We start from the raw sequence: 42,788 nt of genomic DNA on the forward strand, positions 1-42,788 counted from the left end.
AGCCGCACGTTGGGTGTGGAGCAGGGGAAAAGATGGAGATTACATCAAAGTCTTACCTATTGCTATTCACTTCAACTAAAATTGCCTTTTTAGTTGAAGTAGCATTGTTATAAGTACATATAAATGAGGGGTTGGAAGTTTGAGAAAATATTACGTTTTATTTATCTTATTTTTATTTCTGATCGGTTGTTCTAGTGGTGAGAATCAACAGGTTAATGAAAATCAAAAACTATCTTTTGAAGAAAATATTATAGAACTTACTAAAGAAAATGATCCCAAAATGGACACGATTATTGATTATGATTTGAAGGGTGATTATATTATCGTTGTCTATGAGCGTATCGGTAAGATTCTAAATGTTGCCATTATACATCAATCCAATAACGGGTTGGAATGGATAATGGAACACGAAGCTAGTTTACCAACAACTACTATTGCAGATGAAGGTACTCCGTTTGTCACCATAGTTCGCCCAAGAGATGAAGAATACAAAGAAGTTAACGTATTCGGTAAACCTGCAAAATTAGTTACTTATTATGACAATCCTGCTGAGAATGTTACATTAGAATTTAACTATTGGATAGCGTATACGGATAAGAATCCTCTTAATAACAATGATATAGAATATATAAAAGAATAATTCCTATTTGAAATGGGGACAGTCGTTAAGGTAAAAACGAACCTTCAGAGCAAACAAAGGTGGGAGGCATTATGAAGCAAAATGAATATACTAAAGAGACCATAACACTTTCTCATGCTAGTATATATTGTGAATACATACTTAACGGTAAGCCGCCGGTTTTATTAATTCATGGTTTCGTGTCATCCACCTATACATACAACCGTTTAATTCCTCTATTAGAAAAAAGTTTTTCCGTTATTGCTATTGACCTTCCCGGTTTTGGCAGAAGTGAAAAGTCAAGAACGTTTATCTATTCGTATCATAATTATGCTTCACTTGTGGCGGAATGTATGGACTACTTTAAGCTAAAGGATGTTACACTAATAGGCCATTCCATGGGAGGACAAATTGCATTATATACTGCCGAGAAAATTCCAGATAAAATAAACAAGCTCATTCTTTTAAGCAGCTCCGGGTATTTAAAGAGAGCAAATAAATGGTTAATCTATAGCTCCTACCTTCCATTTTTCGACTTGATAGCCAAGCGGCATGTTTTAAAACAGAGTGTGGAAGAAACACTGAAAAATGTACTTTATGATCCATCATTAATTACAAACGAACTGAAAGCAGAATATGGCAGACCACTAAAAGATAAGAATTTTTATAAAGCACTAGTACGATTTTTGCGTCATCGAGAAGGTGATCTAAGTAGTGAACAATTACAGAAAATCCAAACATCCAGCTTGTTAATTTGGGGAGAAAACGATCGGGTTGTACCGCTTAGCATCGGAAAGCGATTAGAAAAGGAATTGCCAAATGCTACACTCATTTCATATGAAAAAACAGGCCATTTAATTACAGAAGAAAGGCCGTTTGAACTGTATAAACAAATATATAATTTTGCAAATGGAGAATGACCCCGCTACTCTAATGACGGTAAAGTGGATTTTTTAATATTTAGATGCAGTCAGAAAAATAGATGGAACAATCCATACAGAAAAACTAGCAAAAATTATTGCGAGGACAATTAAGGTGTTGGGGTTATAGTTAAATAGAAAAGACAAGGCCGTTTTCCTAGTGAACAGCCTTGTCTTTTTCTACTATATTAGTAATCCATATATTCATCTAGTAGCTTAAATGCATTATTAATAGATTCTTTGGGCACTTCTCTATACTGATCACCCAAACTGACTTCGAAATAACAAGTGTTTTCATCTATTTCTTTTAATTTACCAGTTATACCTATTCCCGTTTGTTGTTGAACTTTTGTTAGAGCTGTTTCCACTTGCTCTTTAGCCTGATGGAAGTGAACATGAAACATATTTGAAACAGGAACGTGCGGCACTGTCGAACCCCCGTGACAAGCATTAAAAAACTTCGCAAGCTCTTGTGCATCTTCATAATATTTTTGCATATTTTGTGAACGCATTTCAAAATAATAATCGGCCGTGATAATATATGGATATAGGCTGATCAAGTCACCACCATGTCGCCTTTTCCAAATCTTTGATTGCTCAATAAAATCTTGACCTCCTGCCAAAATCGCCCCTGCTATTCCGCCAATCCCTTTATATAAAGAGAGATAAACACTATCAAAAAGAGCACATACTTCAGCAGCAGACTTCTTGTAATATGGTAGTACCTCTAGTAAACGAGCTCCATCAAGGTGGAATTTAATCCCTTTATCACGGCAATACTTCGAAATTTTCTCAAGTGTTTCAAAGCTCGGTAGTTGTCCACCTATCTCGCGCTGGGGCAGTTCCAGCAACAGACTTGCAACGTCTTCCTTCATTTCCATCACATCATCTAACTCTATCACTCTATTTTCATCAGCAAGCAATACCGACTCAATATGATGTAATTCTTTCAAACCATCTTCTTCGTGAATCTCTAAATGACTTAATGGGTGATAGGCCACTTTTGGTAAGCCCTTATCATCACACCAGATGCGCAAAGCTATCTGCTGGGCCATCGTTCCGCTCGGGAAAAAAACCGCACATTCCTTTCCTAGGAATTGAGCCATTTTCTCTTGAAAGTCTTCAATGACCTTCCCTTCTCCATAAAAATCACTTTCCAAATTTCCCTCGATATCCTGAAAAGCTTTTTTCATTATATGTATGTTTCGTTTACCATGACCGGCTAACTGGTGTTTTGTTTGCTTAAATGATGCCTGTAACGGACTTGTTTCATTCATTATGTGTGCTCCTATCTAAGAAAATTAATAAGATTTTCATCGGTTTCTGTTGATAATTACCAAGCCAAATTAAATGTCCCCATGTATCCAGTAGACACAATTCTGAAGAAGGTATATTTTCATGGGCAAAATATGGATATTCTAAGGCTCAGATCCATCATATTTACTATGCATGATAAGCGTTGGACAAGTTAGAGCTTGTAAATCCTTGTGAAGGAATCATTTGTCTGAAAATAATCCGCGAGAATATATCATTCAAAAAAGTAACCTACTTTAGTAAATAGTAACATAAAAACCAAACTGTTTATTACAATTTTCTGAAATGGTGAACATTAGTAAACTTGGCTTATCGCCAAGCATTAACGGCGAAATCCTATGTTGCACTTATGTAGATAAGAAAGTTTTATACTTTTTTATCTACAAATAAAAAGACGCCAATGATATTCGACGCCTCTTTCCATGATAAATCCTTACGTTCTTGGTTTCACCCTCAATCAATCGTACCATTCTTATTATTGAATAAAGTGCTAATTGCCTCTTATACAAACAGTGTCCCTTCTCTATTTAACAGGAATCCAGATTTCCGAATAATAATCTGGGCTGCTAGAGTTATCATCCGTATAGACTTCTAATTCCGGTGTAACAGCAAGTTCATAACCGCTTGATGGAAACCATTCCGAGAAAATTTTCTTCCACATTTTCTGAATCGCATCTGGCATTGGACCGTGAACCTCAAATATAGCCCATTTCGATGCCGGTATTTCTAGTCCCGTTAACCCGTCTGGTGTGGTACCATCATGGGCTGTTGCAATCCAGTATTCAATATGTTTGGATTTTGTACCACTTTGATCGACACATACCCCTAACAGCCCCTTAAGCTGACCGTTATCCAGCTTGGTTAATACGTTTGCTGTTCCATCTTGATGTACATCCTCCCACATTTTCGGAATACCCTTGAGATTCTCCTCATTGAGCAATGAAAATTCTCGCTTGACTCCAACAACCTGAAAACCTTCTCGTTCCACAACTTTGTACTGCATTGGTTCTACTCCCTTCAAATTCACCTGTAGACCCAGGCGGTTATACGATTTCAGCTTACCCATGTACTTTCGTGCTTCACTTGGGGATACACCATGTTGCCTGCGAAAAGCTTTTGAGAAAGCCTCAGGAGTGTCATAGCCATATTTATAGGCGAGATCAATAATTTTGGCATTTGTTCTAGTTAGTTCGTGGGCAGCTAGTGTTAGGCGTCGGCGTCTGAGGTATTCACCAACAGACATTTCGGTTAACACCGAAAATGTACGCTGGAAATGAAATACCGAAAAATTCGCCTGTTTAGCAATACGCTCCATCGACATATCATCTAATAAATGCTCTTCCATATAATCGATAGCTTTCTGTAATGATTCAACCCAAGTCATATGACTCCACTCCCTTAATTAGATCCTAACAAGGCACCACGAGTAAATCCTGTCAATCTGTGCTTTGATTTGACAGGATGGTCTTAACTGCTTGATTTTCTGCTCGTACACATACCTTTTAATAGAGTAATGTCTTTTGAAGTTATAGCGGTTCTATTAGATCCGTATCAGGGGGATTATAGCCCAATAGTCGTCCCATCTTAACGATTTGACCTTTGTGATGAAATTCATGTGTAATGGTGTGGGTAAACAACCACAAAATTGTAAAATCGATAGGTTTCTCCTGCCAGGATACAGTACTGGAAATCGCAAGGTACCACTGGCCTGCATATTCCTGAAGAAACTCCTGAACAAGGTTATCTGTTTCTTTAAAAACGTCACGCATGTCAGTCACACGTTTAATTGCTCCGAATTTATATGATTAATCCCCTTTTCCATGGCAATATTTCCAAGCCAGTGTTGATAGCATCCAGCAACATGACCATGAATATCACGAATCGATTCGCCTCCGAAATTCTCAACGTCCTTCGTATAATCCTAAAGTCATAGACTCGCAGTATTGAAAAAGTAACTCCCTTGTTTACCGAACCCAATCATATTGTCGAGCTATTCCGTCCATTCTGTTCACGCTCCCACTTCCATAAATTTATTTACGAACTAACTGCTCTATATAGTCATATTCAATAGAATGATCTATTGAATTGTAGAAAAATCCTTTATACCTTATTGTATCATCTGAGTTTATCGTTATTTCTTTCATAGATTTTCCGTTATGATCAAAAATGGTCGTTCTAAAGCTAAAACCCATATATCCAAATGAAAGTTTACCCTTTTGAAAGGTTACTTCATTCAAATTACGAATTATATGATTAATATCAGTTACATCTGTAATTTCTAAATCATATCCTGTGTTCCCATCGAAAACCGTTATCTTAGAAACCTCAGATGGGTCTATGCTCACGACTTTATGAGGAATATAGGTGGCCCCAAACGCTAAAAGCAGTAAAAAAGGAATCCATAAAAAAGCAAACTTATATTTCCGTTCTTTTCTTCGCCAAAACCAAAAAGCGAATGAAGAAAATGATAGAAGCAATAATAGGACGACAACAAAAGATATAACACTCATAATTCTCCCTCCAACTTCTATCAGCATTCGTATTCCATCTTAAGAAACTCATACTGCCATTTGTATCTTGCATAAACGTACCGGTATCTTTAAAACCATACTACTACTTTTCTTTCGAATGATTCTTTTCTATTTCGTTTAAGAGATTCAGTTGAGTCCTATCCAACTTATTGACGATCAAGCCTAATTTTCTGCTAATATCAACTAGTATAAAAATTATAATCAAAACTAAAAACAACCACAATAGATATAAACTGCGACGTAACTTGATGTGACGGTTAACCTACCGCTACGGAAATACACTTCGCTTTCCGTGGGCGGCTGATGAGCCTCCTCGAGCTAACGCTCTGCGGGGTCTCAACTAGGCCTCTGCTCCCACAGGATAAGGAAAGCTACATAGCTAGACATCGCACGCAGAAAATCGGTTTGTATTTTCAAGGAGTCTACGTGTTTTTCCTCCGCTGTTATTTCTGTTACTGTCGTGGGACTGTATCTGTATTAATAAAACACCTTACCAGTTCGGGTGAGCGGAGGGCGGTGACTCCTGCGGGAACAGCACGTGTCCGAAGACCCCGCAGAGTGGTTTTCTCGAGGAGGCTGAGGCCGTGCCCGCGGAAAGCATCCGTCCGTAGCGACCCCGGACGGCGGCAATAGAAATAAGCCTAAAGTTACCTCGCATTTTGCATCAACTGTGAGGATTAAAAAAGCAACAAAACTTACGAAATGAGCCTTATTTAAACATGAAAATGAGATAATAATGGTAGATTAGTAATAAACGGTATTAACACTACCAAAAATGCCCACACTTTATCATCCGAATCCAGTTTTACTGTTTTAAATAAGCATACCAACATAACGATAAAAACACAGGATAAGCTAATATACCCATATAGAAAATGGAATAACCAACATACCATGCATTACTTGATAAAAAATCTGTTAAAGAAATTGCTACGGCAACAAAAAGCCAGGATATAATAATATAAATGACAATAGACCTCCAAAACCACTTTGGAAATTTACGCATTAATAAACCCTCCTATCCCATATAAAAAGCATGAAAATAGTAAAAAAAGCTTTTATCGTTTCTTTGCCCATAAATTCAGATATAAATTTGTCACTGTCACATCAACTCTTGATTCCTCTTCCAAATCTATCTCGTCTGGAAACGTAAAATAAAATCCAAACTCATCTCCATTATGGTAGTTTAAGCCTGAAGAGCCAGAAGGACTTAATTTATATGTATCGCCTTTATACGTTGCTTTTGATTCTGCTTGAAAACTTTTTGTAAAACCATTTTTACTGCTTTCGTGTTTAACACCCGAAACTAAAGTCGCACCACCTAAGCTATAATTTCCCTTTGACCTAAAGGATACTTCCAAGTCTTCTTCATTGTGAATGATTACTTTGGACACATAAATCTGAGTTTCTTTATCTCCATCGTAAAGAACTTTTCCTTCGTTATTCTCCAATTGATTTAAATCAATCTCAATCGTATATACCCCTTCGATAGGATGTGCATTATTGTGATAATTTTCAACGTCATTGGCTACATAACTAATCCCTTGTACCCTAAGATTGACAATTTCAATTACTCGAGGTACGAACAAAAAACCAACAGCAATAATAGCTGCAATAATATACACGGTATTTAAATTTAAATATTTTTTCATAAAACCTCATCCCCTAGTTACATCTTTTCCACTATAAATCTAATTTACTATTCCAATAACCTCGATTTTAGTAAATACTAACATAAAGCCTTTGTAGTTCGTTGCCAAAATCCCAATTTTCAGACAGAATAAGCAAAATAAATAAGATGATCTTCTTGTTTAACTCCAATATCCTACTAAATTGTTACCCTTGGTTATCCGATTCCTCGTCGTAATTCTTTGAATCATACACATTTACACGCACCCAACTCTCTACATATTTTAACATATATATCCAGAACTTTTTGTAAGTTTAAGGCACAAATCAGAATACAATTTCAATCAATATGTAATGAACAAAAGTGCAAGCGTCCGTTTAACGACGTATAGGCTGAACTTATCGTAAGAAAGATCAGGAAGCACACTAGGCGTTGGGAGCTGGAGCTGGACGCGGCTTCCACAGTCAATAAATTATTTACTGGCTCCAAAATTATTTCCTAAATTACGCCAATGCCCATCACGTTTACATGCAAACGTGATGGGCATTGGCCAAAATCATTGCCTTATTTCGACTATTTCGTCATGGTAATACTGCCATTATTAGTCGTTAATTTAATCTTATTTTCGCCATTACCTATGACAGAATCCCAATTGGAATCCCCACATATATCAATTCTCCCATTATCCACTCTGACATCTAATATGGCATTTGTTGGCTCTTGTTCCGATTGGATCTCAATTTTCCCATTGTCCGTATCAAATTCGATAGGACGATCTAAATTGTTAGTGATCAGTGAAATTGCTCCATTGTTTGTTTTCCCATAAATTTCACCGTCAACGTTACTAAGCGATATTTTTCCGTTATTGGTATTCATTTGTACATTCTCCGCTGTAATGTTATTCAGATTAATCTTGCCATTTTGGGTTGCAGCATCAATTTCAGTAACATCTAAGTTTTCTGCTGTTATACTGCCATTATCATTGTCTATCTGTATGGAATCATATAATTTCTCTGGCAAATAGATATTCAATTTCATCGAAAACGTCCAAAAATTAAAGTTGAATAATTTATTTTTCTGTTCCTCCGTACGTATGGACAGTGTATTACCGTTTTCTTCAACGGATAATCTCTCTTCACCAGTCTTAGTTTTTCCTGTAAGTTCAATGCTTGCTTTGGAGTCGTTTGTAGAGTGTATTTCTATCTGTTCATTATTCGCTTGAATGTCAATTGCTGTGATGTTCGTATTCTCAACTTCTTTATCTTCTGCAACTGCAATTGGTTCATTAATATTAAACGTTATAATACTTCCGACTCCCCCTATTATTACAAGTAGAAGGGCAACCATGGCTATTTTTTTGACATTATTCATGTTTCATACCACCTTTTACAAGACGTACATTAAAGTTTAAATAACTGACAAATCCCTTCGTAACAAAACGTGTTACATAAATCATTCCGATTGCGATCAATAATCCCAAACCAGTAAGTGTTATCGAAAAAAATAAGTCAAAGTATGCAAAAGTTCCTGGATAGATGACCAAATTAACCAACACCAATAAAGGAGAAACGATAAATGCTGCTCCTGAAACCCATCCTGAAAAAATCACGGCAACTAATGCTACGAACGGTCCAAGTACAATGACGACATTGAAAAATCCTAATCCAATCACTGCCCATACCGCTCGCAAGATATCACCTGCTGTAGACGTGTCCTCTACTTTCTCCAGGTAATGGGTGGCTAGTAATTCTTTCGCAATTTGGTTGGGGGAACCTAGTGATTGAGAAATCTCTTCTTCGGTTTTTCCCTCCACTTTTCCAATCTCAAAATGCTCTTGGAAATCTAGCAAAATATCTTCCCGCTCATCAGAGGAAAGTCTATTTAATGCTGTGTCTAACTTCTTTAAAAATTGTTCTTTATTCATCTGTTACACCTTCCTTTATTAAATGATTCACACCACTTGAAAATTGTTGCCATTCCCTCATAAGCACGTGAAGATAATCGCTTCCCTTATCCGTAGTCTTATAATATTTACGAGAAGGGCCTTCATTTGATTCCTGTAAATAGGTTGAAACATATGCTTCTTTTTTTAACCTTCTTAATAGCGGGTACACGGAACCTTCTGATATTGCAATCTTTTCAGAAATTTTTTGAACAAGTTCATATCCGTAACGATCTTTTTTATCTAACAATGCAAGCACACACAGTTCTAATGCACCCTTTTTAAATTGTATATTCATGTTCTAATCACCTACATTCTTCATTTTCACTACTAAACATTGAACAGTACCGTCAAAAAATTAGTACCTCATGTAAATAACTATATCACCTACTACTGTTTAATGCAAGGTACTGTATTTTTATTTTTTATGAAATCGTATTACACACAAAAAAAGGTTCAGATAACGGGTTATCTGAACCTTTTGCTTGCCTATTTTCATACTGTAGTAATCAACCACCCATTTTTCGGCGGTTATTACTAGTCTTTTTCGCTTGCTGACTTTTCATGGAATGTATCGAATTAAAATTGAAGTTATTTTTGTTATTCGCTTGTGCTTGTTTCTTTTTCTCCAGGAATTGCTGGACTTTATCTTGCGTACTTGGTTTCTTTTCGTTAGACATTAAGTTGTCTCCTCTACTATTTCTATTACCATCTTATTATAATACTAAATCTAATTTATAGCTATTTTTTATTCAATCACCTCGAAAAAATACTATCTCCGTCCTAATTTCTTCACCAATATCCAGAATTCCGTACGAGTAATAGCGAAGTTTCCGCTTATCGGTTGGGGATCCCGGATTAAATAGCAGTTCACCTTTAACATATCGGATTACCGGAATGTGAGAATGCCCAAATATAATTACATCTACCTCTTCTTCCTCAAACGCTTCCATTACGCGCTTTTCCGTTGTCTTTTTGTCACCATGTCCATGGACAACGCCAATGTTGAATCCATTTACCTCGACAATTTGCTGTGATGGAAATTGTTCTGTTATCTCATCAGGATCAACATTCCCATATACGCCCTTCACTTCCCCGTAACTAGAAAGCGTTTTGTAAACATCCATCGATTTCCAATCCCCAGCATGAATAATCAGGTCCGCTGTTTTACATGCTGTAACTAGACGGTTTGGCAGTTGTTTCCCTTGGTTAGATAGATGCGTATCTGCTGTTACAACGATTTTCACTTCACACAGCTCCTTTTCTTCTTAATAGAATTACCTAAAATAACCTTCAACCTTTGTTATCTCCACTTATAAGGTTTAAAATGTCCTTGAAAGGAGTTTATCCATGCATACGAACTACAATCTACCCGAAAACATAACAGATATTTTATATAATACCAAAAGAAAAGACGATGACACATTACAAGAATTGATCAAACAAGGAGGGTACGTCCCCCCTCAAATAGATTTGTTAATCGATGCCATTTCAGCACTTAGTATGGGGAAAAATGTGTTACTAAAAGGTCCAACAGGCGCAGGTAAAACCAAGTTCGCTGAAACGCTATCCAACCTGTTCCACCAACCAATGTTCAGTGTCAATTGTTCGGTCGATTTGGATGCTGAGAGCTTAATGGGCTTTAAAACATTATCCTATGAAGACGGTAAACAACAAATTGAATTTGTTCCAGGCCCAGTGACAAGTGCGATGAATAACGGGACATTTCTCTATATTGATGAAGTAAATATGGCAAAACCGGAGACATTGCCGCTTATTAACGGTGTACTTGACTACCGCAGAACCATCACCAATCCATTTACTAATGAAATTATTACGGCAAAAGAAGGCTTTAATGTGATTGCTGCGATCAACGAAGGCTATGTTGGTACAGTTCCACTAAATGAAGCATTAAAAAACCGTTTTATCGTCATTGACGTTCCCTATTTGGAAGGAGAACAACTAAAAGAATTAATTCAGACAAATACCCGGCTAACCGACCAAACGACCATTGATTTATTTGTTACCTTGTCCACTGATTTAATTCGTGCGGTTTATCAAGGGAAACTGTCAGAGGATGCCGCATCAATCCGAGCTTTACTTGATGCCTGTGATCTGAGTGATATGATCCCACCAAAGCGTGCGGTTCTTCGAGCAATCGTGGATAAACTGGATGAAGAACGCGAACGGGAATTTGTTATTAATTTAGCAGACACCTTGTTTTAATTATTGAAAAGCAGAGGCGACTGGGATGGGGTGAAACGCATAAGCAAGGAACCGTAGAATAGGTGTTTTTCTACGTGGAGTGTCCATTGCCTATGTCGCGAACCCTAAGGAGTCGCAACTAGATCTTCGAAAGGAGGATGCCGGATGAAATATAACCGCTGGGATGATTCCAAAATAGATACCAATTTGTTTCTACAATTACAAGACCTGTCCACTATATTATCCGATAATCCCGATTTAACATTCGAATATAAGTATGGGGCGTTTATCGATCTTATCGATGAAAAAATAACCGGCAGTCATTTCTGGGATCTCGACAATATAGTAATGAAGGAATCCGGGTACAAGACGGATGTGTTCCTGCGTACGATTGGAACATTACATCATTCACATATCCCTTCCCTGAAGGCCTATTTCGAAACAATCAATGATTTAGGTTTATCTAGGTTTGCTGCTCAACTCATTACATTACTGGAAGATTTGCGGTTAGAAGAAATCATTAAAAAGAAACGCCCTGGTACGAAAAAAGACTTTGCTCTCCGAAAAAAGCACCTGAAGCACTATTTTGAGACCCAATTAGCGACAAATGTAACAAGAAGTAATCCACTTGACGAATTGTTTTGTCTCATCTATCTGTTGCTTCAAACAAATCAGCCAGACCCAACATTCACAAGAGCAAATGTGGCGCAGCTTGACCAGTTGGAAAAATTAAAACCACTCGTGTATTCCTTTTTTGAAGCAAAAAGCACAAAAGGTATTACCAGGATTGCTGAGCAAATTGTGTTGTCATTAGCAGCTTATAAAGATATGGTCCATGTCTATTTCACATTTCCAATCTCGTACATAGAAAAGTATGAGACGAATACCATGTTTGATGAATTAACACGGACAGATGAGCTTGTGGACGATTTCAAAGAAAACATCGATGAAGAAAATAATGAATATATGGATGAACAATTTTCTTCCTGGCACACCGAAAATCAAAACAGTGACCGGAAGCAGAACTTTCTGCAGTTTGAATTGGAAGCTGGTACGAAAACCAACATGATGGGTGGTGGAACAAGAGAAACCGAGGATGCCGACCAAGCGATGGGTACCATTCAAGGGGCATCAGGAGAAAGTGATCAAAATGACTACTCAGAAGTCAAGTCCCTACAAAAACAAAGCACAAACCAAGGCAAGCAAACAAACGAAGCCGCTTATGGCGAGGAAAATAAAGACGCTGTCGCAATTGTGAAGAAAGCAGAATCTCCAACCCAAGAAGATGAACTTGCTTACAACCACGCAGTCAGCACAATCGAAACGTACAAACGAAAGCTTGCAACGACCATCGAAAAAGTATTGGAACACAAGCGAAATGCACCAAGGAAAGATTTAGTCATCGGTCGACTATCCAAAAAATTACTGCCCGTTATTACGGATGAAAATCCACGGGTCTTTTATAAGAAAAACCAGGAATCAAAAGACATGGATGCTGCTTTCACCCTGCTTGTCGACTGTTCCGCTTCCATGCACAACAAAATGGATGAAACAAAACGAGGAATCGTACTATTCCATGAAGTATTAAAGCAATTGAAGATCCCCCACTCCATCGTCGGATTCTGGGAGGATGCAAATGACGTAAAGGAAAGCTATCAACCAAATTATTTTCATGAAATGCATTCCTTCTCAGGTTCCCTCTATCAAAACACAGGAGCCAACATCATGCAGCTCGAGCCACAAGAAGATAATCGTGATGGCTTTAGTATCCGTGTTATGACTAAGGAGTTAGCTGCCAGACGAGAGAAGAACAAATTCCTGCTCGTATTCTCAGACGGCGAACCAGCCGCTGCCAATTATGATCAGAATGGAATTATTGACACGAACGTCGCCGTATCAGAAGCACGCAAAAAAGGCATCGATATCATCGGAATGTTTCTCGCTGATGGAGAGATCGATGAACGTGAAGATGAAACGATGAAAAATATTTACGGAAAAGAACGTCTAATGATTCCAAGTGTTGAGGAGTTACCTGAACACTTTGCACCGCTTTTGAAGAGATTGTTGTTGCGGATGGTTTAGGAGTTTAAATACCTCACCATGTTGGATTGTTAAAATGTACTGATAATACAAACATATTAATAGCATTTTTGTTCTATATGAAATTCGGATGTATAAAAAAAGAAGACTTAAGGAAGCAGAAATCCTCACAAAATAACAACCGAAAGTTATGATTAATTTTAGCAGATGAAGAATTTTATAAATAACGTGAGCTCTCGTTAATCAAATGAGGGCATCACTCTTCTTTACAAACTAAGAGAAGTGGGTCTTTAGTAATAATTTAATCAAACCCATCCTCTCTGAAACCTTCAAACAGGTTAAAGGTATATTATGTTTTCATTAACATACCGTCTACTTTTAATCCTACAACATCCTCTAACCATTTCGAGGTGTCAATTAACTTGCCTTTATTTATTCCAATTTCTTCCCCCATTTGCTCGAACATATTGACGACATCCTCTGTACAGACATTACCAGCAGCTTTAGGAGCAAAAGGGCAACCTCCTAACCCACCAATTGAGGTGTCGAATTGTCTTACTCCTTCTTGGTAACCTGCTAACACATTCGCTATTCCTAATCCTCGTGTGTTATGAAAATGTAAGCCGAGTTCTACTTCTTTTCCAAACTGTTTGTAAAATGCTTTAGAAATACTTTGAACTTGCCCTGGATCTGCTAACCCAGTTGTATCAGCTAAAGTAATTTTTTTTGCACCAGCATTTAAAAACTCCTCTGCTGTTTTTAAAATCTTTCTTTCTGGGATGTTTCCATCAAACGGACAACCAAAAGCCGTGCCAAGAACTCCATTTACGACTTTTCCAGATTCAGTGCCACCTTTTATAACTGGTGTTAATTCTGTGATTGATTCTTTTACAGAACGTTTTACATTCTTTTGATTAAATGTATCACTAGTTGCTAGAACAACATGTAAAAAATCAACATTAGCTTCTAACGCACGATTTAGTCCTGATTGACTTAACACGAGTCCTGCATATTTTACGGTTTCTGTTCTAGGTACTAGTTTCATTAATTCTTCTGTATCAGCCATTTGTGGGATTACTTTGGGGTTAACAAATGAAACAGCTTCAATTAATTCAATACCTGAATCAATCAATCTGTTAATCAATTCAAGTTTTTCTTCTAACAACAAAAGCTTTTTTACATTTTGTATTCCGTCTCTGGGACCAACTTCACAAATTGTTATCATTAAGACTCTCCCTGTTTATAAAATTTTGATGATTCGACACTAGACAAAACAAAATCTCTACCTGTAAAAATGTGATCTTGCATAGATACAAGCGCTCGATCTGAATCACGGTTGCGAATTGCTTCAATTAACCTTACATGTGTCTCAAAAGATCTTTCAATATCTTTTCGGTCATACCAATAAAATGAACTGAATACTAATGGCAAAAAAACTACTTTGGAAATATGAAAATTAAGATAATCATTTTTAGAAGCTTTAATAATGGCATTATGAAAATCACTGTTGTTATTCATTATCTGCTTTGTAATTGATTTCTCTTTCAAATCATTTTCAAGTAAACTAGAGAATTCATCCACTAAACTATCCATCTTTTCCAAGTCTTCTTTATCTCGATTATTTGCCGCTAGCTTAGCTGCATAGCTTTCTAATAAAGAACGCAAATCATAAATTTGCTTAATATCTTCATAAGAGAATTGACGAACCATCATTCCTCGACTTAACGATATGATTAAACCATCAGATTCAAGACTTTTTAATGCTTCACGTATAGGGGTTCGGCTTACACTTAATTCTTTGGCTAAAGATTCTTCCGTTAATCTAGAACCTGGTTCGTATTTTCCAAGAATAATTGCATTTTTTATAGATTCATATGGATTCATAATTACACCTCACACTTCCTTTGTATACAATAGCTAAATAAAAAGTAGCCCCTCCCCACTAGATTAGATTGAATACCTCCATTTTAGCACATTTTAGGAACAAAATACACATTAATTACTATTTTTCTAAATATTTAGTTTACACTTTGTATACAATGGTGTTAAACTATTGATAGTGGCTATTTTATTTATCACCCCTATTATAGATGGAATGCCACTAATCCATTATTCACTTCATTTTGATTATTGCATTATTATGAAAAAAATATGAAATGATATCTTAAATCCATATTCACCTTACACCCAAACCTATGATATAAGGAGGAATATTGATGACGAATGAAAGACTACCACTTGAAGGTGTCCGTATTATTGAAATGGGATCGTTATTAGCTGGTCCTTTTACCGGGCGTCTGTTAGGTGACTTCGGAGCTGAAGTCATCAAAATAGAAGCACCAGATAAGCAAGACCCTATGAGAGATTGGGGAAAACAAAAAGATGGTCATGGACTCTGGTGGCCAATTCAATCACGAAATAAGAAATCTATCACATTAAATTTACGAGTAAAGGAAGGTCAGGAGTTATTCAAAAAAATTATCAAAGATTCCGATGCAATTATTGAAAACTTCCGTCCTGGAACATTGGAAAAATGGGGCTTATCTTATGAAACTTTAAAAGAAATTAACCCAGGAATAATCATGGTTCGAACATCAGGGTTTGGCCAAACAGGTCCATATAACAAACGAGCTGGTTTTGGAAGCATTGGAGAAGCTATGGGAGGACTAAGGTATGTCACAGGATTCCCGGATCGTCCTCCTTCACGAATAGGCATCTCACTTGGGGATACGTTAGCAGCGTTATTCGCAACAATCGGTTGTTTAACAGCACTTCATGAGCGCCATGAATCTGGGGAAGGTCAAGTTGTTGATACAGCAATCTATGAAGCTGTATTTTCTGTAATGGAAAGTGTTATTCCTGATTACTTATTAACTGATTATATAAGGGAACGCATGGGTAATATATTACCCGGAGTAGCTCCGTCAAATATATACAAAACAAAAGATGACACTTATGTCGTAATAGGTGCTAACGCAGATGGTGTCTTTAAACGCCTCTGTGCATCGATGGACCAGCCAGAATTAGCAGAAAACCCTAAGTATGCCACTCATCATGCGAGAAGTGACAATATGAAAGAACTTGATTTACTCATTGAAAAGTGGACAAAAACTTTAACGGCGGATATAGTCTTGAAAAAACTTGAAGAAAGTGGTGTACCTTCTGGATTAATCTATTCAGCAGAGGACATTGTGAAGGATCCCCAGTACAAAGCCCGAGACATGATTATATCGGCGAAACATGAAGAACTAGGAGATTTTCCAATGCCTGGCATTGTACCGAAATTAAGCCGAACTCCAGGAAAAGTTAAACATGTTGGTGCCGAATATGTTGGAAAACACAATGAAGACATCTATAAAAAATTATTAGAAATTGATGATCAAGAATTTGAAAGATTGAAAGAGTCTAAAACTATTTAGTAATAAAGGATGTGTGCTACATGGGTAAAACTCTTTATGAAAAGATTTGGGATCGTCACGTTGTCCATCAAGAGCAGGATCAGCCCGCTATTCTTTATATTGATTTACACCTTATTCATGAAGTTACTTCACCACAAGCCTTTGATGGAATTAAATCAACAAAAAGATCCGTAAGACGTCCGGATCGAACTTTAGGTACAGTTGATCACGGAATTCCAACAACTAATCGATCCAAACCATTTGAAGATCCAATCGCAAAGAAACAAGTCGATGTAATTGAAGAAAACTGTAAAGAATTTAATATCAAACTTTATAATATGCATAGCCCAAACCAAGGAATCGTTCATGTTATTGCACCTGAACTTGGTCTCACTCAACCTGGCCAAACAATTGTGTGTGGGGATAGTCACACCCCTACACACGGAGCATTTGGTGCACTTGCATTTGGAATAGGCACAAGTGAAGTTGAACACGTTCTTGCCACCCAAACCCTGAAGATAAGTCGATCAAAAAGCTTGCTGGTTAAGCTTGGTGGAAAGTTACCTACAGGATCGACAGCTAAAGACGTTGCACTCGCTCTTATCGGAGAATTTGGTCACGACTTTGGAACCGGTCACATCATTGAGTTTCAAGGTGAAGTAATACAAGAACTATCAATGGAAGAAAGAATGACAATTTGTAATATGGCCATCGAAATGGGAGCAAGGGCCGGAATTATAGCACCAGATGAAGTTACGTTTGATTATGTGAAAGGGAAACCAGGAGCACCGATAGGTCATGATTGGGAGGAAGCATTGTCACTATGGAAAACTTTATATAGTGATCCAGATGCTCTTTTTGACAAAGTTTTGACATTCAGAATTGATGAAGTCCCTCCACAAGTTACTTGGGGAAGCAACCCAAGTCTTGTGGTTCCAGTAACTGACTCAATCCCATATCCAAAGGATCTTCCAGAAGAAAAACAGGAAATGGCTCAAAAAGCATTAGAATACATGGACTTACAACCTAATACTGCAATAACAGACGTTTATGTTAATACCGTTTTTATTGGCTCATGTACCAATAGTCGCGTTCAAGATTTACGCGAGGCAGCAAAAGTAGTTCAAGGGTATAGAGTTGCAGATGGAATTCGCGCACTTGTTGTACCAGGCTCTCAACTTGTTAAAAAGCAAGCTGAATCAGAAGGAATTGATCAAATTTTCCTAGATGCTGGGTTTGAATGGCGTGAGTCCGGCTGCAGTATGTGCTTAGGCATGAATCCAGATGTCGCTAATCCTGGTGACCGAATCGCATCTACATCAAACCGAAACTTTGAAGGGCGTCAGGGCAAAGGGTCCCGTTCACATCTAGTTAGCCCAGCAATGGCAGCTGCAACAGCAATAAAAGGTCACTTTGTAGATGTTAGGGACTGGAAATATAATATTGCAAAGGAGGTACAAAATAGTAATGTCGACAGAAACGACAAAAAGCATTCGTCCGTTTAATCAAATCACTAGTATTGTAGCACCATTTGAACATGCCAATGTTAACACTGATGTTATTTTACCAAAACAATTTTTAAAACTTGTAAAGAAGACAGGGTACGGAGAATTTTTATTTTATGATTGGCGTTATTTAGATGATGGATCAGAAAACCCTGACTTCATTCTTAATAAACTACCATATCGTAATTCTAGTATTCTCTTAACAAAAAAAAATTTTGGATCAGGGTCTTCACGAGAACATGCTCCCTGGTCATTATATGACTTTGGAATTCGTGTTATTATTGCACCTTCTTTTGCTGATATCTTCTACTCAAATTGTATTAAAAACGAGATTCTTCCTATTATTCTTGATGAAAGACAAGTGAAAGACTTCTTTGATCAGGTGTCTGAAAATTTTACTCTGACTGTTAACTTAAAAGAACAAAAAATCACTGATCAAAATGAATATAAAGTCCCATTTAAAATCGATAAGTATTCAAAGTATATGCTTATTAATGGATTAGATGAAATCGCCTTAACCTCAAAACATACAGATAAAATAACTGAGTTTGAAAAACATCATAAAATATATTATAAAATATAAAAGGAATCACGTTCTATTAAGAACGTGATTCCAATTTATTATAAGGTTAATCAAACACCGGAGGACGTTTTTCAACAAAAGAAGCTACCCCTTCTTTTCCATCCCTTAAACCGGATTGCTCCGAGATCATATCAGACTCTAAAGTTAAATGCTCTTCTAATTCTCTCAAGAAACTCATTTGCAATAGTTTTTTTGTTTTTGCATTCGCCGATTTTGAACCTGTCAAAAAACTAGTAACAATTGTTTCTACTTCGTCATCTAGTGAAGCGTTTGAAACTTTCCTAGTTATTAGACCTTCATTTAATGCTTTTTCAGCATCCCAGATTGGGTTTAATAAAAGGAAGTCTTGAGCTTTTCTAAGTCCTACTAGCCTGGGGAGAATGTATGTGCAAGAACCATCTGGCGATAACCCTACTTTAGTATAAGAAGGGGTAAATTTTGCGGATTCCCCAGCAATCACCACATCACATAAACAAATCAGGCTTAGGCCAGCACCTGCAGCAACACCATTTATTTTACCAACAATAGGTTTATCCATTTTTGCTAATAGAATAATAGCTTGATGCAAATAACTCGTCAATTCTCTTAAATGAGCACCAACATGATCTCCATGTTCTTGAAAACTTCTTAAGTCCCCACCAAAAGAGAAGTTCTTTCCTTCTGCTTTTAAAACAACTACTTTAACACGCTTATCTTGATGAACCTTCAAAGTCTTTTCAAATAACTGTTTTGCTGTCTGTAAATCAATTGCATTACCATGATCTGGTCTATTTAACATTAACGTGGCAACCTTATCTTCTATGTTTAAATAAACAGGTTCACTCATATGATCCTCCTTTAAAAAGTTGTTAGGAATTGATGGATTTTTTCTGCAGTTTTTTCCGGTACACGTTGAGATAATTGACCAGGAACATTAATAATTGTCTCATCTTTCACATGCTCAGAAATCATTTTAACATGATTATTTTTATCCTTTAACACATCACCCTCTGCAACAAGTAAATAGATGGGTTGTGAAAGTCTCCTCAAGGCAGGTTCCGGATCATAATCAAACGCAGCACGATACCCCCACTCATAGCAGGGTCCTGCTCTTAATATTTGTAAAAGTGCATTTTGAATCATATTTTCAGTAGCGTCGACCTTAAATTTTTCTTCAAAATATGTCCACCACTGCATAAGATGATTCCCATCACGTTGAATAACTAAGGAAGGTAACCCATGGTGAAGTTTATTTCGTTCTTTACGTGTGAATAATGGAACCCCACTTAATATTAGTGACTTTACTAAGCCAGGACGTTGAAGTGCCATCTCAATTGCAAGTCCTGCCCCACCATGAACACCAAATATAGAAAACGATGTTACTCCTAAATCTTCTAACCATTCATTAAAATATAAAGCCACTTGTTCTATAGTCAATGGGGACTTTGGATGAAAAGATTCACCAAAACCAGGGAAATCGGGAGTCATCACACGATAATTACCACCAAGGTGTGACAACATCGGCATGAAGACCTCAGAAGAAAGGGGCATTTCATGTAAACAGATCAATACCTCTTTATCACCTCCTGTATCCCGGTAATGAATTTGACCAACAACATGATCATAGAAATAACGATTTGCTGTCAATTCCAACTACCCTTCCATAAGTTAATATTTACTGAATAAAGAAGTAAAACCTTTAAATTGATCATTGATACCTTCCTCTCGAAGTGCATTCCACAAAGTCGCAGCGTTAATTGGAATCACTGGTTTTCCCAACCATCTTTCAGCTTCATCCGCTAGACTTACCATAGATAAATTTGTCCCAACTTGCACAATAGCATCAACTTCACCTGAATTCACTTCAAAAATCGCATCTCGGAGCTCATTTTCAGTAACATGTGCAATAGAACAAGCTGTCGGACACTTTAATCCTTTAATATTAATAACATCATATCCCCAATCCTTGAAAAAATTAACTACTTGTTCGTCGCCTACTTCCTGATATGGAGTAATAACACCTATTTTTTTCACTTTATATAACTCTAGTGCGCGGTTACAAGCGTTGGCACCCGAATACACCTTTAGACCGGATAGTTTTTCAATGTTTTCTTCAAATTTCTTGTTCCCTTCTTTTCCACCCCAGAAAGTTTCAGCAGACATACCCATAATAATGGAATCAGGCTCACAGGTCATCACGTCTTTAATAGCTCTTTCCATCGAGGTTCGTACTTGGTCTAACAGATTTTCGAATCCTGCATCATCATTAATATTAGGATTTTCAATATATATTCTCCCCATGTGAAACGTAACACCTCTTGGCGCTATCGAATAATAGTCTGGTTCTACAATGGTATTAGTAGAAGGAGCTAATACTGCCGCCTTTAATCGATAACCTAATGCATCAGTCATCATAAACTACCTCCTTATCAGTGTCAGTTATTCGACGATTGTTAAATCCTTTTATCATCGATGTTTCTAATAAATACCGTTTCATTTTTTCGCGATCATTCATCATCTCTTGCATTTCCTTCTTTCGTTTTTCTATTTCTTCCTCATTACTGGCTGCTTCTTCATTTTTAATCGTATGCTTTTGTACTTCTTCTTTTGCAGAAGTTTGTCTTTCCCTTTCAAACCCCTTCAGGATATCAAGGGATTCCTTATTATGATATACACGTGTTAAATAATTCGATAGGAAGTACGCATCGTGCACACCACTGTTCATCCCCATGCCTCCAAGTGGATTATTTACATGTGCCGCATCTCCAATGATAGCAACTCGATTCACTAAAAATTTATCTGCTACACGTTGATGCGCTCGATACACCACCCAATGGACGATATTGAAAGTCTTAGCACGACCTGAGAATTTCCTTATTTTATCTTGTATATACTCGTCATCAAGTTGATCTTCTATTTTTGGATCCAACGGAATAAGAAACTTCCACATACTTAAGTTTTGAATAAGAGCGACCCATTCCTCTGAATCAGAAAAATAACTAACTGGTGACAAACCCGGATAATCTTCAGTAAAATCATGATCCTCCACACAAATTAAAAGATGATGTTGAGGATATGTTAGACCCGAGAACGGAATGTTTTGCGATTTACGCACAACACTCGAAGCTCCATCAGCACCTATAACGAAATCATATGTTTCTTTCACTTCTTTTCCGTTTCGATTAATTGTAACCTCTACCTTTTCACCGACCTGCTTCAGCTTTTCTAATGGGGAATCAAAGAAAATGTCAATATTCTCATTCTCTTTAAGTTCTTTTTGAATAATCTCAGTTAGGTGATGCTGTTCACATTGAAACCGGTAAGGATATTTTGTCTCATCTTTAAGAACCTCTAATTTTAATTCAGCGACAATTTTATTATTTCCGCGATCCCACTGTTGAAAGCTTTCAACAATTAAACTTTTCTCTTTTACTTCATCAAAAATTCCCAGCTCATCAAAAATTTCAAGAGTGGGTGGATGAAGAGTAGATGCTTTTGGAACAGTCGTTAATTGCGATTCAGCTTCTATAATTGTAACAGGCACTTTATTCTTTGCTAAAGAAAGAGCTGCAGACAATCCAACTGGACCCGCACCAACTATCAATATCTTCTCCATGATATCTCCTCCATTAGGTTATTATAATGAAGAAGGAGGATAACACTTCATCCTTCCTCATCCTATACCGCCTTACTTGCAGTCGTAAGACTACCCTTTTTTCTATGAAATAAAAATACTCCGATCAGTAACAGAAGTCCTAAAATATCTGTTATTCCATCATTAATTATCAACATTATTGATGGGACTAGGAACATAAAACGTAACGCGATTTTTACCTCACCCTTTAAGTAACCTAATATAGCAATAGTTAATGCTAAAATACCTAAAATAGTTGTAAAAGTACTCCAGACGATTTCACCGATGCTTCCAATGAGAAGTAGTGATGGATTTAATAAAAACGAGAATGCAATAATCATCCCTGGAATACCCAAATAAAATGCGTAAATCCCCGTTTCATGACTATTACTCTCAGCTATACCAGCTGCTGCATAAGCTGCTAAGGCAACCGGTGGAGTAATCATTGAAATTACTGCAAAGTATAAAACAAACATATGAGAAGTTATCGGTTCAAAACCTAAATTTTGAAGTGATGGTGCTAATAGAACTGACGCCATAATATATGCAGATGTTGTTGGCATACCCATCCCCAATATAATACATCCTAGAGCTACCAGAATAATAGATAATGCAGTAATTCCAAAAGACCATTCAATAATTAATGTTGTAAATGTTAATCCTAGTCCAGTATGAAGCACTACCCCTACAACAATTCCAGCTACAGCACACGGTATTGTCACTTTTATTGCAGACTTTGCTCCATTTATAAATGCATCTAGAGTGCCTTTAATACCAGATCTGGTTGATGGAAATAAATTACTTACAACAATTAATAAAATAATCGAATAGAATGCAGATAATTGAAGTGATCTACCCGCAAAAATCATAAAAATCAGTAACGCAAATGGTATAAGTAGATGTGCTCTTTTAAGGATACTATTTAATGAAGGAATTAAATCTTCCTTCTCAGTTAATGACTTCTCCTTAACTGCGTCTACTTTATCGGCTTGTATATGCACCATAATAAACAATGCAATGTAATATAAAATAGCAGGGATTATTGCTGCTAAAACAACGTCTGTGTAAGGTACACCAAGAGATGTTGCCATTAGGAATGCAGCAGCACCCATAATTGGAGGCATAATTTGACCGCCATTGGATGATAATGCTTCAATAGAAGCCGCGAACTTAGGTGAATATCCTACTCGCTTCATTAATGGTATTGTGAATATTCCTGTACTTGCTACATTCGCAACACTACTTCCACTAATAGTTCCCATACTACTACTCGCCACAACCGCTGCTTTTGCAGGTCCACCTTTTGCTTTTCCAGCAATTTTGAATGCAATATCAATAATCAACTTACCTCCACCAGATATTTCAAGAAAGGCTGCGAACAAGACAAAGTAGAAAACATAACTAACGACTACACCAACCGGCACACCGACAATTCCGTCCCCTGAGTAAAACATAACTTCTACAAAACGTTTAATCGCTATTCCATTATGATTAAGTAGACCAGGTACATAGGGACCTACAAAAGCATAAACGATGAATACGGCAGCTAAAATAGTCATTGCCTTTCCGACAGTTCGGCGCGAGGCTTCCAAAACAAGGAGCAATACTAAGAAACTAAAGAAATAGTCCAGCGGTTCCAACCCTGATACAAAACGAATACGTTCTACAAGACGATCGTACTCTACGTATACATATACTCCAGACAGTAAGGAAAACAAGACGAGTACATAATCAGCATTTCTTATTAGCTTATTATTAGATTCCAGCCCCTTTCGAAAAAGGGCAAATACTAAAGCTAGTGCAAATGCTAAATGTATCGTTCTTTGTAGTTGAGCATCAAATCCTCCAAACATCGCTATATACAATTGAAATAAAGTCCATAAAATACCCAATATCGGAATAATACTCAGGTATTTCTTCATCTTATCGCCCCATTCCATTCGCTAACTCGTGAAGTTAAAGGCCTCTAGAAGAGGCCTTTTTAACATCAGTCTACAGCTCCAATTTCTTCATAAAATTCTTCAGCACCAGGATGTAGTGGTATATTACCATTACGAGCAGAATAGCCTGCCTGCTCCGGTACAAAGTCATTCATCGCAGCATGTGATTGAGCCATCGCTTCTTTATTTTCGTTAACTGTTTTCGCTAAATGATAAGCAATCTCGTCATCCATATCAGCATTTACAATGTAAGTTACATAGAAGCTAGGAATATTGACTTCGTAATCTTGGTTGTTAAATTCACCTGCCGGAAACTTGGTACCACTGTCATAGCCAATGTCTGTAAAGAAATCATGATATTCGTCTTCAATATCCATTAATGTAATATCTGTCATTGTAGAAATTTCTGAAATAACCTGATGCCCACGACCTAACGCCATGATGTGTAAATCAGCATTCCCATCTTGAAAAGCTGTTTGGATAACATCATTAGACGTAAACTCTATGCTTCCACCAAATTCTTCGATCATATCATAACTCATTCCATAGGCTTCAAGAGTTAATTTGGTATTATACTCAGCTAATGTACCTGGTTCGTTAGCATATAAATTAACAGCTATTTCATTATCCGCAATATCCTTTAAAGAGTTAATGTTATTCTTTTCTAAGAAATCCGTGCTCGCAATAACACCTATAAAGTATTCATTCATTCCCCCAACTAAACCACGAATATCAGGGTACTCTTCTTCATAAGCAACAATACCGTTATAAGCCCAGTTACTAGACATATTAAACATAATCCCAATATCAGCTTCCCCGTTTTGAACTAATTCTGCATTCCCAATACCTCCTGAGTACGGAAGCACCTCTAAATCAATATCATATTCAGATTCCTCATCATTTTGCAAAATATCCGCCAATGCTGCTGTATATACGTAAGCTGAGGTTTGTTGCGAATTTGTCGCAGCAGATAATTCATAACTTCCCCCATCAACTGATTCATCTCCACATGCCGCCAAAACCAACATCGCTAAACCTAAAATAATCAACTTTACATTTTTATACGAGTTCATATTTTCCCCTCTCTCAATCATTATTTTTATTTTCAGTTACGATTTGCATCGGAACCCCCATCGTCTGATTAGAGTCCATCCAAGCTAATTCCCAGTCGATTCCTTCATGTAGAGCTGCCCCTTCTTTTAGAAATCCTTTCTCATTCAATACACCCATTTCTGAAATTACATCATCCACTTCAAATGCAATATGAAAAAAACCCTCACCATGTTTTTCTAGATAATTATAAGGGCCAAACCCTTTTTCTTTAGGACAAATCAATTCCAAGATCACCCCTGAAACTTGGAAAAGAGCAACTTCTGCCCCCCTTCCGTCAAAATAAAATCTCTTGATATATGTCATATTTAAAACATCTTTGTATAGATGGATTGCCTTATTCAAATCTCTAACTAAAAATGCTATATGGTGAATTTTATTTACGATAAAAATCACCCACCTTTAACACCTATTTTTTCTAAAACGTAGTCTAGTGACACGACATCACCATATTTTTGATGAATGTCATATAAATTTGCTTCGTGAGCAGTTCTATCTCGGTCCCCCACACACTCTCTAGGAACAATAACTCGATATCCATATTGCAATCCGTCAACAACAGTCGCTCGAACACACCCTGAAGTGGTACATCCTAAGACCAGCAGTGTATCGACTTGCATAGATGAAAGCAATGATTGAAGTTCCGTCCCGAAGAAAGCGCTTGCAAACTTTTTAGTAAGTAAAGGCTCTTTGTTTGGGTCCCATTTCAATGATGGATCGACTTCTACGTAAGGGCTATCATTACTTAGAACACCAAGTGCAGGAACCTTTTTCAAAAAATAGCCTCCATCCCATTGGTGTGGATCATAACTCACAGTGGTAAAAATGATAGGAATTTCTCTAGTTCTACATAAAGTTAACAGTCGCTTAGTCGCTTTTAATTCACTCTCTAAATCCGCACCCAAAGGACTATTAACATCAGTAAATCCATTAATATAATCAACAACAATAACTCCCGGTTGTTCTCCGAATCCCACATTTGCACCAAAGTCATCAAGTTGATCTATCATTATATTCACCTCCACAATTTAAAAGCATCTATTTGTAGCTTGTAAAAATACTATCACATTGTATACAATAAATCAACAAACTATTTTAAGTTTTTAGAAAAGTATATAAAAACATGGCTTTTATCCTATAAAACGTATGTTATAATCAATAAAAGTTATAAAATTTTATTTTTTTAATCACCATTATTACCGATTGTATACAATAAAAATTATCTTTCTGTCAAATTACATTTGTTTTTATAAGGAGGCTACTACATGTCCATCAAAATATTTAGACCTGCGTCTGTACTTCTAATGGGTTTTTCTTCTCTTTTGTTTGAATTAACACATTTATCCATTTTTGAATTCTTTGTCCGCTTTTTTGCGCTCATCGCTATCCTTTCATTTTTGCCTTATTTAACAAAAGTCCCGAAAATCTTGATAATTTCTCTTCTTGGAGTATCATCTATCCTTTATGTGGTTAATGGGAGTTTATACGAAGGATTTATTGGACTTAATATGAATGCAACCATTTTAATGATCTTTATATTCGTTCCATTGCTATCAATTCCTATTAAGTTCGGAGACTATCTAACTCAAATTAATAATGTGTTAACAAAGTACATGAAAAGTACCATTAGATTATATTTATTTATTAAGTTTTCTGTCCTAGGTGTAGGATCAATTATGGGCATGGGAACAGTCCCTCTCATCTATCACCTAACAAATACGAAAGTTGTTAGACTCTATCAACCATTACAAATATCTGCAATCGGCAGAGGATTTTCGCTATCATTTTTATGGTCGCCCTATTATATTTCAATTGCTTTCATGATCTCTTATTACAATGTAAATTGGATAGAAATCGCACCTTTTGGACTAGTGTTTACACTACTAGGAACAATCGTTGGAGTAATTTTACTAAGAAAATATAATCAAAAACTTGAAGTTTCACTTGATAGAAACTATGACGGCAAAAAAGCAAAGAAAAAGCTGCTAGAATTAGTAAGCATTATTGCATTAATTACATTTGTGTCAATCATCATCGATTCTCAAGTAGATCAATCGATGTTAACTGTCATTTCATTAGTTGCTATTATCACTTCATTTATATGGTCATTATTTTTCCAATCTTTTAAATCTTACCTTCAAAGCTTATATCAATTTACTCAAGAACGTGTTCCAGCAATGGGAAATGAACTTTCATTATTCATTGCAGCCGGGGTTATAGGCCACGCTATTCTCATTTCCGGAGCAGACCAACTTATGATGATCTTTTTAGATACCGTTGGAGTCACCCACACACTGGTTGTGATCCCTGTTGTATCTATGGTTATCCTTGTATTTTCATACATAGGAGTACTATCGATAGTACCTATAACCGTAGTTACCATTGCACTAAGCGCTTCACCTTTATATATGGATGATCATTTAATACTGGCACTAGGAACATTGCTAATATGGTCAATTACAGTCGTTTCATCGCCCTTTTCAGGTGTTAATTTACTAATGGCTTCATTAACTAAAAAGAACCCTTTCGAATACGGGCTTAAGTTAAATTTAAAATTTTCAATAGTTTTTTGGATAACAGGATATTTAGCACTAGTTGTAATTTATTATTTGATTTAGTATAAAAAATTAAGAGTAATCTTTAATCTTCCTATTATTGACGTAAAGGAAAGCTATCAACCAAATTATGGTACTATTATTACTATCATGACTAAAGAATTAGCAACTAGACGAGAAAAGAACAAATTCCTGCTCGTATTCTCAGACGGCGAACCAGCCGCTGCCAATTATGATCAGAATGGAATTATTGACACGAACGTCGCCGTATCAGAAGCACGCAAAAAAGGCATCGATGTCATCGGAATGTTTCTCGCTGATGGAGAGATCGATGAACGTGAAGATGAAACGATGAAAAATATTTACGGAAAAGAACGCCTAATGATTCCAAGTGTTGAGGAGTTACCTGAACACTTTGCACCGCTTTTGAAGAGATTGTTGTTGCGGATGGTTTAGGAGGGGCAACTAAACATAAATATAGAGTCACCACTGTCAACTCTATAAATTGGTTGGGGCATTAGTTAAGGCCCCCAACTTCCTTTATTACCTAATGCTTGACCATTAATAACATACATAATCTTTAAAGTTTAACAAAGGTCAGGATCAATCTCAATCACAATTTTGCCAAAGTGTTGCCGTTTCTCCAGTGCATTTTGGGCTTCAGCAATGTCTTCAAAAGAATACTTCTTATACACTATGGGTTTGATTTCTCCTCTCCAAATTAAATTTGTCACTTGCAAGAAATCCTCCCAATTCCCCATTGGCGCTCCTAAAACTTGGCGATGGTGTTGGTAAATTTCCCGAATACTTATTTCTGGAAAGTCTCCTGCTGTCGCTCCTGACAGAATCAATTTACCACCCATATCAAGACAATTCAAGCTATCTCTGAAAGTAGGTTTCCCCACTGCATCGAATGCAAGTTGCACCCCTTCATTTTGGGTCCATTCCATAACTTCTTCACGCCAATTTCCGTGTGAATCGAAAACAGCAACAGCACCTAATTCTTGTGCTTTTTTCCTTTTTTCTTCACTTCCTGCAATAGCTATAACTTCAGCACCAGCCCTAACAGCGATTTGCAGTTGAGCCGACCCCAGTCCACCTGATGCACCCACAATAAGAACCCGGTCTGAAGGCTTTATGTGACCAACTGTAACCACAGCGCGCCACGCTGTCGTATATACGGCAGGTATACTAGCAGCTTGCACAGAAGGGATATGGTTTGGAATTTCAATAATGTTTTTCGCAGGAGCGACCACGTATTCTGCAAATCCTCCCCATAAATGCTCTCCTATAATTTTGTAATCATGACACATGCTTGGTTCACCTTGACGGCAATAACGACATGTACCACAACCAAAAGCGGAATTTAATAAAACACGCTTACCTATTGCAGGACGTTTGTTTTGTTCTTCTTTATGTTCTGTGTGACCATATTGAACAACTTGCCCAACAATATCAACGCCTGAAATATGAGGAAGCGTAATTTTCGGAACCCCAGGTCCTTTTAATCCTTCCCTGACAAAAATATCAAGATGATTCAAAGCTGTGGCTTTTACTTTTATCAATACTTCTCCTTGTCCTACACGTGGGACAGGGACTTCCTTGATATTGAGCACCTCGGGTCCTCCATGTTCTTCTATAAGTACGGCCTTCATTTTTTCAGGAATAAAAGCTTTATTTAATTTCTGCTTCATTTATATTCTCCTTTCAAGAAATGTTAAAAGTAAATGTACATAACACCCTTTGCATGCGTCCTCTTCTATGATCAGTAAAAGGATTTTTATTAGAAAACTTGGCATTCGTTAAAGGGATTCTTGGAAAGCGTACTTTGCTTTTTTAGAAGCCCTTATGCTTTGGAGTGCAAGCTTTTATGGCGAATGACCTAGCTACACTAATGTAAATAAGAAAGTTTTATGCTTTCTTATTTGCTAAAAAAAGGGTGTCCCAAAATGTTGAGACAGCCCCAGTTAGAATAAATCTATGCTAACTTACTTTTTATTTTATTCTTTTTCCATACCTTTTAAATAATTATCAAAAAAGACAACCATAGACTTTTCAAAATCTAATATACCATCCACCGTACAATACTCATCACTTGAATGCTGCCTTGCACCGTGACCTAGGCCACCAGTTACATATGGTATATTTAAATATCTTTCAAAGACGTAATATGGTGCACTGCCAGGGTTAAGTGGCCAAATTTGAGGTTCTTTTCCCATCTGTTTGTAAGTATTGATCATTGCCTGTACAACATTTTCTTTAATGGAAGCTTTAGACCAATAGTATTTGTTATAAACCTTCATTTCTATATCTGAATACCCGTGATCATCTAAGTGAGTTCTAATAGATTCAACTACTTCATCTGGCTCCATATGTGGAACCATTCTCACATCTACTTTAGCTGTAGCTATATGTGGGAGCAATGTCTTCGTTTCTGGACCGGAATAACCAGAAAAGATTCCATCAATATTAAATTGTGGTCTACTAAAAAGTTTCTCCCAGACATCTAAACCCTTACCTTCATACTTGAGTCTTTTCACATCGTAATTCTCTAGAAAAACATTTTCATCAAAGAGTCCTTCATCAATTTGTTTTTTAAGAAGATCTCTCTCATCTTGCTCAAGTGGAGAAACATCTTTTAACAAATCTTTAATAAGGATATTTTCATCTTCATCTACTAGTGTAGAAAGCGCATTCACAAGTCTCCAAGCTGGATTTTTCACCCACGCATTAAATGACCCATGTATCCCTCTGCTTGTAGGACCACCCCAGTCTCCTCCCTGGCAAATCAATTCAAAATACAAAAGACCTTTTGTACCTAAAGTAAGACTCGGCGTTCCAACTTCATCTTGATCAAAAAATGGGAAAAGTACTGCCTCAGCTTTTGATAACTTTTCTTTATATTGTTCTAAGAATGCAGGGAAACTTCTGCTTCCCATTTCCTCTTCACCTTCAAAAGCAAAAATAAGATTTACTGGTAACTTACCTTCAACTTCTTTAATTGCCCGTAACGAATTAAAAAATGCAGCCATAGGTCCTTTCGTATTAACAGCTCCACGGTTTACAATACAAGGGCCGAATTGAGGTAAATCTTTTATTTCTCCTCCGAATGGTTCAACAGTCCAACCGTCTTCATCTGTTGGCATAACATCATACATTCCATAAATTAATAATGTATGCTCATTTCCTTCATCTATCTCACCGAAAACGATAGGATGCCCTTTTGTTTGAACAACTTCTGATTCTCCACCTAAATCCACAATAATCTCTTTTAACGCATTAGCTGTTTCCTTAATTCCTTCACCTGTATAACTTATACTCGGCATTCTAAGTAAATCTCTTACTCTGTCCAAATCCTCCGAAAAGTTGTCATCTAAATTGGCCAAAATTTTATCAAGATTCATAGTTAACCCCCTGAACATGGGTACTTGAAATAAAATCACGCACATTCTCTAAATACTCGGTGTTTTCCTCAACATGCGGAGAGTGGCCACTATTCTTATACACAATTAGTTTTGAATTTGGTATTTCCTTTGCGAGAACTTCTGAGCATTCAACAGGGGTTACCCAGTCATGAGCTCCAACAGACACTAAGACAGGTACTTCAATTTCTTTTAGTTTATCTTCAATATCATAGTTTGGTTGATTCACGCTAAAAGCATAATTATGTGTTTTATAGTGATAATAGATAGATTCTATTCTCTCTTTATTTTTTTCAGGGTTATATTCAACCGTATATAATGGAAGAATAGCTCCAAATATTTCTTTCATGTCATCATCTGAAAATACCCGTCCTTCCCATAGGCGATCAAGCATTTCTTTATCTACACCTGGCAAGTCCGCTTCTAGAGCTGTTTTAGTTGAAAGGTGATGAAACTTTTGATTTGCTGCAGTATCTCTTAACAGTACTCGTGAAACGTTATTAGGATATCGTAATGCGTACTCAAGGGACAGAAAGCCTCCATAAGACCCACCATGAATCATTATCTTTTCAATTCCTAGTTGATTTCTAAGCTCATCAATATCTGCTGCCCATTGTTCATGAGTATAAGGAGGTTTATCTTCAGACCTTCCTGATCCTCTCATATCTAAAAATACTAATTTAAAATCTTTCTCTAAATCACTAAAGGCATTATAGTCTGCTCTACAATCTCCTAATCCTGGTGCCCCATGAATAAAGAATATTGTTTCTCCATTGTCCTTTCCATGGACTTCATAATAAACGTTACAATCATTAATAGTTGTATACATATAATTCCTCCTATTTAATAATTAGTTCTTCAATAGATCTAGGAAATTTAGTTAATATTAATGGTTCGTTATCTGTGACTACGACAGTGTCTGAATGACGAAAGCCTGAGAATCCTTCAATATAAATTCCTGGTTCGCTAGAAAGCACCATTCCCGGCTGTAATACTGTATGGTCTCCTTCATCAATCCATGGAGCTTCATGCTCCTCTAAACCCTTTCCATGTCCAGTTCGATGCAATAAATATTTACCGTATCCAGCTTTTCGGATATGGTCAAGAGCTACAGAATCTACTTCTGCACAAGTCATACCTGGACGCATAGCTTCTATAGCCATTTGTTGTGCTTCAGCCATAACATTAAATACTTTCTCCTGTTCTTGGCTAACATCTCCAATAAAGCAAGTTCTTTCACACTCTACTCGATATCCCCCAACATTTGCCCCACAGCTTAATATTTGAGTTTCACCTTTTTGTAGTTTTTTTGCACTTGGCAATGCATGTGGCATTGCTGTCCTATCGCCACTTGGGACCAGACCACCCGCAGGTCCTCCAGGAACTAGAATAACCTCATCTAAATCAAAAACCATTTTACTTAAAGTTCTATTAGACATTTCTTGCAGTAGTTCCAGTTCGCTAATTCCAGGTTCAGCAATATCCATACCTGATTTGACAATAAAATCCGCATAGATCGCTGCATTCTTTAATAATTCAATCTCTTCACTATCTTTGGTTAACCTTATAGTGTGAACTATTGAATCGAAAGAAATAGAAACACCATTGAAACGTTCTTTAATTTGTGTAAATAGTTCATGGCTTCCTGAATCTAGTGAAATGTTTGATAGATTAGAATATTCACCTTTAATTTCATCAACCATCCAATCAATTGGATGAATAGGACCTGGGTACTCGAAATAGTGACGTATATCTTTAAAAATAGTCACACGTTTCGCTTCTTCTAATTCCATAATTGGAATGAAAAATATTGGTTCACCTTTCTGTGGGACAAATAACGCTATTGGCCTTTCAGTTGGAAAATGAAATAGACCAGTCATGTAGAAGATATTATATGGATTAGATACAAATAACCCAGAGGTTCCTTTTTCTACTAAATGATTTTGAACTCGATCAACTCTTTTTTTATAAGATGACATCGGTAAATGTGAAATCATACATTCTTCCTCCTTTTAAAGCTTTGTCTACTATCAGGTTATTTCCAATTAGTAACGAAACAATGGATTAATTATCAGGTATATTATTTCTCTCTCAATTTAGGATTGAGCGCCTCATTTATACCCATGCCTAGAAAGTTAAAAGATAAAACTAAAATTATTATTCCTACACTTGGAAATAATGAATGCCACCAAGCATTTATAATAACTCCTGTAGCCTGAGCATTTTGCAGGATGGTTCCCCAACTCCAAGTTGTTGGATCTCCAAGACCAAGAAAACTCAACCCAGCTTCGGATATAACAGCAATCCCCATAATTATAGCTATATTTACTAATATTGGAGGACTGGCGTTTAGTAGAACATGTCGAAAAATAATTTTATATTCCGGTGTACCAATACACTTTGCTGCTTCTATATATTGTTTCTCTTTTATCGCTAGTGTTTCAGCCCTTGTAACACGCGCAATAGAAGGCCAACTGAAAAGGCCAATTATAACAGCTATATTACTTACTCCCGTCCCTATAACGGCTGCCAAAATAATCATTAGAGGGAGAATAGGTAAAGTAAGGAAGATATCAGTAACTCCCATACCAACTGTGGATATGCGTCCTCCATAATACCCTGATAGTAGACCAATAGGTACTCCAATCACTAAAGCAATCAAGGCTGTTATAAATCCTACATATAATGAAACTCTTGTCCCCCAAACAACTTGATCAAATATGCTTAACCCCACCGAATCGGTACCAAACCAATACTGACTAGTTGGCGGTTGTAACATCATTGACATATCACCATAACCTTCAGGGAATTCACTAATTAATGGAGCTAAAACACCTATTACCAACAAGATTATAACTCCAAACAACCCAATCATTCCTAACAGATTACGCCTAAAATTCTTTGCGAACTCAGATAGGTTTGAGCCTTTTTTCTTCTTAACTGCTACATTATTTGTATTAGAACCTTGGTGTACAACTTGTCCCACTTTTCCACCCCCTAATTAAATTTAATTTTTGGATCTAAATAAGTATATATAACGTCGGTAATGATATTAACGACCACCACAGTTATTGCTAAGATTAAGAAAGTTCCTTGTAAAACAGGATAGTCATGCTCTTGTACCGCTTCATAAATTAGTCTCCCTAATCCAGGATAAGCAAATACAGTCTCAGTAAGAATTGCGCCACCAACTATGGTTCCTACCTGTAATCCCATCATAGTTATAGTGGATAGCATTGCATTTCTAGTAGCATGACGCCATACAACGACTCTTTCTCTTAAACCTTTCGCTCTAGCTGTCCTAATATAATCTTCACTTAGAACATCTACCATACTAGCTCTCATAAACAAAACATAGTTTGCCAAATTAATAATAGTTAATGTAAATACTGGTAAAATCAAATGGTGACCCACACTAACTATATAAGCCCAGCCGCTTAAATTATGATCAACTGCTCCTCCTATAGGGAAGAGTGGAATTTGTAATCCAAATAAGTACAGTAGTGATATTGCTAACCAAGGTAAAAAGATAGCTATACCAAAAATAGAAAAAGCATTAATTATTTGATCAGTAAAAGAACCTTTTCTATAAGCCGCTAATACGCCCATTGGTATACCAATAAGGGTGGTTATTATGATAGAAGCTATCATTAAAATTAATGTCCATGGCAATCTTGACATAATAACTTCAACCACTGGGGAACGGTGAACAAATGAATTGCCTAAATCAAAATTTAAAAACAACTGTTTTAAAAAAATAAAGTATTGAACCAATAGGTTTTGATCCAAGCCAAAGCCCTCTAATAATTTTTGTCTAGTAGCCTCAGACATACGTGAATCTAGCATCATTGATGTAGGGTCACCGGGCATCACCCTTAAAATTAAAAATGTTATTGTCACCGCTATGAAAATAGTTATGGACGCTCTTAATAATCTGCTAAATAAAAACTTCTTCATAGATGATCTCCCCGCTTTAAAAGTATACCTCCCAAATGGATATTCACTTGAGAGGTTTATAAATTATTTTTGAAAAACGTTAATTAAAGAGTTTGGATCGACAAGACCTTGCAAATCACTTGGATAAACTTTAAATCCACCAAATTTTTCGCTGTTATAAACTAAGTTAAATTGTTGAACATATACCGGAACAACAGGAAACTCATTTACAAACCACTCTTGCGCTTTAAAAACATTTTCTTTTGCTTCATCTTCACTTGTAGCATATTTTGCATCTTCCATTATCTTATCTAATTCTGGATCGTTGACTCCCATGAAATTTAATGCTGATTCTGAGTGAAGTAAGGTATGCATTGTTTCGGTAGATTCATCAAATGCTCCCCACTTACCTATATGCATTTCGAAATCTTGTTCTGTGAAAATTCTAGTAGATAAAGTGTTATATTCTACCGGAGATAATTCTAATGTGACACCGATTTCCTTAGCATTATCTTCAAGGATTTTTGCTACTTTTTGGTGAAATGAGTTTGCACCGTCATATATCATCTCTAAATTCACATTCTCACCACCGTACTCATCTGGTGCATTCAATGTTCCATCTCCATCTGTGTCTTCATAACCTGCTTCTTCTAAAATGCTCTTAGCCTCTTCAACATTGTATTCCGGTGCTGTTGCATCTGGATTTATCCATTCACTGTAAATACTAGATATTGGTGTATCAATATCCATTGCAGCTCCTTCTAAACCTACGTTGATAATAGCTTCTCTATCTGTTGCAGTAGCCATAGCTAATCTGAAGTTTGTATCCTCTGTAGGCGATGGTTCATCTGGATTTAAATTAAAACTATAATATGCATAACCTAAACTTGGTGTTTGCACTACTTCCAATCCTTCAGTCGATTCAACTTGGCTTAAAGCAGATGTAGGTATATCTTGAGCAGTTACATCTATATCTCCTTTTTGCAAAGCAAGAACCATTGTATTTATATCTGGGTAAATTCTATAAGTTACTTTATCTAGATAAGGTTTACCATCTTCTGCTGCAAACCAATTATCAACTGTTTCTAATTCTACAAATTGTCCCTTTTTCCATTCTACTAACTTAAATGGACCAGCTCCAACTGGATCATCATTTGTAAAGTTACTTGGGTCTTCCACATCTTCCCAAATGTGTTTAGGTACAATACGAACCCAATATCCCATTGTCCCAGCAAATCCAGGATATGCGCGTTTCAAGTTATAAACCACTGTTAAATCATCTGGAGTTTCTACAGATTCAACTTGATCAAAAACTGCTGCTGTCCATTGTAGTTGGTGCTCATGCAATAATTCACCAGTAAATTTAATATCTTCAGAAGTTATTGGAGTTCCATCTTGCCACTCAACACCTTCTCTTAATTTAAAAGTAACTGTTTTTCCTTCATTCGTAGTTTCCCACGATTCTGCTAAGGAAGGTACTTTTTCTCCTTCTTCATTCATTAACATAAGGTGAGGGTATATGGAACTGTTTATCCAGTTACCAGGTGTTGTGTTCGATACAAGTGGATTCAGTGTATCAGGATCCGCTGTCATACCTACAACTAGTTCGCCACCTTCTTGAGGTTCCCCTGCTGCTGCTTCTGATTCACCGGAATCTTCACTATCTGGTTCCGTTTCCTCATCAACAGGATCCGTATTGGATGAACAAGCTACTAGAACTGTTAGAGCAAGCATAATTATCAAAATTGATTTAAATAATAAAATTACATTTTTATTCATTTTTCTACCTCCATGTCTTTTTTTTAAATGTATATTCTTGCTATAATTTAGCAGAATACGGTGAATAATAGGAATTTTTTTAATAAATTATAATTACAACATTCTAATTATAAAGGTGACAAGCTACCAACCTCCCATCATCTCTTTCTATTTGTTCTGGGACACTAACCTTACAAATATCCATGGCATCTGGACATCTAGGGTGAAAAGCACAACCTTTTGGTGGATTAGATGGGCTTGGTACATCTCCAGAAAGAATTATTCTTTCTTTTTTCACTTTTGGATCTGCATTCGGAACAGCTGATAATAGTGCTTTTGAATATGGATGTAGGGAATCATTAAATAATTTCTTTTTATCACTCACCTCAACAATTTTGCCTAAGTACATAACTGCAATTCGATCACAAAGATGATCCACAACACTCAAATCATGAGATATAAATACATACGTTAGGTCAAATTCTTTTTGAATATCTTTTAATAGATTTAATACTTGAGATTGAATGGACACATCTAGTGCCGATACTGGTTCATCAGCGATAATTAATTCTGGATTTAATGCTAATGCTCTGGCTATTCCAATTCGTTGTCTTTGACCACCACTAAATTCGTGTGGGAATCTATTTATAGCATGATTACCTAATCCTACTACATCAAGTAATTCAGTAACTCTTTTTTTCCTTTCAACTTTTTCATTTATTTTGAAGTTAATAAGAGGTTCTTCAATAATGTCGCCCACAGTCATTCTAGGATTCATTGATGAATATGGATCTTGAAAAATCATTTGAAACCTTTGTCTTACCTTCCTTAACTCTTTTGGTCGATAATCTAAAATATTGTCACCTTTATAATAAATTTCACCATCCGTTGCGTCTAGCAGTCTAATTAGCAATCTACCTGTAGTAGATTTACCACAACCAGATTCACCGACAAGACCTAACGTCTCTCCTTTTTTAACTTCAAGAGAAATATCGTCTACAGCTTTTACATATGATGAACTTCTTCCAAAAAAGCCTTTCTTAATAGGAAAATATTTTCTAAGATTTTTAGCTTCTAATAATAGTTCACTCATATTGTTACCACCTCCTTTTCATCTTCATAAAGCCAGCACCTACATTTTGTATTGCTAGCAGTGTTAAATTTCGGCGGTACTTGTGTTCGACACTTTTCCATTACTTGGGGACACCTGTCTGCAAATCGACACCCCTTAGGCATTTCTTGCAATTGTGGTACAGTTCCTTCAATAGTATTTAATCTATCCTTATGCTCCCCAATTTTAGGAGTAGATGCCATCAGTCCTTTTGTATAAGGATGTTTGGGTTCAGCAAACAATGTTTCTACTTCTGCTTCCTCTACAACTTGTCCAGCATACATGACTACGACTCTGTCACAAGTTTCTGCAACCACCCCTAAATCATGTGTTATAAATAAAATAGACATCTCAAATTCAAATTGGATTTTTTTCATTAGTTCAAGTATTTGAGCTTGAATAGTAACATCAAGAGCAGTGGTAGGTTCATCAGCAATCAGTAGTCCTGGATCGCACGCTAACCCCATTGCGATCATCACACGTTGACGCATTCCACCAGATAATTGGTGGGGGTATTCATTTACAACTTCATCAGGTCTTGGAATTCCTACAAGTTTTAACATATTAATTGCTTTTTCCTTAGCTGCTCTATTTGATAAATTACTATGAAGTTTTAATAATTCATAAATTTGGAATCCTACTGTATAGACAGGGTTTAGAGAAGTCATAGGATCCTGAAAGATCATAGCCATATCCTTACCACGAAGCTTTCGATATGAGTCTTTATTAAGATTTAATAAATTCGTACCATTTAAGTTTATTTCTCCTTCGACAACCTCTGCGTTCTTAGGCAAAAGACCCATAATAGATAAGGCTGTAATACTTTTCCCACAGCCAGACTCTCCAACAATCCCTACTGTTTCTCCCTTATCTATGTGAAAGCTAACGTCCTCAATAATCGAAAATTCTTCTCTGTCAGACCTCACTTTGGTTTTTATATTATTGACTTCCAACACTGTGTTCTGACTATAATCCCTCATGATTTTCCTCCTAAAATAATTACTTTATTACTTTATCTAGTTAAACTTAACTTTTATATAAATCTCACAATATGCTGTTTTAATAGGGAGGTCTAAACAGTCATATTGTGAGTGATACACATTAATAAATTGCTTTAATTACAAATTGATTTATCTTTCTCCAAATAATTACTTTTTATTTAATTAAGAATTGTCAAAATCTATTGTTTTTAATTATAATGGAATTAGATCAGAAGTCAATATAATTTTTAAAGATTTTTAAATAATTAATTAAAATATTTTTAGTTTTTATAAATTATGTAGATATTTTTAAAATTATTTAATTAAAATGGAATATTCGCCATTTTTTTACATTAAATAATTCTTCATAATATATCACTTCAACTTTTATTTGTCTACAAAAAATTCAGATTATTAATGTTGTTAAAATATTACATTTAGTGGGGTGAACTGCTTATGTCTCGACATTTTGCTGTCGAAGTCTTATTGTCCTGTACGTCGAAGCTGGACGTGGCTAATTCTGTAGTTAAATATACATAACTTTCAATTTATAGTTTTTTTACTATAAATAAATAACCAAATTATAGACTTTTAACAGCCCATAATTCGGTCAAGTCTAATTACTTATCTATTTGAAACTAATCGATTATTGAAAATTTGTTAAGCTTTTAGACAGTTTTCTATAGGTTGAAGAAACCCTATTACTACCTCTTAATAAGTGATTTAAGGTAACTTTAAACAGATGGCTATCTGAATTATGATCGTGAAGCTCTAATGCGGGTGCAATATCTGGTAGCTCAGGTACATTTAATGCTGGATCATGTCTAAATTTACCATTTTTCGCAAAGTTAATACGAACCAATTCTCGACCCAATTCAAGTAATAATTCGTTAGCTTCTTTAATTATTGGATCATTAAGATTACCTTGACTACCTATATTTTCAACAAATGCATTAAATTTAACAAGTTGTTCTTTAAGAAGTTCTGCGTCCTGTTTCACACTATCAAATGAAAAGGCATCCTTCACTGATTCCTGGTAGGTATTAATTGTTTTAAGCTGACTTTCTACCGTCTTCGTAAAATCGTAAGGTAGGACTGTAGAATTAACATTACGAACCACACTTAATAAATACATGTGTATATCATTCAATAAAATTTCTTCATCTACAACATGAATTAAGTCATCTTCTGTATGCCATTCAATGTTTCCACCACAGCCACCTACAGGATAATACCCTTTCTCCTTTGCTACTTCAGGTGGCATTGTTGATGAAAGCATATAATAGGAAGTGATTCCAATATTATTAAACGAGTAATCTCCTGCGCGATTTGGCCTCACCCCTCTAGCCGGTTTATCAAGGGCGTCTTTTATCGCTATTTGACAATGGTCTTCTACCTCATCCATCATGTCCAGGTATTCATATGAGGTGGCCCAACGGCAACCAGGTGAATCACAGTTAACTTGTGCCACACAATTTTCATCTAGGTCTAATCCAAAATAATCCGCAAACCACGTTGAACCAGCATAACGGCCTGTCGAGTGACCAGGCCATATGGCAATACGAACGGAACGTTTTAAATTGTGGCGGTTATGATATAACACACGAGCCATTTCTACAAGCGATGCATCACCTGTAGCATTATCACCTAATCCATAGCCCCAAGAGTCCAAATGTCCATGAAGTAACAAAAACTTTTCGGGTTCTTCTGTACCTTCGATATGAATATCTAGTAATGGACAATCAAACCACCCTTGCTTTAGTTCAGTTTTCACTGAAACTTCAACTTTACCTTCTTTACAAAACTCTATGAGTTTTTGACCATCTTCATAATTAATCGCTGTTGCCACCGAATCAGGTTCTGTCTGGTAGTTATCCAAGTCAGGGCTCCCCCAAATTGGCGTACAAATTCCGTCATGAATATTGTGACCAGGGTTAATAAATATAGAGGCTAATGCTCCACGTTCTTCAAAATATTTAATGCGGGCTGGCATAGCGAAACCTTCAGACAGTACTATCTTCCCCTCAAAAGTTTCTTGATCATCCAAGACATCTAAACTAAATATGTCCATTTCGTTTGATTCAGAACCTGCAGCAATGTAAACAAGCTCTCCTTTTAATCCCTCTGTTGCATTTGAAAAAGCGGGTGTTTTAGCACGAATGTTAAATGGTTTTGCACCATGAACTTCAACCTCTGCTGATACGGGAACACTAAGGTAAAGGTTAGGGTTATGCAATTTATACGGTACTTTTACTTCCTCTAACAGTTCACCTAAATAATCAAAAGCTTCTTTTTCATCTTCACTACTTGATTCGCGTACTAGAGTTTGAAATTTACTTAACACTTTCCGTGGTAATTCTAAGTTAACTTGATTTAATAATTCTTGTTCAAAAGTAGTTGTTGATTGAGTCATTTAATCATCCCTTTCTAATTATTTTACAAATAATAATTCATCTAAAGAGTTAACTTTTCCACTTTCTAATTTAGGAGGTGTATGAAAAGCCTTTTTAGAATGGGCATAGCCAATGTGTGCAAACGATTCCGTTAATTTAAGAGCCGCTTTTGCAGGGTTAATGACAGGTACTCCTAATTCTTTTTCCATATCTTCTGCAACTTCAAGAAAGCCCATTGACATACAGCCTAACACGATGGAATCAGCACCATCTTTCAACACTTCTCTTCCATGTTCTAGCAGTTTTTTAAGTGTACCGTCACGATCCTTGGCTAGGTCCAACACGGGAATATTAACTGCCCTAACTGAAACAAATTTACTTTGTAACCCTGCTTTATCAACTAGATCATAAACACTGGGCACAGTACTATCGGTAACAGTTAAAACTGAAAAGCGGTTACCTCTTAATGCGGCTGCATGAAGACTTGAAACTCCAGGTCCCATAACAACCATATCCTTTGTTAATTCTCTATAAGCATCAAGCCCTGGATCACCTGCACAACCTAACACAGCTCCGTTAAACCCTTCATTTTCAGCACTTATCATTAATTTTGCCGTTTCAGGTATACTTAAATATTCTTCATACGCTGACTCAATGGATGCTGGCCCTTGGTTTACTGTTCTTACTTCAACGTGGGTTGTCTCAAAAGCCCACTCTTTAAGCAATCCTTCTCTTCTCTTTGCCTCCTGATCATCCATAGGCCCCGGTACAACATAAACAATTTTCATATATTCTCTCCTCCGTTTTCGTCTGCGCATCACTATGTGACTAGCACCCGCAAACTATGATTGAAATTCTAAAATTAAAATAAGGACAACCTTTTAGGAATTTACATTTGATGTACTAAAAATTACTTAACCCATGTATCTTTTAAGACACGCATGATGTTTTCTCCCATCACCTTTTTAATATCCCCATCAGAGTAACCATGTTTCACAAGCCATCTCACAACATTTTGATAAGCTTCTGTCGGGTTCTCAACACCTTTTACATAAGGTACTTCATCGAACTTCGGACCTGCATGTGAAGAACCTATAGATAGTGCTTCCGCGAAAGCATGGTGTAATCCAACATGGTCGCCATAAAGTGTATCTAAACCAAAAGCAACGTGGTCAATACCTACTAAATTCACCGTATATTCAAAATGTTCCATGATTGATTCAATGGAATGATCCTGATGTTTCTCGGTAAGGGTTGTATGCGGTGCAGCCTCAATACCAATG

The 42,788-nt window shown here is 36.5% G+C and carries 41 protein-coding genes and 1 pseudogene; 9 read left to right on the plus strand and 33 right to left on the minus strand.

What is annotated here, in order from left to right:
- Nucleotides 1-139: 139 nt before the first annotated feature.
- Nucleotides 140-640: a hypothetical protein gene (locus ACFQ3N_RS08215; protein WP_390361311.1), complete on the plus strand. Its 501-nt coding sequence runs from the start codon at nt 140-142 to the stop codon at nt 638-640.
- 71 nt (nt 641-711) lie between these two features.
- Nucleotides 712-1,539, plus strand: a complete 828-nt coding sequence (locus ACFQ3N_RS08220; RefSeq protein WP_390361313.1) for an alpha/beta fold hydrolase — start codon at nt 712-714, stop codon at nt 1,537-1,539.
- 188 nt (nt 1,540-1,727) lie between these two features.
- Here the strand turns inward: ACFQ3N_RS08220 and ACFQ3N_RS08225 are convergent, their stop codons facing one another.
- The 11 genes from ACFQ3N_RS08225 to ACFQ3N_RS08275 form a co-directional block, all read right to left on the minus strand.
- Nucleotides 1,728-2,816: a threonine aldolase family protein gene (locus ACFQ3N_RS08225; protein ID WP_390361315.1), complete on the minus strand. Its 1,089-nt coding sequence runs from the start codon at nt 2,814-2,816 to the stop codon at nt 1,728-1,730.
- 560 nt (nt 2,817-3,376) lie between these two features.
- Entirely contained in the window at nt 3,377-4,237 is an 861-nt protein-coding gene (locus ACFQ3N_RS08230) for an AraC family transcriptional regulator (RefSeq protein ID WP_390361317.1), read from the minus strand.
- 142 nt (nt 4,238-4,379) lie between these two features.
- Nucleotides 4,380-4,631 (minus strand): DinB family protein, encoded by a 252-nt coding sequence (locus ACFQ3N_RS08235; protein ID WP_390361319.1) that lies wholly within the window; start codon nt 4,629-4,631, stop codon nt 4,380-4,382.
- A gap of 252 nt (nt 4,632-4,883) precedes the next feature.
- Complete coding sequence (locus tag ACFQ3N_RS08240; RefSeq protein WP_390361321.1) at nt 4,884-5,363, minus strand: hypothetical protein; 480 nt, start codon at nt 5,361-5,363, stop codon at nt 4,884-4,886.
- Nucleotides 5,364-6,189: 826 nt separating this feature from the next.
- The gene (locus ACFQ3N_RS08245; RefSeq protein WP_390361323.1) at nt 6,190-6,390 is read right to left on the minus strand and encodes a hypothetical protein; all 201 of its coding nucleotides are present in this window, start codon (nt 6,388-6,390) and stop codon (nt 6,190-6,192) included.
- 52 nt (nt 6,391-6,442) lie between these two features.
- On the minus strand, nt 6,443-7,036 hold the full coding sequence (locus tag ACFQ3N_RS08250; RefSeq protein WP_390361325.1) for a hypothetical protein: 594 nt from the start codon (nt 7,034-7,036) through the stop codon (nt 6,443-6,445).
- 551 nt (nt 7,037-7,587) lie between these two features.
- Entirely contained in the window at nt 7,588-8,385 is a 798-nt protein-coding gene (locus tag ACFQ3N_RS08255; protein WP_390361327.1) for a DUF4097 family beta strand repeat-containing protein, read from the minus strand.
- Nucleotides 8,378-8,938 carry an HAAS signaling domain-containing protein gene (locus ACFQ3N_RS08260; RefSeq protein WP_390361329.1) on the minus strand — a complete coding sequence of 187 codons (561 nt, stop codon included), beginning with the start codon at nt 8,936-8,938 and terminating at the stop codon, nt 8,378-8,380. Before ACFQ3N_RS08260 ends, ACFQ3N_RS08255 begins: the two co-directional genes overlap by 8 nt.
- A complete protein-coding gene (locus ACFQ3N_RS08265) occupies nt 8,931-9,254 on the minus strand; it encodes a PadR family transcriptional regulator (RefSeq protein ID WP_390361331.1) in 324 nt (107 codons plus the stop codon). The genes ACFQ3N_RS08260 and ACFQ3N_RS08265 overlap by 8 nt, the downstream gene beginning before the upstream one ends.
- 211 nt (nt 9,255-9,465) lie before the next feature.
- On the minus strand, nt 9,466-9,636 hold the full coding sequence (locus tag ACFQ3N_RS08270) for a hypothetical protein (RefSeq protein WP_390361333.1): 171 nt from the start codon (nt 9,634-9,636) through the stop codon (nt 9,466-9,468).
- Nucleotides 9,637-9,708: 72 nt separating this feature from the next.
- Nucleotides 9,709-10,203, minus strand: coding sequence for a metallophosphoesterase family protein (locus tag ACFQ3N_RS08275; protein WP_390361334.1), 495 nt, complete (start codon nt 10,201-10,203; stop codon nt 9,709-9,711).
- 103 nt (nt 10,204-10,306) lie between these two features.
- Between ACFQ3N_RS08275 and ACFQ3N_RS08280 the strand changes: the two genes are divergently transcribed.
- Together ACFQ3N_RS08280 and ACFQ3N_RS08285 are read left to right on the plus strand one after the other, a co-directional pair.
- Nucleotides 10,307-11,182, plus strand: coding sequence for an ATP-binding protein (locus tag ACFQ3N_RS08280; RefSeq protein ID WP_390361336.1), 876 nt, complete (start codon nt 10,307-10,309; stop codon nt 11,180-11,182).
- A gap of 144 nt (nt 11,183-11,326) precedes the next feature.
- Entirely contained in the window at nt 11,327-13,243 is a 1,917-nt protein-coding gene (locus ACFQ3N_RS08285) for a vWA domain-containing protein (protein WP_390361338.1), read from the plus strand.
- Between the two features lie 307 nt (nt 13,244-13,550).
- On the opposite strand, the gene ACFQ3N_RS08290 is transcribed toward ACFQ3N_RS08285, so the two are convergent.
- Complete coding sequence (locus ACFQ3N_RS08290; RefSeq protein WP_390361340.1) at nt 13,551-14,426, minus strand: hydroxymethylglutaryl-CoA lyase; 876 nt, start codon at nt 14,424-14,426, stop codon at nt 13,551-13,553.
- Nucleotides 14,426-15,085, minus strand: coding sequence for a GntR family transcriptional regulator (locus ACFQ3N_RS08295; RefSeq protein WP_390361342.1), 660 nt, complete (start codon nt 15,083-15,085; stop codon nt 14,426-14,428). Before ACFQ3N_RS08295 ends, ACFQ3N_RS08290 begins: the two co-directional genes overlap by 1 nt.
- Nucleotides 15,086-15,417: 332 nt before the next feature.
- Between ACFQ3N_RS08295 and ACFQ3N_RS08300 the strand changes: the two genes are divergently transcribed.
- From ACFQ3N_RS08300 to leuD, 3 genes are read left to right on the plus strand one after another with little or no spacing between them, the layout of a single operon-like run.
- Nucleotides 15,418-16,620 (plus strand): CaiB/BaiF CoA transferase family protein, encoded by a 1,203-nt coding sequence (locus ACFQ3N_RS08300; RefSeq protein ID WP_390361344.1) that lies wholly within the window; start codon nt 15,418-15,420, stop codon nt 16,618-16,620.
- A 20-nt stretch (nt 16,621-16,640) separates the two neighbouring features.
- A complete protein-coding gene (leuC, locus tag ACFQ3N_RS08305; protein ID WP_390361346.1) occupies nt 16,641-18,104 on the plus strand; it encodes a 3-isopropylmalate dehydratase large subunit in 1,464 nt (487 codons plus the stop codon).
- Complete coding sequence (gene leuD, locus ACFQ3N_RS08310) at nt 18,067-18,687, plus strand: 3-isopropylmalate dehydratase small subunit (RefSeq protein WP_390361348.1); 621 nt, start codon at nt 18,067-18,069, stop codon at nt 18,685-18,687. The genes leuC and leuD overlap by 38 nt, the downstream gene beginning before the upstream one ends.
- A 46-nt stretch (nt 18,688-18,733) precedes the next feature.
- Here the strand turns inward: leuD and ACFQ3N_RS08315 are convergent, their stop codons facing one another.
- From ACFQ3N_RS08315 to ACFQ3N_RS08350, 8 genes are all read right to left on the minus strand, one after another.
- Complete coding sequence (locus tag ACFQ3N_RS08315) at nt 18,734-19,513, minus strand: enoyl-CoA hydratase/isomerase family protein (protein ID WP_390361349.1); 780 nt, start codon at nt 19,511-19,513, stop codon at nt 18,734-18,736.
- An 11-nt stretch (nt 19,514-19,524) separates the two neighbouring features.
- A complete protein-coding gene (locus ACFQ3N_RS08320) occupies nt 19,525-20,313 on the minus strand; it encodes an alpha/beta fold hydrolase (protein WP_390361351.1) in 789 nt (262 codons plus the stop codon).
- Nucleotides 20,314-20,334: 21 nt separating this feature from the next.
- Nucleotides 20,335-21,078, minus strand: coding sequence for a maleate cis-trans isomerase family protein (locus tag ACFQ3N_RS08325; RefSeq protein ID WP_390361353.1), 744 nt, complete (start codon nt 21,076-21,078; stop codon nt 20,335-20,337).
- Nucleotides 21,071-22,282 carry an FAD-dependent oxidoreductase gene (locus tag ACFQ3N_RS08330; protein ID WP_390361354.1) on the minus strand — a complete coding sequence of 404 codons (1,212 nt, stop codon included), beginning with the start codon at nt 22,280-22,282 and terminating at the stop codon, nt 21,071-21,073. The genes ACFQ3N_RS08325 and ACFQ3N_RS08330 overlap by 8 nt, the downstream gene beginning before the upstream one ends.
- A 62-nt stretch (nt 22,283-22,344) precedes the next feature.
- A complete protein-coding gene (locus ACFQ3N_RS08335) occupies nt 22,345-24,222 on the minus strand; it encodes a TRAP transporter permease (RefSeq protein WP_390361356.1) in 1,878 nt (625 codons plus the stop codon).
- Nucleotides 24,223-24,287: 65 nt separating this feature from the next.
- On the minus strand, nt 24,288-25,313 hold the full coding sequence (locus tag ACFQ3N_RS08340) for a TAXI family TRAP transporter solute-binding subunit (protein WP_390361358.1): 1,026 nt from the start codon (nt 25,311-25,313) through the stop codon (nt 24,288-24,290).
- 13 nt (nt 25,314-25,326) lie between these two features.
- Nucleotides 25,327-25,746: a VOC family protein gene (locus ACFQ3N_RS08345; protein WP_390361360.1), complete on the minus strand. Its 420-nt coding sequence runs from the start codon at nt 25,744-25,746 to the stop codon at nt 25,327-25,329.
- Entirely contained in the window at nt 25,743-26,360 is a 618-nt protein-coding gene (locus tag ACFQ3N_RS08350; RefSeq protein WP_390361362.1) for an isochorismatase family protein, read from the minus strand. The genes ACFQ3N_RS08345 and ACFQ3N_RS08350 overlap by 4 nt, the downstream gene beginning before the upstream one ends.
- A gap of 255 nt (nt 26,361-26,615) precedes the next feature.
- Between ACFQ3N_RS08350 and ACFQ3N_RS08355 the strand changes: the two genes are divergently transcribed.
- Complete coding sequence (locus tag ACFQ3N_RS08355; protein ID WP_390361363.1) at nt 26,616-27,968, plus strand: hypothetical protein; 1,353 nt, start codon at nt 26,616-26,618, stop codon at nt 27,966-27,968.
- Nucleotides 27,969-28,007: 39 nt separating this feature from the next.
- A pseudogene (locus ACFQ3N_RS08360) lies at nt 28,008-28,361 on the plus strand (vWA domain-containing protein); the annotation flags it as partial.
- A gap of 131 nt (nt 28,362-28,492) precedes the next feature.
- Here ACFQ3N_RS08360 and ACFQ3N_RS08365 read toward each other — a convergent pair.
- The 12 genes from ACFQ3N_RS08365 to ACFQ3N_RS08420 form a co-directional block, all read right to left on the minus strand.
- Nucleotides 28,493-29,599: a zinc-binding dehydrogenase gene (locus ACFQ3N_RS08365; RefSeq protein ID WP_390361365.1), complete on the minus strand. Its 1,107-nt coding sequence runs from the start codon at nt 29,597-29,599 to the stop codon at nt 28,493-28,495.
- 306 nt (nt 29,600-29,905) lie between these two features.
- On the minus strand, nt 29,906-31,309 hold the full coding sequence (locus ACFQ3N_RS08370) for a M20/M25/M40 family metallo-hydrolase (protein ID WP_390361367.1): 1,404 nt from the start codon (nt 31,307-31,309) through the stop codon (nt 29,906-29,908).
- Nucleotides 31,299-32,156, minus strand: a complete 858-nt coding sequence (locus tag ACFQ3N_RS08375; RefSeq protein WP_390361369.1) for an alpha/beta fold hydrolase — start codon at nt 32,154-32,156, stop codon at nt 31,299-31,301. The genes ACFQ3N_RS08370 and ACFQ3N_RS08375 overlap by 11 nt, the downstream gene beginning before the upstream one ends.
- 10 nt (nt 32,157-32,166) lie before the next feature.
- Complete coding sequence (locus tag ACFQ3N_RS08380; RefSeq protein WP_390361371.1) at nt 32,167-33,324, minus strand: M24 family metallopeptidase; 1,158 nt, start codon at nt 33,322-33,324, stop codon at nt 32,167-32,169.
- Between the two features lie 83 nt (nt 33,325-33,407).
- Entirely contained in the window at nt 33,408-34,313 is a 906-nt protein-coding gene (locus ACFQ3N_RS08385; RefSeq protein WP_390361373.1) for an ABC transporter permease, read from the minus strand.
- A gap of 11 nt (nt 34,314-34,324) precedes the next feature.
- Complete coding sequence (locus tag ACFQ3N_RS08390) at nt 34,325-35,284, minus strand: ABC transporter permease (protein WP_390361375.1); 960 nt, start codon at nt 35,282-35,284, stop codon at nt 34,325-34,327.
- Nucleotides 35,285-35,347: 63 nt separating this feature from the next.
- On the minus strand, nt 35,348-37,042 hold the full coding sequence (locus ACFQ3N_RS08395) for an ABC transporter substrate-binding protein (RefSeq protein ID WP_390361377.1): 1,695 nt from the start codon (nt 37,040-37,042) through the stop codon (nt 35,348-35,350).
- 103 nt (nt 37,043-37,145) lie between these two features.
- Nucleotides 37,146-38,114 (minus strand): ABC transporter ATP-binding protein, encoded by a 969-nt coding sequence (locus tag ACFQ3N_RS08400; RefSeq protein ID WP_390361379.1) that lies wholly within the window; start codon nt 38,112-38,114, stop codon nt 37,146-37,148.
- On the minus strand, nt 38,111-39,112 hold the full coding sequence (locus ACFQ3N_RS08405; RefSeq protein ID WP_390361381.1) for an ABC transporter ATP-binding protein: 1,002 nt from the start codon (nt 39,110-39,112) through the stop codon (nt 38,111-38,113). The genes ACFQ3N_RS08400 and ACFQ3N_RS08405 overlap by 4 nt, the downstream gene beginning before the upstream one ends.
- Before the next feature lie 646 nt (nt 39,113-39,758).
- Nucleotides 39,759-41,525, minus strand: a complete 1,767-nt coding sequence (locus tag ACFQ3N_RS08410; RefSeq protein ID WP_390361383.1) for a M28 family metallopeptidase — start codon at nt 41,523-41,525, stop codon at nt 39,759-39,761.
- An 18-nt stretch (nt 41,526-41,543) separates the two neighbouring features.
- Entirely contained in the window at nt 41,544-42,293 is a 750-nt protein-coding gene (locus ACFQ3N_RS08415; protein ID WP_390361384.1) for an aspartate/glutamate racemase family protein, read from the minus strand.
- 122 nt (nt 42,294-42,415) lie between these two features.
- The coding region (locus ACFQ3N_RS08420; protein ID WP_390361386.1) for a membrane dipeptidase at nt 42,416-42,788 on the minus strand (373 nt) is incomplete at its 5' end.

The organism is Virgibacillus byunsanensis (assembly GCF_042675965.1).
Classification (GTDB): Bacteria; Bacillota; Bacilli; order Bacillales; family Amphibacillaceae; genus Virgibacillus_R; species Virgibacillus_R byunsanensis.

What these genes read in the sequence shown, in the direction of transcription:
- ACFQ3N_RS08355 (WP_390361363.1), top strand. Translation starts at nt 26,616, where the DNA reads ATGTCCATCAAAATATTTAGACCTGCGTCTGTACTTCTAATGGGTTTT.
- ACFQ3N_RS08270 (WP_390361333.1), bottom strand. Translation starts at nt 9,636, where the DNA reads ATGTCTAACGAAAAGAAACCAAGTACGCAAGATAAAGTCCAGCAATTC.
- ACFQ3N_RS08410 (WP_390361383.1), bottom strand. Translation starts at nt 41,525, where the DNA reads ATGACTCAATCAACAACTACTTTTGAACAAGAATTATTAAATCAAGTT.
- ACFQ3N_RS08250 (WP_390361325.1), bottom strand. Translation starts at nt 7,036, where the DNA reads ATGAAAAAATATTTAAATTTAAATACCGTGTATATTATTGCAGCTATT.
- ACFQ3N_RS08285 (WP_390361338.1), top strand. Translation starts at nt 11,327, where the DNA reads ATGAAATATAACCGCTGGGATGATTCCAAAATAGATACCAATTTGTTT.
- ACFQ3N_RS08295 (WP_390361342.1), bottom strand. Translation starts at nt 15,085, where the DNA reads ATGAATCCATATGAATCTATAAAAAATGCAATTATTCTTGGAAAATAC.
- ACFQ3N_RS08315 (WP_390361349.1), bottom strand. Translation starts at nt 19,513, where the DNA reads ATGAGTGAACCTGTTTATTTAAACATAGAAGATAAGGTTGCCACGTTA.
- ACFQ3N_RS08220 (WP_390361313.1), top strand. Translation starts at nt 712, where the DNA reads ATGAAGCAAAATGAATATACTAAAGAGACCATAACACTTTCTCATGCT.
- ACFQ3N_RS08300 (WP_390361344.1), top strand. Translation starts at nt 15,418, where the DNA reads ATGACGAATGAAAGACTACCACTTGAAGGTGTCCGTATTATTGAAATG.
- ACFQ3N_RS08255 (WP_390361327.1), bottom strand. Translation starts at nt 8,385, where the DNA reads ATGAATAATGTCAAAAAAATAGCCATGGTTGCCCTTCTACTTGTAATA.
- ACFQ3N_RS08280 (WP_390361336.1), top strand. Translation starts at nt 10,307, where the DNA reads ATGCATACGAACTACAATCTACCCGAAAACATAACAGATATTTTATAT.
- ACFQ3N_RS08330 (WP_390361354.1), bottom strand. Translation starts at nt 22,282, where the DNA reads ATGGAGAAGATATTGATAGTTGGTGCGGGTCCAGTTGGATTGTCTGCA.
- ACFQ3N_RS08230 (WP_390361317.1), bottom strand. Translation starts at nt 4,237, where the DNA reads ATGACTTGGGTTGAATCATTACAGAAAGCTATCGATTATATGGAAGAG.
- ACFQ3N_RS08340 (WP_390361358.1), bottom strand. Translation starts at nt 25,313, where the DNA reads ATGAACTCGTATAAAAATGTAAAGTTGATTATTTTAGGTTTAGCGATG.
- ACFQ3N_RS08395 (WP_390361377.1), bottom strand. Translation starts at nt 37,042, where the DNA reads ATGAATAAAAATGTAATTTTATTATTTAAATCAATTTTGATAATTATG.
- leuD (WP_390361348.1), top strand. Translation starts at nt 18,067, where the DNA reads ATGTCGACAGAAACGACAAAAAGCATTCGTCCGTTTAATCAAATCACT.
- ACFQ3N_RS08245 (WP_390361323.1), bottom strand. Translation starts at nt 6,390, where the DNA reads ATGCGTAAATTTCCAAAGTGGTTTTGGAGGTCTATTGTCATTTATATT.
- ACFQ3N_RS08260 (WP_390361329.1), bottom strand. Translation starts at nt 8,938, where the DNA reads ATGAATAAAGAACAATTTTTAAAGAAGTTAGACACAGCATTAAATAGA.
- ACFQ3N_RS08290 (WP_390361340.1), bottom strand. Translation starts at nt 14,426, where the DNA reads ATGATAACAATTTGTGAAGTTGGTCCCAGAGACGGAATACAAAATGTA.
- ACFQ3N_RS08415 (WP_390361384.1), bottom strand. Translation starts at nt 42,293, where the DNA reads ATGAAAATTGTTTATGTTGTACCGGGGCCTATGGATGATCAGGAGGCA.
- ACFQ3N_RS08350 (WP_390361362.1), bottom strand. Translation starts at nt 26,360, where the DNA reads ATGATAGATCAACTTGATGACTTTGGTGCAAATGTGGGATTCGGAGAA.
- ACFQ3N_RS08405 (WP_390361381.1), bottom strand. Translation starts at nt 39,112, where the DNA reads ATGAGGGATTATAGTCAGAACACAGTGTTGGAAGTCAATAATATAAAA.
- ACFQ3N_RS08225 (WP_390361315.1), bottom strand. Translation starts at nt 2,816, where the DNA reads ATGAATGAAACAAGTCCGTTACAGGCATCATTTAAGCAAACAAAACAC.
- ACFQ3N_RS08335 (WP_390361356.1), bottom strand. Translation starts at nt 24,222, where the DNA reads ATGAAGAAATACCTGAGTATTATTCCGATATTGGGTATTTTATGGACT.
- ACFQ3N_RS08265 (WP_390361331.1), bottom strand. Translation starts at nt 9,254, where the DNA reads ATGAATATACAATTTAAAAAGGGTGCATTAGAACTGTGTGTGCTTGCA.
- leuC (WP_390361346.1), top strand. Translation starts at nt 16,641, where the DNA reads ATGGGTAAAACTCTTTATGAAAAGATTTGGGATCGTCACGTTGTCCAT.
- ACFQ3N_RS08365 (WP_390361365.1), bottom strand. Translation starts at nt 29,599, where the DNA reads ATGAAGCAGAAATTAAATAAAGCTTTTATTCCTGAAAAAATGAAGGCC.
- ACFQ3N_RS08390 (WP_390361375.1), bottom strand. Translation starts at nt 35,284, where the DNA reads ATGAAGAAGTTTTTATTTAGCAGATTATTAAGAGCGTCCATAACTATT.
- ACFQ3N_RS08380 (WP_390361371.1), bottom strand. Translation starts at nt 33,324, where the DNA reads ATGATTTCACATTTACCGATGTCATCTTATAAAAAAAGAGTTGATCGA.
- ACFQ3N_RS08375 (WP_390361369.1), bottom strand. Translation starts at nt 32,156, where the DNA reads ATGTATACAACTATTAATGATTGTAACGTTTATTATGAAGTCCATGGA.
- ACFQ3N_RS08325 (WP_390361353.1), bottom strand. Translation starts at nt 21,078, where the DNA reads ATGACTGATGCATTAGGTTATCGATTAAAGGCGGCAGTATTAGCTCCT.
- ACFQ3N_RS08370 (WP_390361367.1), bottom strand. Translation starts at nt 31,309, where the DNA reads ATGAATCTTGATAAAATTTTGGCCAATTTAGATGACAACTTTTCGGAG.
- ACFQ3N_RS08240 (WP_390361321.1), bottom strand. Translation starts at nt 5,363, where the DNA reads ATGAGTGTTATATCTTTTGTTGTCGTCCTATTATTGCTTCTATCATTT.
- ACFQ3N_RS08400 (WP_390361379.1), bottom strand. Translation starts at nt 38,114, where the DNA reads ATGAGTGAACTATTATTAGAAGCTAAAAATCTTAGAAAATATTTTCCT.